Origin of the sequence: Bacillus sp. Marseille-P3661 (assembly GCF_900240995.1) — a bacterium.
Taxonomy (GTDB): domain Bacteria; phylum Bacillota; class Bacilli; order Bacillales; family Bacillaceae_J; genus OESV01.
In genome coordinates this window covers 980417-1038087 of the sequence record NZ_LT965953.1, presented here as the reverse complement: position 1 = coordinate 1038087, position 57671 = coordinate 980417, and the positions used below count along the sequence as shown (strand labels likewise).

The following is a 57671-nucleotide window of genomic DNA, read 5'->3' as shown; positions in this document are numbered from 1 at the left end:
TTAATAAACCTAGGAATCCATTAAAAAAATCTCGTGTTTCAGGTTCAGTAATCTCGAAAGTCAACACATTGAAAGCAAGCCAATAAAACCCATAGCCTATTCCAAGCAATCCCCCAAGAAGTAATAAAAAGCTTGAGGCATTCTCGCCTATAAACAAAACCATCAGATAAAAGAATGATAAAAAAGCAACACCTAATCGTAAGACTATTACTCGGTCCACTTTTTTCGCCCATCTTCCTGCTAAAATAAATGTAATGGGCTGCATAATAACAACAGCCAAATTATATAAAGCAAGATCAACAAATTTACCTGACTGTTTCCATAAATAGACGTTTACAAATGTATTGGATAGAGCAATGCTTAAAGCATATAATCCTCCAATAAAAAGCAATAAAATAGTTGCTTTATTTATATTTTTATTTCCTGTTACTTTTTCTAATATTTGAATCATAGCCGACTCCCCTTTATAAACATATTGTTCCTATAAAAAGTAGAGCTATTCAATTAAACAGGAAATAAAGATGAATAAAAGGACCATATTATACAAAGGTAAAACACCCATTTGTATCAACATGCTCCTTTTACTACTTAGTTCACATTAAACTTTTTCGTTAGTGTTGACAAATAATCGGATAGTTCTTTAAGATGTAGACCGGTTTGATGTGTATCTTCTATTTGTTTTATTTGCTCACTACTAGTTGATAACATTTCAATAGTACTTGCTAACGTTTCCTGCGAAACAGAAGCATAACCCACGGTTGTAAACTCTAATTCTGGTAATACTTGTTGTAACCCGCTAAGCTCAGATTGCATAGCCTTAATTTTTTCGATTACTGTAATAATTTCAATCATGAGATCATCAAATGAAACCCTTGATTTACCGGCTGTTTTTATAGTTGTTTGTATTTTAACTAACATTTGGTCAAACTCGCTATTTGCACTCTTAGTTATAACTTCCATATTCGAAATCGATTGCGTAATTTTCTCTGTAGCTTTTGTTGATTGTTCAGCCAATTTACGAACTTCATTTGCAACGACAGCAAACCCCTTCCCCGCTTCTCCTGCTCGTGCTGCTTCAATAGTTGCATTTAGCGCTAGTAATTTCGTTTGTTCTGCGACGTCTTCGATTAAACCAACTAACTTAGAAATTAATGTCGAATGACTTTTTACTTGTTGAATGGTTTGTGTCATATGTTCAAATTCCTTTTCAAAGCTTTGAATTGTTTGTATCAATTCAACAATACTTTTTTCACCATTAATTGCAGAACCATTCATATCTTCTGAACTTAATAAGACCGTTTGCATGTTTGCCTGCAATAACTCAATCTTTTGTTTCATTGTATTAAAACTCTCGACATTATTTTCTGAGCTAACTGCAGTTTGTTCCGCGCCAAGTTTAACTACATCAATTTCCCCAACTAATTGTCTACTATAATTAAGAGCATCTCGTGATCTAGAGCTTAAAACACTTCCAGAATTTTCAAGTTCTGACGTAGTTGAATCAATTTCATATATTAAGGATTTCATTTGATTGATCATCATATTAAAACTCTTATTCAAAGATTGAAGTTCTGGTATTGTAGTTTGTATTGAAACTTCTTGATTTAAATTACCGTTGCGCACTTCCCTCATAATTTCTTGTAGTTTAATTAGTGGTCTAGTAAAACTTCTTACAAAAGATATAACTAATATAATTGCAACAATTAGAGTTGAAATAGTGATGCCAAACATAAAGTTCATCATTTGAGTTACAGATCCTAAATATGAGTTGGTTGGTACCAGTAATAAATAAGTCCCATTTATTTCATCCATTTGTTTAATTGATATTGTATAATCTTCTCCATCAATTCTTTCATGAAATACATTTTCCTCAGTATTTGTAATTTTGTGAATTAGGCTACCTGGTATGATAATCTTTGATTCAGCACTAACCTGAAACGGATAAACCGTTTCATTCTTAATGTAAAATAGAAACGATTCAATCCCGTCAGCTTTTAACTGTTGTTGTTGATTCCGCACACTCATGTTTAGCTGTTGCATAAAATACTTATCATCACTTATGTAAACAAATTTCAAATTACTTGCAATATAACCAATTATTTCAGTCTCACGTTCTAAACGATCTTCTATTGTAGCTACGGTTGTATTTTTAGCTTTTATATAAGAGGTAATACCTACAGCATTGATAGAAATCGTAAATAAAAGAATAAATAGAAATAGTAATCGATTTTGTAAACTTAATCCAAGCCTTAACGGTTTATTTCTCCTTTTTGCACTGTTACTTAATACTGATGACGGATTTATATTTTTTTTAACAAAATAAGATTTCAAACGAGACACTATTATATCCTCCAAAACAAAAGTCGGTATTTTTACCCATCGGAGGAATTATAGCACCCAATTATTAACTCAATGTAAATACATTGTTAATGTTTTAAAAAGTAACTAGATTTAACAGTACAAAAAAAGGTACCCCACTACGGAAGTACCCTTTAAGGAAATTATTTCGCTAAATTATAACGATCTGTAACTGCATTCCAATCAACAACATTCCAAAACGCAGATACATAGTCTGGGCGACGATTTTGGTAATTTAAGTAGTATGCATGTTCCCAAACATCAAGACCTAAGATAGGCGTTTTACCTTCCATTAAAGGTGAATCTTGGTTTGGAGTACTAGTTACTTCTAGTTCACCATTGTTCACTACTAACCAAGCCCAACCTGAACCAAAGCGCGTTGCAGCAGCTTTAGCAAATTCTTCTTTAAAACTTTCGAAGCTACCAAACTTTTGGTTAATTGCAGTAGCTAAATCACCTGTTGGCTCACCGCCACCATTTGGACTCATGATAGTCCAGAACAAACTATGGTTAGCGTGACCGCCACCATTATTACGTACAGCTGTACGTTTTGCTTCAGGAACAGCATCTAAATTAGCTACTAATTCTTCAACTGATTTGCTAAGAAGTTCGTCATTTCCTTCAAGCGCAGCATTTACATTTGTTACGTAAGTATTATGGTGCTTAGAATGATGAATCTCCATTGTTCTAGCATCAATGTGTGGTTCTAAAGCATCATAAGCATAAGGTAATTGTGGTAATTCATAAGCCATTTTAAAATCCTCCTCAAATGATATGTAAGTTATTGGAACTTCAATAGAACATAGTAAACATATATGTATAGAAAGTTCCTTTACCTATACATTAACACTTATACCAATCTTTTTCAATTTTAAGGCTCAAATTTCAACCATAATATTTTATCCAGTTTCAACTATTATATTCATGTTTTTTTATACACTGACTAGAACTTTAGCCAAAATCCCTTATAAAACAAAAAAGCACCCTATATAATATAGGATACCTTTTCGTATGGCTCGAGACAGAATCGAACTGCCGACACGAGGATTTTCAGTCCTCTGCTCTACCGACTGAGCTATCGAGCCGTAAATAAATTAAAATGTAATTGGTTGCGGGGACAGGATTTGAACCTGCGACCTTCGGGTTATGAGCCCGACGAGCTACCAGACTGCTCCACCCCGCGAAAATATTATTAAGTTAATCGATGAATAGCTATTTTACATGAACTAAATGATGTTAGGTTATGTATTAAAGCTATGTCTTAGTAGATATGGCGGAGGAAGAGGGATTCGAACCCCCGCGCGGTTTAACCCGCCTGTCGGTTTTCAAGACCGATCCCTTCAGCCGGACTTGGGTATTCCTCCATATGATGATTATAAAATTAATAATGGTGGACCCTGCAGGACTCGAACCTGCGACCGATCGGTTATGAGCCGATAGCTCTAACCAACTGAGCTAAGGGTCCAAAATAATTATTTCTTAAATGGGGCGATTGATGGGGCTCGAACCCACGAATGCCGGAGCCACAATCCGGTGCGTTAACCACTTCGCCACAACCGCCATAGTTGAAAAAATCTAAATAATAGCGGCGGAGGGGATCGAACCCCCGACCTTACGGGTATGAACCGTACGCTCTAGCCAGCTGAGCTACACCGCCATATTTGGCTCCACAGGCAGGATTCGAACCTGCGACCGATCGGTTAACAGCCGATAGCTCTACCACTGAGCTACTGTGGAATATTATTATGCGACATGATCTAATATAACAAATCGACGTCTATATGTCAATACCAATGTTTTATAACTACTAATTTATTGTTGCTCAAATAATATACCATCTTATTGTCCAAATTTCAATACTTAATATGATGAATTCCACTCCATTCCTATACTAATATCACAAATGTTTTTGATATCCATGGCTACTATATTAAATAAGCTACTAAGCTCATTCTTCATCAAGATTTAGATTAAGATGTATAGTTTTTTCGCATAAAATAAAAAATACTTATATGGAGTAATTTAGATTAATAACTAAATTGATATGCCCAAACAATTACATACAACTCATTTTAAATATCTATCTAGAAAGGACACGATTTCATTGAAGAAAAAGCGAGAAAAAAAACAACAATCCCATAAGACTGAATCAAAACCGGCATTTAAAATAATAGATGAGCCAAAGTTCTCAATATAATCTTCTAAATGGTGCATAAATAGAAATGTACAAGCATATTGTGTAATAAAACAATGTGACGGTGAGAAACTATGAGAAAATTACTAGTAACTTTAATTTCTATTTTTGTGCTGTATGTAATTTACTATGATTTAAGTGTAGGAACGTTATCCAATCCAACTTCTATTGTATTACTTAATAGTCAGACCACAGCTCCACAAGTAGAATCATCTACGGAAGAGATGTCGGTAAAAAAAACAACAACGACCGAAAATACCCCTATATCTGAGCAAGGATTATATTTTCAAGAGGTGAAAGTTGTTGGAGGGGCGACAGTGCTATCAATTGTTGAACAGATACAGGATGGCCCTCTGCCTGTTTCAATCAATCAATTAGTACTCGATTTTGAAGAATTAAATCCTAATGTTAAACCGGAAAGTATTCAAATCGGTAAAGTTTATAAATTTCCTGTCTACCCAGAGACTCATAGTGAATAATTTTCCGTGCTTTTCAACCAAATTTAATTGTGCTCCTCATAATATATATTTACAACAAGTAATTACTAAAGTAATTTTACTTGTCAATTTTAAAAAGCGATTGTTACAATAACATAGTATATATTTAAGAAGGAGCGATACGTGGCATGAGTGAAATTACACATCGTACAAAAACACGTCCAATTAAAGTTGGTAATTTGACAATCGGCGGGAATAATGAAGTAGTTATTCAAAGTATGACGACAACCAAAACGCATGACGTTGAAGCGACCGTAGCTGAAATTAAACGTTTAGAAGAAGCAGGTTGTCAAATTGTTCGGGTAGCATGCCCAGATGAAAGAGCTGCTAATGCAATTGCCGATATCAAAAAACAAATAAACATACCACTTGTCGTTGATATACATTTCGATTATCGTCTCGCGCTAAAGGCAATTGATGGCGGAGCTGATAAAATTAGAATTAATCCCGGTAACATAGGGAAACGCGAAAAAGTGGAAGCTGTAGTTAAAGCAGCTAAAGAAAAAGGAATTCCAATCCGTATCGGGGTTAATGCAGGATCTCTTGAAAAGAAAATCCTTGAAAAGTATGGTTATCCAACAGCAGACGGTATGGTAGAAAGTGCCTTACATCATATACAAATTTTAGAGGATCTAGATTTTCATAATATTATTGTTTCTTTAAAAGCATCCGATGTTAATTTAGCTATTGAGGCCTATGAAAAAGCAGCAAAGGCATTTGACTACCCTCTTCACTTAGGGATAACTGAATCCGGCACCCTTTTTGCAGGAACTGTAAAGAGCGCTGCAGGTTTAGGAGCGATTTTAAGCAAGGGCATTGGTAATACTGTTCGCATCTCATTAAGTGCAGATCCTGTTGAAGAAGTCAAAGTTGCACGCGAATTGCTAAAAACATTTGGGTTAGCAGCAAACGCAGCAACGCTAATTTCATGTCCAACCTGCGGTCGAATTGAAATCGACTTAATAAGTATCGCTAATGAAATTGAGGAATATATTTCTACAATTAAGGCACCAATTAAGGTCGCCGTACTAGGCTGCGCCGTTAATGGGCCTGGCGAAGCCCGGGAAGCCGATATCGGAATTGCCGGAGCACGTGGTGAAGGACTTTTATTCCGTCACGGAGAAATAGTTCGCAAAGTACCTGAAGACCAACTCGTTGAAGAATTGAAAAAAGAAGTAGATAAACTTGCAGAAGAACATTTATCTGCTAGTAAATAATGCATCCAAAAAGAGTAATAAGTTCTTTCATTACTCTTTTTGAATTAAAAACAAATAACGAGCTTGCCCTCTTGTTTAGGGCAAGCTTCGTTTAATTTATATGATGTTGATTGGTCAGTCAATTTATTCCCCTTAGAAAAAAGGCTATTTAATAAAAGAATGGTGTAATAAACAGTGCAATAATCATTGATACTGCACCAATACCAATTGCCCAATTTCCAAGCCCTTGTGCTCCTCGACGACGTGCAATAAAACCGACAATAATCCCTGCAGCTCCTAATAAAACTGGCAAGAAGAATAACGATAGGACAGAAAGAATTAACGCAAGACCACCTAGACCTTTACCAGCGGTCCCTTCTTCTTGCTCTCCTTCAGGTCTTACAAAAGCACGAGGTCTTTCATCAGTTGTTGTACTTCCTCCATCAAATGTTCCTAGCCGCGGAGCAACCTCAGCAGCAGTTTCCTCCATAAAGCCGGTTTCGGCAGCTCTCGGCGCTATCGGATCTGGATCTTGTTCAAATGCTTTTTCTCGATTAAAATCTCTACTTTCATCGTTGAAATTTTGGTCTGTCATTTAAAGATCCCTCGCTTTCCTTTATTGAGGAGCATTTATATTATGTTCTAAAATTAATTGAATCATGTTGTCAATGTTTTTCAATAGAGGAAATAATCTTTTTTGGACCAAACGATGATTTTATATAATACACCAGTTAGCCCTATCTTCATATTATAGTAATGAGTGACTAACGGCTAGGAGGCTAAAAATGAATCCATTCATCCAACAGATTGTTAACCAAAAATTAAATTCTATTACAGCTGAAGAGCTTGTAAAACATGGTAAGTCATACAATATACATTTAACAATACCGGAAGCAGAAAAAATTGTTAAGATTTTAAAAGCAGAAAAACATATTAGTATTACCAACGATGATCAACATCGAAAAATAATTAAAAAAATAGGAAAAGAAGTGAATCCCACCCTCGCAAGGAAGGCAAACTCACTTCTTATGCAATTTAAAAATAAATAAGTTCCAAATCAAAATACAAAAGTGCAGTCTTATGACCTTAAGTGCTGCACTAATTTTTTCAAATTTAGATTATTTTACTGATTAATAATCTTTTTAAGTAAATCAGGATCAAATTCACCATTTCTTAGCATCTCGATTTCAAACTTATATGGTGGTTTCTGATTATTCTTATCTTCTCCAACAAACGGTGTTTCTAATATTTTAGGAACAGCCATTAATTGTGGGTGATGTACAATTTTAGATAATGTATCAAATCCAATTTTTCCAAACCCAATATTTTCATGACGATCTTTTTGAGCACCACACTCATTTTTACTGTCATTTATATGCAGTACTTGCAAACGATCAAGACCAATTAATTTATCAAATTGTTCTAAGACTCCATCGAAGTCATTAATAATATCATAACCCGCATCATGGACGTGGCAGGTATCAAGACATACTGATAATTTCTCATTGAGATGTACTCCATTAATGATCTCGGCTAATTCTTCAAAAGATCTCCCACATTCGGAGCCTTTGCCTGCCATTGTTTCAAGCGCGATGCTAACAGATTGATCTTTCGTTATGACCTCATTTAATCCTTCAATTATTTTCTTAATACCTTCTTCAGCACCTGCTCCAACATGTGCACCTGGATGTAGGACAATCTGCTTTGCACCAATCGCTTCAGTCCGTTCAATCTCCGATCGCAAAAAGTTGACACCTAATTCAAATGTTTCTGGTTTCTGTGTATTTCCTATATTAATAATATATGGAGCATGTACAATAATTTCCTCTATGCCATGCTTTTTCATATGTTCAATTCCGGCAGCAATATTTAAATCTTCAATAGACTTTCTTCGTGTGTTTTGCGGTGCACCAGTATAAATCATAAATGTATTAGCTCCGTAGGAAACTGCTTCCTCACTAGAAGCTAATAACATTTTTTTACCACTCATCGACACATGTGATCCTATTTTTAACATGAAATGAGCACTCCCCTCTCCAACATACGCCATATAGCTTATCATAAAAATACTATAGCGCAAATTAATTAATCTTTATAATTAAGAACCCCCACTCATAATGAAGGTTCTAACTAGCTATTTTCTACCTTTTCTTTTCTCTTTTTTAACGAATTTTTCTATTTCCCGTTGCCGTTTCTTTTTATAGCCAGGCTTTACGTCTTTTGATTTTCTAATAAGTTTATGTGCTAGTTTTTCAACTTCTTTTGTTTCCCTTTTTCTTTCTTTTCGTTTTTCTCTAGCACCCAATTCGATCATATCACCATCTTTTAAATCAACATGCTTAAATACAATCCCCATTTTTTCTAAGCGATCAAGTGCATCTTGGTCGCTTAATTCATAAACCGTAGCAGCAATACCAGAATATCCTGCACGCGCCGTTCTACCTACTCTATGGACATAAAAGTCTAAATCAGAAGGGATTTCATAGTTAATAACATGGCTTACCCCTTCTATGTCAATACCCCTTGCGGCTAAGTCTGTAGCAACAATGTATTGATATTCTAAATCTTTTATTTGTTTCATCATTTTCTTTCTTTCTCTTGGTGGCAGATCTCCGTGAATACGCCCTACCTTTAATCCTTTTTCTAACAAACCGTCAGCGACTTCATCTGCCATTTTTTTTGTATTGGTAAAAATGAGCGCAAGATAAGGATTAAAGTAGTTGGCGATTTCAAACACTAAATTAACTTTGTTGCGATGGCGTCCAGGTATTAATAAATGTTCAATTTTTTCAGCAGTAGCCTGTTTAGGGGCTACATGTGTGTAAACTGGATTGTCCAAGTACTTTTTTAGAAAAGGTTTAAGTTTTTCTGGAATGGTTGCTGAAAATACCAAGATTTGCAGGTCCTGTCCCATTTTTCCGGCAATTTGGTCGACATCATGAATAAACCCCATATCAAGCATAAGGTCTGCTTCATCTACGACTATCATCTTTGTTGTATGGACAAATAATGCCTGATCCTTGACAAGGTCATTTATTCTTCCTGGTGTTCCCACGACTACTTGTGGCTGTGCTTTTAATTTTTCAATTGTTCTTTGCTTATCCGTGCCACCTATAAACAATTTAGATGTTATTTTTTGATCGTCATCTGCAAACTTTGTAATTTTATTTAGTTCTTCATAAATCTGTGCAGCTAGCTCTCTTGTTGGTGCTGTAATAACCGCTTGAACCTGTTCCACGTTAGGATCTATTTTATCAACAATTGGTAATAAGTAGGCATGTGTTTTTCCGGTTCCAGTTTGAGACTGACCGATTACACTTTGACCTACTTTTATTGTCGGCATTATACGCTCTTGTATTTCAGTAGGTTCATAAAACCCTAAAGCATTAATAGCCTCTATAATAAAATCTTGAAACTCGAAACGTTCAAATTTTGAATTTGTCATTTAATTAATCCCCTTAAAAAAATAAGTTTCCACTATTTCTATTATTTTCATACCAACTTCATATTATAATAGAAAAATTTAAAAAATGCGAACTAACATAAATTTTATTAGTCAAATCAAACACCAATACAGTAGCTTTTGGACGAATGCCTAATATGGCATTATGTGAACACCTTGATGTTCTATATGCATATTTTATCAATGAGATCTTTTATTTGTTAGAACCGAAAGGAGGCAAATGATTATGTATCCATTTAGATCACCTAGATATCCTATGCAAATACCTTATCAACGTCCATATTTACCACCAACACAACATCTTACTAGACTGCCTATGGGACCAATGAACAATCAACCTTCAGGGCTTGGGGGATTACTTTCTAAAATATTAGGAGGTAGAGCTACAAGTTCATTTAACGGAGGTCCAGGAATGGGATTCCCGCCTGCAAACATGCCTGGAATGTTTGGGATGGGGTCACAGTCGGGCGTCGGTGCACAAGGCATCACAGGTATGTTAAGGAATAGTTTCTCTTCAGCTGGTGGAATTACAGGAATGTTAGATAATGTTCAAAGAGTAATGGGTGTAGCTCAACAATTCGGACCTATGATTCAACAATACGGTCCATTTATTAAGAATATGCCAGCTATGCTTAAGATAATGAAAGAGTTAAACAGCTCCGAATCTGATAGTGAGGAAACAACAGCGAACACCGAAATGAATGAACTTCCCGAAAAGGAACTTCCAGATTTTGAAGACTTGCAAGAAGGAAACACTAAAAAACCTTTATACGGAGAGTCCCTTCCAAAATTATTTATCTAGTAGTTACCTTTGTAAATAATCCTTCTCTCACTTATAATTGAAAAGGAAGGATGAGAGGAGGAGCATTTAATGAACGTAATTAAAATAGCACCAAGAGGTTATTGCTACGGTGTGGTAGATGCAATGGTTATTGCAAAAAATGCAGCATTAGATCAATCCCTACCTAGACCTATATATATCTTAGGGATGATTGTTCATAATAAACATGTTACAGATGCTTTTGAAGAACAAGGTATCCGGACATTAGATGCAAAAGATAAAACTCGTAGAGAGTTACTTGAAGATATAAATGAAGGAACAATTATTTTCACAGCCCACGGTATATCTCCCGAGGTGAAAGTATTAGCTGTCGAAAAAGGACTAACCGTTTTAGATGCAACTTGTCCTGATGTTACTAAAACGCACGATTTGATTCGCAGCGTAAAAGACAAAGGATATGAAGTTATCTATATAGGTAAAAAAGGACATCCAGAACCAGAAGGAGCTGTTGGGGTTGCTCCTGATATCGTACACCTAGTTGAAAATGAATCTGATGTTGATGACTTAAATATTAAATCATCAAAAATCATCATTACAAACCAAACAACTATGAGCCAATGGGATGTATTAGACTTAATGAACCATGCTAAAGAAAAATATCCACATGCTGAAATTCATAAAGAAATCTGCATGGCTACTCAAATAAGACAAGAAGCTGTTGCTGAACAAGCGAAAGAAGCTGATTTAACAATAGTTGTGGGAGATCCACGGAGCAATAATTCAAATAGACTTGCGCAAGTATCAGAAGAAATTGCTGGTACAACTGCTTATCGAATTGCCGATGTATCAGAAATTGACATCAAATGGTTACTTAACGTAAACAAGGTGGCAGTCACAGCTGGAGCTTCTACACCGACACCCATTACAAAGGAAGTTATAACCTTCCTAGAACAATTCGATCCAGACGATCAAAAAACATGGAATAAAGAACGAAAAATCGGTTTGGATAAAATCCTACCAAAGATAAAAAATCCAAAGTAAATAGGAATTTGGCTCCACACAAGCAAACAAACTTATTAATATGAAAAACTACAGCCTTCTAATCGTAACATTGATTAGCGGGCTGTAGTTTTTTATAAAAACTGAAAAGGATCAGTATTTAGTTGAGAGGACAGGATGGTTGTATCATATTTCTTTTCATCAATGTAGTTTTGCAGATAATTTCTTACTCCTTCTTTCATTACCTTTTCAACATTGTGGCCGGGGTCAACCATATTTAAACCTTGCATCCATGCATCATGAGCGACATGATAATAAATATCACCAGTCACATAAACATCTGCCCCTCTAAATTTTGCAACTGACCAATATTTATTCCCATCTCCACCTAAAACAGCAACCTTCGAAATCTTAGCATTAAGATCGCCAACAACTCTAACACCTTTTACATCTAACTTTTGTTTTACATATTGCGCAAACTCTCCAAGAGTCATCTCAACTCGGAGAGTTCCAATTCGTCCTAAACCTAGTGACTCTCCTTTATTTTCAAGTGGATAAATATCATAAGCTGGCGCTTCATATGGATGTACTTTCAATAAGGCATTAATAATTTTCCTTTGGATTGAACTTGGAAAAATGGACTCAACCTTTATCTCTGAAACATGTTCTAGTTCCCCTTTATTTCCGATAAATGGTTGTGTCCCTTCCAAAGGCATAAATGTACCGATTCCTTTTGAATTAAACGTGCAATGACTATAATTCCCGATAAAGCCTGCTCCGGCTTTCGCTAGCGCTTCTCTAACTGTATTTGCATGTTCCTCAGGTACAAATACTGAAATCTTTTTCAAGCTATCTTCGTATGTAGGGACAAGGATCTCGGTTTGATCTAATTCCAACGCAGTTGCTAAGAGGTCGTTTACGCCACCTTTTGCAACATCAAGGTTCGTATGCGCTGCATAAACTGTTATATCATGCTTTAGACATTTTTCAATAATGCGTCCAGATGCATCATCTGTTATTATCTTTTTTAATGGATTAAAGATAATCGGATGATGAGCAATTATTAAATCAACTTGTTCTTTTATCGCCTCGTCAACTACCGATTCTAGTACATCAAGCGCGATCATCACTTTTTGAATCGGTTTATTTAAGGTACCGATTTGTAATCCTATTTTGTCTCCCTCCATTGCTAATGCCTTAGGAGAAAAATTTTCGAATGCTTGAATAAGCTCTTGACCATTTATGTATTTGCTCATCTTAAAACCTCCTCAGCCATACTAATTCGTGATTCTATACTCCTTTTTTTATTAATATTCTCCTCACTTTGAACTGCACGATCAAGTTGTGCGACTATTTGATTCCACTTTCTTAGCTCGTCAGTCCACTTCTTAATAAATGTGCTATTTTTTTCCTTCATTAAAAACGGACCAAATAACAGTTCAGCCTCAGCCTGATCGGAATAGGGTGCATGAGGGGCACCACGCTCTGCAACTAAAATCTCGTATATTTTTCCATCCTCTTCTAATATATGTTCATTAATTAATTCCCAACCATTTTCTACTAACCACAACCTAATATTCCTAGCGCCAATATTCGGCTGTAAAATTAACCGCTTTACATAACTTAACTTCGTTTTACCTTCTTCGAGAATTTCACTAATAAGCGGTCCTCCCATACCGGCAATTGTAATAACATCTACCTCATTTTCATGGATTACCTCGAGACCATTCCCCTTTCGAACATCAATAACAGCGTTTAATTCTAACTTTTCAACTTGACTTTTAGCAGATTGATAAGGGCCCTCATTTACTTCCCCCGCAATTGCATATGTAATCAAACCCTTTAAAATAGCATAACAGGGTAAATAAGCATGATCAGAGCCGATATCGGCTAGTTTAGATTTAATAGGTATTTCACTAGCAACTTTTTCAAGCCGCTTTGATAAAAGTAATTCATTCATATCCTCACCACTGTTTCGTTAATCTTGTTATTTATATCTTATCGACTCTAGTTGTCAGTTGCAAATCGTATGTATTTAATTTAGTTATGTAAGTTCCTCAGCATTCAATAGAAAAAATAAGATCACCTTTTTCAAAGTACAAAAAAAGTTTTCTACTTATTTAGAGTAGAAAACTTTTAATTGGTATTATTTGTGTTCAGCTAACCAAGCAGCAATCGTTTCAGCTTTTGCAGCATCAACTAATCCTGGTGGCATACTACCTTGACCATTATTAATTATATTTGCAATTTCTTCAGCTGATTTTGATGCACCAATTGTTTCAAGACTTGGTCCAACACCGCCTTCAAGATTTTGTCCGTGACATGAAGCACAGCTAGCTTTAAACAAGCCTTCTCCATCATCCGCTGCCACTTCCCCAGCCTGTTCTTCTTGAGCTTCATCTCCGCCCGCAAGCATTTTCTCTGCGTTGTTCAGTCCGAAGAAGGATATCCCAACTGTTAGAACTAGACCTAATACTGCGATAATTAAAAAAGGCATTAATGGATTACGATTCATTACTTGCTCCTCCTTACATTATGTAAATAGCTTGTACCATCTTTTCATAAACAATATATATTTTACTTTAAATACTTGTTTCAGAAAAGGGTAAATTACGAACTTACAAATATTTTTTATTTTTTTTAGTAAAAAATCGTTAATTATTCTGAATATTTATATTATAATGAAAATATCCACTGTATTTTATAAGAGTTTTTCAAAATAGTTTGTATATAAGTAGGATCAATCCACTTATAACACCAGCTACGATTAAATATTTATACCGTAGATATACACCGATTACAAACCAAAATAAACAATTTAACAATACATTTATTATTAAAGCTTGCTCAGTATTTACATATAATTTAACTAATGAATTCGAAACAAAAAATAAGATTAAAAAACCTATAACAATAGACAAATGAGCATACTTACCGCCTTTAGAATAAAAGTAATAAGCACTACATACGCACATCAAGACAAAAAATGTAAATATGAGCGTTTGCAAAAGGATGTTTAATTCAGTAAAATAAATAATAACAATTGTAGTTGGCAGTTGAAACACTATATAACTAATAAATATCTGATAGTAAATTTGCTTTACCTTATATGACTTATTATAGGCATGCTGCTCCTCTGCAGAGCCTTCTGTGTATAGAGTTATTAAGAAATTGCAATAATGTTCGGGTAAAAGGTGGTGCTCCTTCCAATAATGAATTTCTTTTAAGATGATATCTTTACGTGTTTTATTCATTTTGCACCCCAAAAAAGAAATAGTTCACTTCATTTTTCAATGAAGCAAACTATTATAAAGTCAATTATTCAAGGAAATCTTTAAGACGTTTACTTCTACTTGGATGACGAAGCTTTCTTAATGCTTTAGCTTCAATTTGGCGAATACGTTCACGAGTAACACCGAAGACTTTACCAACCTCTTCAAGTGTACGCGTTCTTCCATCATCTAAGCCAAAGCGCAAGCGAAGGACATTTTCTTCACGATCGGTTAATGTGTCTAAAACATCTTCAAGCTGCTCTTTAAGTAATTCATATGCAGCTGCATCAGAAGGCGAAGTTGCTTCTTGATCCTCAATGAAATCACCTAAGTGAGAATCATCTTCTTCACCTATTGGAGTTTCAAGGGAAACTGGCTCTTGCGCTATTTTCAAGATTTCTCGAACCTTTTCTGGAGTTAGATCCATTTCTTCACCAATTTCTTCTGGTGTCGGTTCGCGTCCTAAATCCTGTAACAACTGCCTTTGAACACGGATTAGCTTATTTATCGTTTCTACCATATGAACTGGTATCCGTATTGTTCTAGCTTGATCAGCAATCGCTCGTGTAATCGCCTGCCGAATCCACCACGTTGCATACGTACTAAATTTAAAACCTTTACGGTAATCAAACTTTTCAACAGCTTTTATTAGACCCATGTTACCCTCTTGAATTAAATCAAGGAATAACATACCTCTTCCGACATATCTTTTTGCAATAGATACAACAAGTCGTAAGTTAGCTTCAGCAAGGCGCCGTTTCGCCTCTTCATCACCTTGTTCTATTCGTCCCGCAAGATTAATTTCCTCTTCAGCAGATAATAGATCAACACGCCCAATTTCTTTTAAGTACATGCGTACCGGGTCATTAATCTTTATCCCAGGGGGTACAGAAAGATCGTTTAAATCAAATTCTTCTTCTTTTTCAAGTTGATTAAAACTCGGGTCATCATCATCGTTATCATCTGATTGACTCGTTATATCAATACCTTTATCTCCTAGGTATTCATAAAATTCATCCATTTGGTCTGAATCAAGCTCAAAAGCCGATAGGCGTTCAGCAACTTCCTCATATGTTAAAACACCACGTTTTTTACCTTGCTCCATCAATTGTTCTTTTGCCTGATCAAGCGTAAATTCTGTTTCTACCTCTTTTGAACGAGCTCCTTTTTCAGCCATTGGTTCCCCTCCTTCCAGTATTTCCACCGTGTAATTATTTAAGTTCCTTCTTCATCTGTATAATTTGCATAGCAATTTGTGCAGCCTTCAGATGGTCTTGCTGTTTTTCAGCAGTTTCTTTCTCCTTTTCGATCTCTTTTATTTTCAACCACTTTGGATGGTTCATCACTTGTTTAATATAGTCGGTTAACTCATTTTCAGTTATATCTTCATTTATATCCAACATAGCGATTTCAGAAACCATTCGTTTAATATGTTCATCATCAAGCTTTTGAATAATATTTCCGAACGTTGGGGCAACACCTTCCTCATAAAAACCATAAACAACTAAGGCTATTGCATTATGTTCATCTATATTAAATCCACATCCTATTTGCTCTTTAATCTGTTGTGCTATATTCACATCTCGTATCATATGTGCAAGCAGCAATCTCTCTGCATTATGATATGCTGGTAGTAACTTCTTTTTCGCAAAAAATTGGTAGTTGCTATTATTATTTCGATTAAAGGTTGAAATATCCTTATTTTTTCTCAAGCTTTTGTAAATTTGCGTTTGTTGACTCTTTAAGGCATCCAGAGATAATGAATATTCATTAGAAATTTGCCGTAAATAATGATCTCTTTCCACTGCTTTAGGGAGTTGGCTAATCTCTGTTAATACTTCTTCGATATATTTTATAAGTTCTCCTTCGTTTTGAAGGTTTTTCCCTCTTTTTAAATAATCAAATTTAAAAGTCATCAACGTAATACTAGCGTTTATTACATTCGTATTAAAACTCTCAATCCCATACTGTTGAATATAATCGTCAGGATCATAACCGTCAGGCATTTTGGCAATTTTTACATTACAACCGGCATTTTGCAAGATGCCTGCCGCTCGATAGGCTGCATTTATACCTGCAGAATCTGAATCGTAACAAATGATAACATTATCTACATTTCTGCGTATAAGGGTAGCTTGTTCTTCAGTTAACGCTGTACCTAGTGTCGCAATCCCGTTGTCAACACCCGCACGCCAAGCCGAAATAACATCGACATAACCTTCAAATAAAACAACTTGCTGCTTTTTGCGTATTTGTGATCTTGCAATATTTAAGCCATATAGGATTTTACCTTTATTAAAAATCTGTGTTTCTGGACTGTTTAGGTATTTAGGTTCACCTTCGTATAGGATTCTTCCACCGAATGCAATAGTCCTGCTCTGAAGGTCCCAAATAGGGAACATTATTCGATCCCGAAAACGATCGAAATAATTACCATCACTTTCTCTTTGGTTCACTAATCCAGCTTGATACATTTCATGAACATCGAAACCACGTTTATGTAAAAATCTTGTTACTACATCCCAAGAGTTTGGGGCATAACCTATTTGAAACTTATCAATAACTTCATCCGTGAAACCACGTTTTCTTAAATACTGTAAAGCTTCACTTCCCTCTTTTGTGTTTACCAAAAAGTGATGATAAAATTTCTGTAGGAGGTCATGAGCACGATAAATAGATAAGAACTTGTTTGATGAACCAAAGCCAACAACATTCTGATTGTCATCTAAATCAACATCTATCTTTAATTTATCAGCTACTATTTTTACAGCTTCAATAAAGCTACATTTCTCCAGGTCCATAATAAATGAAAAAACATTTCCACCAGCGCCACAACCAAAGCAATGGAAAATCTGTTTTTCTGCAGATACTGAAAAGGATGGAGACTTTTCACCATGAAATGGACACAGTCCAAAGTAATTGCGACCTTGTTTCTTTAATTGAACATATTCACTAATAACCTCGACAATGTCTGCCTGCTTACTAATTTTTTCAATTGTTTCATCGGGAATTCTATTTCCCATTTTCACATCACCAAGTTTTTAAGTATGCTGTCTTTCTTACTATTCGACTTTTTTTGGAATTATCCTTCAAGTTTCGACAACATTTTTTTAAAAGTTTTTATAAAAAATTCTCTATCTTTATTGGAGAATGCTGAAGGACCTTTGGAATAATACCCAGCTCTACGCTGTTTTGCCGATAAATATCTTGAAAATAGTGCCTGATCCATATTTTCTTCGGCATACTGTTTCCCTCTTGGAGAAATTACATGAACCTTTTTACTTAATAGTAAAGACGCAAGGCCAATATCTTGTGTAACAGCAACATCATCTTTCTTAATATGATTTGTAATATAAAGATCTACTTCTTCTTTATTTGTATCAACATAAACCCATTGTCCTGGAAGCTGATTGGTAGTCATATGCGCGTATGATGCAACAAAAATAACTTCTAAATTGAACGAAGTAGCTACATCGATAATCTCATCTTTTACAGGACAGGCATCTGCATCAACAAATATTGTTCTTCTAAAATTCGTCATAGTTTTTTATTCTACATCCCTCCAAGGATTCCTTCTATATAGCTTGTTTTATTTTTTTGTTTTTTGTCGAAAATACAATTAGATAAACATTTAATCTTACTAATATAGTTTATTCCTTCTTTGTCAAGTATAAACCTAAAATTTTAATTTAATCACAATTTTTCATTATAATATAAATCCTGTTCAATTTCTAGTAAAAAAATAAATACTCCTCTAAATAGCGGAGTATTTTTGTAAGCTAACAAGATATATTATTTACTATTTGCTTTTCTTCATATAAAGATTATGAATTACATTTGCGGTTTCTTCAACAGCTTTATTAGAAACATCAATAACCTGGCAACCGATTTTTTCCACAACACCGTCAAAATAAGCTAACTCTTCCTTAATTCGCTCAACATTTGCATAGCTTGCATTATCGCTTAACCCTAGCGACTTAAGCCTTTCTTTCCTTATATTATTTAACTTTTCAGGCGTAATTTTAAGCGCAAAACACCGGTTTGCCGGTACTTGATACAATTCCTCGGGGGGCTCAACTTCTGGAACAATTGGTACATTGGCAACCTTAAGTCTTTTATGTGCTAAATATTGAGAAAGTGGTGTTTTAGAAGTTCTAGAAACACCAATAAGTACTATATCGGCACGTAAAATCCCTCGAGGGTCCCGGCCATCGTCATATTTTACAGCAAATTCAATAGCTTCAACCTTTTTAAAATAATCATCATCTAGTTGTCTAACAAGGCCTGGCTCTTCACGCGGAGCTTTATTATAAGTCTGTTTCATTTGATCAACCATTGGGCCAATTATATCTATAACTGCAACACCTGCTTTTGCAGCCTCACTTTTTAAAAAGTCCCTCATGCTAGGTACAACAAGGGTAAATGCTATTATTGCATTATTTTCTTTAGCAAGTGAGATAACTTCTTTCAATGTCCCAGTATCTTCAACATAAGGCACTCTTTTAATGGTAATACCAAATGAGTTAAACTGACTTGCAGCTGCTTTTACAACAAATTCTGCTGTCTCACCAACTGAATCGGATACTACATATACAATACCGTTGTCCAAACTCCTCCATTCCTTTCTGTCTAATAATTAATATTATATGACTTCATCTTTCGCAATTTCTAAAAGAACTTTTGTCATGTTTGTTTTAGTTAATCTTCCGATAACCTCATATCCATTGCCTGATGGACGCACCACAGGTACAGCGTCAATTTGTTTCTCCATTATTTTTTCAGCTACTTCAATAATCAAATCATCTCTAAAGCAGAAAGTAATATTCGGCATTCGAGTCATAATAATATTAACTGGTATTGCTTCTAAATCTCGTTTACCAATACTAGCTCGCAGTAAGTCTTTTCTCGATAAAACTCCAACTAACAATGATTGACGGTCAACCACAAATAGCGTTCCAACATCCTCTAAGAACATGGTACAAATCGCGTCATAAACTGAAAGTGATTCATCGATAACAACCGGTATTGATTGATATTCATAGACCTGGAGTTTTTTAACTTTTTCAGTTAGTAATTGAGAACCTGTTTTCCCTGTATAGAAGTACCCAACGCGAGGTCTGGCCTCTAAATATCCAGCCATTGTAAGAATAGCTAAGTCTGGTCTCAAAGTCGCACGGGTTAAATTAAGCTGTTCGGCAATTTGTTCACCAGTAATCGGACCATTATCTTTTACAATTTGTAAAATCTTCTCTTGACGCTTATTAAGTTCGATTGTTCTCACCACCTTCAATTATAAAAAGAAAAAGCTTAGCAATAAGTTATACTGTTAATGAATATATTATAACGCAAATTACTTTCACAAAAAAGAATGACACTCGTGATAGTTTTTTATAGAAAACAGTATAACCTTTTATAATCGAAAGTGATTTAATTGTTGAAGAAATCGTTTAGATTTAAGGTTTAACCCTGAATATTCATCATATAAGGCCGTTATTACCAATTTAAGTTCAGATTTCGTCTCATCCCTTAATGATATATTCCCTAGTCTAGTTAGGTCAAAATAATAAAAAACTCGTAGTAATTTTAATGCAGCAGGTGATATTGGAATAAAGTTCGGATCTAAATGATAGCACCGATGACAAAGAAAACCGCCTTCTCTAACAGAAAAGGCGAACTTTCCTTCAGTATTTGAGCATGCCACGCAGCCGTCCAATTTAGGATATATACCAGCTACATTTAGCATCTTCATTTCATAGATAAGCGTTAGAACCTCTAAATCAACACCATCATTCATATATTGTAATGTTTGATAAAGCAGCTCAAACAAATAAGGATTTATTTTACGTTCTTCAGTGAGTTTATCAGTTAATTCTACAACGTATGCAGCATACGCAGATTTAAATAGATCCTCTCTAAGTCCTCTCCATGTTGAAATAATTTCACCTTGCTGTAAAGTACCTAAACCAGAACCTTTTTGTACTAGATAATACCCATATATAAACAATTGGGTTACTGAAGTTAATCTACTTTTGGGTTTTTTTGCACCTCGTGCCATTACTCCAATCTTGCCCATTTCCCTTGTAAAGATCGTAACAATTTTATTTGTCTCACCATAATCGTTTGTCCTAATTACAATACCTTCAACTTTTTGTAACAATTGTAAGCACCATCCACAATTAAATCCAACATTAAAGCTATCTTTTCACTTTCTTTAATATTAGATATTCCAAGTTCTTTACAAGGTTAAGTTCTAATTCATTTGTTAACGGATTAAGATAAAGGAGATTCAAATTCAAGATCGTTAAAATCAGTGACAGTTTCAGTAGTTTCTTGATATTCCCTTTCAATCTCTTTCATAAGCAGATACGTTTCTAAATTACCAGTTTGACTAAAGATTTTCCAGGTAAAATCTATCACAAGAAACCCCACCTTTCAAATTGTTTAAGATAACAACTTTCTAACTCCTTATCCTTAGCTTGACCTTAATTTAACAAAATCATGTGAAAGAAAAAAATGTAAATTTTCTTTTATAATTAATATTCATCTTCACGAAAACCGTAGTCTCGAAGTTGGGAAAGTTTATTACGCCAATCTTTTTGCACTTTTACCCACAGTTCAAGGAAGACTTTAGAACCAAGTAATGCCTCGATGTCCATCCTTGCCAACCGACCAACTTCTTTAAGCATCTTACCTTGCTTTCCAATAACAATTCCTTTTTGTGAATCTCTTTCAACGATAATTGTTGCGGCTACATCGATCATTTGACCATTTTCTCTAGATTGCATTGAATCCAAAACAACAGCAATCGAGTGGGGTATTTCCTCTCGTGTTAAGTGCAATACCTTTTCACGTATTAACTCAGTTATTATAAATCGTTCTGGATGATCTGTAACTTGATCTGGTGGATAATACTGAGGTCCTTCCGATAAATACTTTTCAATCTGTTCTATTAGGGTATTTATGTTGTTTCCTTGTAGAGCGGAAATAGGAACAATCTCTTTAAAGGCATATAACTCTTTATATTGATCAATTATCTTGATTAAATCATCCGGATGGACTTGATCAATTTTATTAATCACCAGAAAAACAGGTTGTTTCGTTTGTTTAAGACGCTCAATGATAAAATGATCACCTTTGCCTAGACCTTCTTCGGCATTTATCATAAATAAGATAAGATCTACCTCGTTTAGTGTATTTTGTGCTACTTTGATCATAAAATCGCCAAGCTTATGTTTGGGTTTATGAATTCCAGGTGTATCGATGAAAATAATTTGGCTTTCATTTGTTGTATACACGCCTTGAATTTTATTCCTAGTCGTTTGTGGTTTATCACTCATAATAGCAATTTTTTGACCTATTACTTTATTTAAGAAAGTAGATTTTCCTACATTTGGTCTGCCTATTATTGATACGAATCCTGATTTATATTGGTTTTTATTCATTTAAATCCTCCGGTGAAAAAGCTCCAGGCAACAATTCTTCAACAGTTGTTTCTAAAACATCGCCCTTAAGATTAGTTAAATACACTGGCATATGTGGTGGACATAATTCAGACATTACCTGACGGCACGCCCCACATGGTGGAACCGGTCTATCTGTATCTGCCACAACAGCTAAAGCCTTAAATGAAACATTGCCTTCAGAATAGGCTTTAAATAGAGCTGTGCGTTCAGCACAATTCCCTAAACTGTAGGCCGCATTTTCAATATTTGCCCCCTTATAAACCTCATCATTTGACGTTAACAGCGCAGCACCAACCTTAAATTTTGAATAAGGTACATATGCATAATCTCGTGCTTCAATTGCTTTTGCTATTAAATTCTCCACAGCTTTTGCATCTTTCATTTACAATTTTCCTTTCACTATTACTGTTATTTTACATGAATTCAAACTCATTTTCATCAATTTTACAAAAAAGTAATGAAATTGAAATAATGTTTTTTAAATATTCATAATTTTCTGTATAGGTTCTAAGAAGATGATTATTCCTATAATAACAGATATAATTGCAAACACAAAAACGGCAGCTGCAGCAACATCTTTTGCAAGTTTCGCTAATGGTTTATATTCATCCGTTATTAAATCAACTGTACGTTCGATAGCGGTATTCATTGTTTCTAAGCTTAGTACTATTCCAATTAATAACAAAATAATAAGCCATTCCATTTTACTTATCGACATGATAAATCCAAAAAAAAGAACGATACATGCAATCGTTAGATGTATCTGCATATTTCGTTCATTTTTTATAACATATATAAGGCCTTCTATCGCATATTTAAAGCTATATAATAATTTCCTTTTACTTCTATCGACGGATCCCATATTCATCCAAAATTTCCTTTTGTTTTGTAAACATTTTTACTTCATCATCTTCTGTTTCATGGTCATATCCTAACAAATGGAGAAAGCCATGTACACTTAAAAAACCTAATTCTCTAATAAAACTATGACCATATTCTTCAGCCTGTGCAATTGTGCGAGGAATTGATATAATAATGTCCCCTAAAATAGTTGGTAAGTCCTCACCATAAATAGCTAATTCACCTTCGCCCATTTCTTCCATTGCGAATGAAATAACATCAGTTGGTTGATCTTTCCCCCTATACTCAAGATTAATTTCGTGTATTCTAGAGTCATCAACAAACGTTACTGATAACTCTGCAGACTCTTCTATGCCCTCAACTTTAGCCGCAAAACTTAACAGCTTTTCAATCTCAATTACATCTTCTTCTTTGACAAAATTATTTTCATCAATAAAGTCAATTATCATGCTTCCTTCACCTTCTTATTAGTAATTTCTGGATACTCAATTCTTGAATGGAATATTCCGTTAAGTGTTTCGCACATTGATTTGGCCGCTAAATCTAACTCTCTTAATGTGATGTCACATTCATCAAATTGACCATCCTGAAGGCGGTCAGCTAGGATACTTTTCACTAAATTTTCAATTTTTAATGGTGTAGGGTTAGACATTGAACGAACAGCAGCCTCTACACTATCAGCAATTCCAACTATTGCGGATTCCTTCGTTTGTGCCTTTGGACCAGGATATCTGAAATCTGATTCTAATACGTTATTACCACCTTGCTCTTTCGCCTTAAAATAAAAATATTTAATTAATGTTGTCCCATGATGTTGTTCTGCAATATCAACAATCTCTTTAGGAATTTTGTATTCTCTAAGCATTTCTGCCCCATCATACGGATGTGCTGTGATAATTGTTTTACTTAATTGTGGTGCAATATTATTATGTGGATTTTCGATATTCATCTGATTTTCAATAAAAAAATGCGGTCTTTTTGTTTTACCAATATCATGATAGTAGGACCCTACTCTTGCTAATAATCCATTTGCACCTACCGCTTCACATGCAGCTTCAGCTAAATTTGCTACCATTACACTATGATGATAGGTTCCTGGCGCTTCTATTAATATTTTCCGTAACAGTGGATGATTTGGACTGGAAAGCTCGATTAATTTCATCGTTGATAAAATACCAAATCCTGTTTCAAATACGGGCATTAACCCCAACGTTAGCACTGCTGATATAAATCCTGATAGCAACGCTAAAGTTAAATAGGTTCCAATCTCCAAACTTGTATATTGACCATTTTTCATCATAAAAATTGCTGCAGTAACAATTATGTTAAGTCCTGATACAAAAAGACCTGCTCTTAATATAGTTAATCGTTGATTTTGGTTATTCAAAAATATTGCACCAGCAATACCGCTTAGTAGAAAATAAACTCCTATTGAAAAGTTGAATTTCCCAAGCATTTCAACATTAAAAATAAGGCTTCCGCATATAGCAAAAATAATACTTGATACCAATGCCATTTTTTCATTTAACAGCATCTTTATTAGCATTGATGCCATTGCAATTGGAAAAATGTAACCTATTTCAGAAACAATTTGGAATAAACTAATAGCCTTCATTAATAAAATAGTTAATGAGAAGATCAATACATAAATGAGTAAATAGGTTGTCTGATCCTTCGTTTTTTCCTTAATTTCGTAGAAATAATTTAAAATTATTGATGTCAATACGATTACAAAAATAGCTAATCCTATATATATGAAACTATTTACATCCTCTTCAAGCAATCCAACAAGCTCAAGTTGTTTATAGATTTCACGGTCAATCAATTGTCCTTCCTTAGCGAGTACTTGTCCAGCTCTAATTTTTACAGGAGTGATTTGATCCATTGCAAGTTGACGTTTTTCTTCGGTTGCTTGCATATCATAGACATAATTCGGGATAATTGCATATTGTGCAACCTTTGTCATTGCATTTCGTAATTCTATTGGTAGATTTACATTTTGAATTTCACTTGCAACCTGCTGCTTTTTATCTTCTTCTTCACCAACCATGATTGGTAATCGCATGATTTGTTTTATTGCAGTAATGGTGGTACTTCTTGCACTATCCAATTGCTGTGGTGAAGCGTTAAGAAAAGCAATTAGTGTCTCACGGTGCAAAGACTCACTTAATTCCAATGGTATCATTTCTGTCAATTGCTTTAGTTGATCATCTATTGTAATAGGTCGTGGTTGCGTATGTATGGGTTGCTCGATATTATCCATTGCATTCCCACTGTTATCTACTTCGTTATTAATTTCCTGTTTATCTACATCGATAACTGCATCGAAAAGAGCTGAAATAATTTCCACCCTGTTTTCAGCGTAATCTGTTTTAAGGACATATTGGTCTTTAACCTCTTGCGCTGCTTCCTGTTTCTTTTGTGTGGTTGCCTCAACATCTTCAATAGTTATTGGCGATATAATATCGGTTTTAGCGATTGAAAATAAGCGTAAATCAAGCCTTTCGGGTTGTATGTTACTATATAAAGATCCATACATAACCAAAGCTAAAGCGATAAACAAACAAAGTGTTAGCAGTTTATCATTTTTTATCCTCTTAATTCTCTTAAAAATTTTATTCATGTCGCTACTCCTCTACATAAGCCAATGGCAGTGTAACTAAATACCTAAGCATAATTATAAGAGTATCCCAATATAAATATCCTCCTTATTAAAAGACCCAAGAAACCTAGTCTTCTTGGGTCTTTAATTATGCTCGTCATAGGCTTTTATTATTTTTTGTACGAGTGGATGACGAACAACATCGGTTTGTTCTAAAAATACAAACGAGATCCCTGAAACGTTTTTTAATATTTCTTTAATTACACTAAGCCCTGATTTGATTCCTTTCGGGAGATCAACCTGGGTAATATCGCCGGTTATTACCATTTTAGATCCAAATCCCAGTCGGGTTAAAAACATTTTCATTTGTTCAGGAGTTGTATTTTGTGCCTCGTCTAAAATTACAAAAGAATCATCTAAAGTACGACCACGCATATATGCTAAAGGCGCTATTTCAATCGTACCTCTCTCAATTAAACGAGCCACCTGATCTGCTCCTAGGACATCGTTTAGTGCATCATAGAGTGGACGTAGATATGGATCAACTTTTTCTTTTAGATCACCAGGTAAAAAACCTAAACTTTCTCCAGCTTCAACAGCTGGGCGTGTCAATATGATTCTTTTAACTGAACCTGCTTTTAAAGCTGCCACCGCCATCACGACAGCAAGGTATGTCTTACCTGTTCCGGCTGGTCCTATCCCAAAAACTAAATCATGTGTCTTAATAGCAGTCACATATTGGCGTTGTCCTAGCGTTTTAACTCGAATGGATTTACCCTTAGTATTTTTAGTAATTTCTTGTTCGTATAATTCTTCGAATTGATCGAGCATATCTCTTTTTCCGAGATCAATAGCATAAATGACATCTCTTTCTGAGATATTTGCACCCTTACGGATCACTTTTAGTAGAGTGAATAATACACCTTCTGCAAGCTGAAGTACTTCAGGATCTCCAGATATACTTACGGATTCGCCTCTAGTAACAATAGAGAGTTGAAGCTTTTCTTCGATCATTTTTAAATTCCGATCTTCAGTTCCAAATAAGGATAATGCTTCATTTGGATTTTGTAATTGGATATTGATCGTTTTTAAGTTTTCTTGCATTCTTTAGTCTCCTTGAATAATGGGTTGTGGTGATGCAATATCTTCAATAACCTGATAATGAATTGTTAATTTTACTTTACCATTCTCTTCTACTTGGTGCAAAACATTTTCACCCTTAATAATTGCTTCATCACCTAATTTTGCTCTCAACTCTTTACGGCCAATTTCCTTTCCAACCGAAACGGCTGTCTCTAAATCATATTTCCGAATATGTTCGGTTTCCTCTCTTACTATTTGTTGGTTATAAATCACTGGAAGTTGCCACTTTAGGAATTTCAATTGATGGTCACGTATCTCTGTCTCATATTGATTAAAACTAACCTTACCAAAGCCCCATACCGGGATACTATAACCCAGTATATTTAGATAATGTTTAGTTTTACTTTCTCCTGTATATACACTAAATACAGTTTCAAGCGGGACTACTACTTGAGACTTGTACCATATTTCGCCAAAAACCTTCCCTTTTGATGGAACTATTTCCGTCTTACCCTCTTTTCCAATAATTCCAGAAACTAAGATTTGTCCTTCCTTTACGAAGTCATTGATCTTAATTATTGGCTGTCCTTGTTCAACAAAATAATCATAGATAACTGCTTTTTTCTTTGCAATCAAATGCCGTGGACTTAATAATTCCGGTTCTTCAGCAACCTTCTTCTCAACAACCTCTAGATTATAGGTTGTACCAGTCAAACGAACACCAACCCAAGTAACAGATGACACCTTTTCAGTTAGTTGCATTTGAATGTCGTCAGTGTTTGGTAGGAAAAACAGAAACTTTCCTCGCTTTATTCCCATTTCCGTTAATTCTTGTCTGAGTTCATATTCAATTTCAGGGTTTGCCCCTGTAACATTAATATTCCATACTATGTTGGATAATATGAACATAATTAAAAAAGCAAATATAAGACCAATTACAAATCCACTGTTTTTTATCATCCTTTTAATAAAAAATGGAAAGCCTTCTCTACCGATAAATTCTAATTTACAATCGCTTTTCCGAATTATCTTCCTTAGTTTATGTACTTCCTCTAATGGTAAATAGCCGATGACTGTGTTTGTCCCTTGCTTTTTAATATTCCATATTATAACATCTTCCCTGGCACATTGGTTTAAGAAAGGTTCAATCAAGATACCGGTAACTTTTATTTTAACGTAACCTGAAAAATATTTAGTCCATTGATTCTTCATTATATTACTCCTTCCTATTTGCCCGGTTCGTCCAAGTAAATTACCTGATCAATTTTTCCTTCTAATAATATTTCTTCAGGTAGCATTGTTTTTAAGACAAATTGATTACCTTTTATTAATAGCTGTCCTTGTTTCAAAAGTAATCGTAATTCTTGGTCAGAAAACTTTAACAGCCCACGATGATTTTCGATATATATATGTATTTGTCCTATCATTGTAATTCGCGGAAGATCCATCATAACATCAGCAGGAAGTTCCATTTTTTGAGTCATCCATCTTTTCATTTGTTGTCTAATTTTTTTCATAAAGAACCCCCCTTTCATCTCATGTTTATGAACAGAATTTTAATTTTAGACATTAAAAAACGAATAAAAATAGACCTTCAAATAAGAAGGTCTATTTTTATGAAAACATTTAGATAAGTATGAATCCCTCTTCATCTAAACGATTTCTAGCTATACTACTTTTACATATTTACAACATCATTTGAAATTCGGAATTTATAAGCGAATAAGTTTGCTACTAATGCTCCTAAAGTTAAATTTATAATCATGTTTACAACAGAAGGAACTGCAGCTACAGAGCTGACATGCTGCATAGCAAGTGTTGCTGATAAGGCCGTATTACAAATACCAGTATGAAAAAGAATAGCTCTACAGTTTTCTTCACGAAGACGAATAAGTTTAGCTAATCCGTAACCAGCCACCATCGGGACAGATACTTGGAAAAATACAGCAAAAAACAATATTGGTAAAAGCTCAAGATTATTAGCTAAAGATTGCTGTGCACTAGAGACAACCGACAAAACAACAACAAGTAATGCGATCGTCGAGACAAAGGATGTATAAGGACGAACAACATCTACCTTTTCCTTCCATTTCCATTGAATAAATAAGCCTGCAAATATAGGAAGCAACACAACATAAATTATATTTAAGAATAAAGGCAAAAATGCAACTTCAATAAATTGGCCAGCAAAAGTTTGGACAAGCGTAGGTGTTAGTACAGGTGCGATGATTGTATCAAGTGTTGCCATAGTAATACTTAAAGCAACTTCTCCACCAGCAATAAATGCATAAAGATTAGCTGATGTTCCACTTGATACGGTCCCTGCCATAATTATACCTGTTGCAACTTCCGGAACATTTGAGAAGAAGACATATGCAATAAAAATGGATATCCCAACTGTTATAGTCCATTTTATTAATACTCCAATAAGTGCATCCTTTGGATGTTTCAAAACATAAACTAAGCTTTCTGTTGATAACGCCATCCCCATCAATAAAAAGATAATGCTTAGCGCCGGCGCTGTAAACCCTTGAATCCCCCTAAACAAATGTGGAGCAATAAAAGCAACAATCGACATCAGTAATATCCATAGAGGTAAATATTTTGATATAACTCCTACAATAGCTTGAAACAGTTTCAACTAAATTCCTCCAACTATTACTTAATCATTTACATCTTTAACAGATTTGGCAGCCATACAGATACAGCAGGCACATAAGTTACAATAATAAGCACAATTATGGCTGCGATAATAAATGGGAGTGTACCTATCGATATTTCTTTTAAAGAAATTTTTGCTATTCCACTTGCAACATATAAATTTACACCGACTGGTGGTGTAAATAATCCAATGGCTAAGTTAATCGTCATAAACACACCAAATACTGTTGGATCGATTCCTAGCTCTAAAATTACAGGTAATAGTATCGGCACAAATAAGTAAAACGCAGAGATGGCATCAATAAATGCTCCTGCAATTAATAGGATAATATTGATTACTAGTAAAATAATAATTGAATTATCCGAAATATTTAGCAATGAATTGGAGATATCCGTTGCAATCTGCTCTTTCGTAATAATGTAGGCAAATACAGATGCCGAACTTACTATAAACATGACTACTGCTGTTTGGACACCAGATGAGACGATAATATCAATCATATGCTTTAACTTTAATTCTTTGTATATGAAAATACCTACAAATAAACCATAAAATACTGCAACAACAGCTGCTTCTGTTGGTGTAAATACCCCACCATATATACCACCTAATATAATAACAGGTATTAATAGGCCCCAGAACGCATCAATAAAAGCTTTAAAAATTTCTCGTGGTGTTGCTTTTTGCTGGAGCTGAATTTCCGAATCTATCGTAATCGCAGCTTGATTGTTGACTTTTGATTTCTTTTCATAACGATTCTTAATAAAAATAGCTGCTACTAAAAAACCAAGCCCCATAAGCAGCCCTGGAACAATTCCCGCTACAAATAATCGTCCAATTGAAACTGGAATTTGATCACCAGCAACTACAGCAAAAACAATAAAGGCAATACTAGGAGGAATAACGATCCCTATAGAGCCCGAACTTGCTAATAAACCAGCAGCAGATGGGGCAGAATAACCATTTTTCAATAGCGCTGGGATTAAGATTCCTCCTAACGCTGCAACAGTTGCAGGTCCTGAACCTGAAATTGCAGCGAAGAAAATTGCTGTAAACACCGTTACCATCGCAATCCCGCTTTTTCGATGACCAACACATACATTAGCAAAGTGAATTAACCTTTTTGAAATCCCAGCTTGTTCCATAATAACACCAGCTAGGATAAAAAAAGGAATTGCCAGTAACGTAAACTTTGCTACACTTGCATACATAATATCGGTTACCATCGATAATGATGCAAAGCCATCAAAAATGAAAATAGTAACAGTAGCTGCGGTTAATAAAGAAATTCCAATAGGTAAATTAATTAATAAAAGAATAATTAGTAATGAAAATAAAGTTATAGCTATCATACTTGTTGCCTTCTTTCATTGAGTATTTCCTTTGCTTCTGCAATCGTTGCCTCAATTACTCGGAAGAGGCAAAAAAGACTACCCACCGGTAAAGCAAGTGAAAAAACCCATTGTGGCCAACCAAGTGACGCTGTTGTTTGATTTAACATCATCTGAAATTGGATCATATCATAACCGAAATAAGTAACAGTAACAAAGATTGCAGTTGAAATAATTCCTAGTACCACACTAAATATAATTCTTATATTGGGAGCCATACTTTCAAAGAGAAGGTTGAATCCTAAATGTGATTTTTCCCTAATGCCAACTGAAGTTCCCATCATAACTAATAGTACAAATAAATTTATTGTGATTTCTTCAGTAAACGAAAATGAACTATTTAAAAAATAACGGGAAATCACGTTTACAAAAGCAAGAATGGACATGATTGAAAAACTAATTACAAGAATACTATGTTCTATTTTTCCAAGAATTGTGCTAATAATATGCAAAAGAAATCACCTCAGTAGCCTAATTGAGAATGAGGCAGATAGATTATCTACCTGCCTTCACTTTTTTTAATATATGGAAACCCTCTACAAAATTTGTAGAGCATTTAGTTCAAATGGGTATGTCCCACCTGATTTGACAAAGTAATAAGTTAATTAGTTGCTTGGACGAAACGCATTAAGTAAATCAGTTCCCCAAACAGACTCATATTTCTCATAAACTGGTTCAACAGCTGCTTTAAATGCTGCCATTTCTTCTTCAGTTGGTGTATAGAATTCCATACCAGCTGCTTTTAGCTCTTCAATTTGTTTTGCTTCAGCTTCACGAGTAAGTTGTTTTTGATACTCGTTGGCAACTACTGCTGCTTCCTGAATTACTTTTTGGTCATCCGGGTGCATTGAATCAAATAACTTTTTATTCATACCTAGCACAAGCGGATCATACGAATAGTTCGATATTGTAATGTAATTTTGAACTTCATTTAATTTTGAAGAATGAATAACATCAATTGGGTTTTCTTGTCCGTCAATTGTTCCCTGCTGAAGGGCAGTAAACACTTCAGAAAACGCCATTGTTGTTGGATCTGCACCTAGTGCTGAGAACAAATCGATATACATTTTAATACCAGGAATACGCATCTTCAGACCTTCCATATCTTCTGGAGATTGGATTGGACGTACGCTATTCGTCATTTGTCGGAAGCCATTTTCACCATATCCTAATGGTTGAACACCTTTTTCTAGAAGTAGATTATTAAGTGCCTCTCCACCTGCGCCCGCTAATGATGCATCTGCTTCTTCAAGATTTTTATACAGGAATGGTGCACTTACAATTCCAAAACGCTCATCAATTATCGAATAAATAATAGTTGAGTGATAAGAAAGGTCTGTTGTTCCTTTAATTAACATTTCAACACCTTTACCTTGGTCTCCACCTGATAATTGCTCATTTGGAAATACTTCGATATTAATTCTGCCATCTGTTTTTTCTGAAACTATCTCAGCAAACTTTCTTGCACCTTGTGCCCATGCACTAGTATCAGACGTTGTTGTCGACATTTTTAAATCATATGTTTCAGTTGCCCCTTCACTGCTTTCACCTTCATTAGATTCGCTACCTGCAGAATCAGATGTTTGGTTACTTGATGAGCATGCAACAAGTGTAAATGCAAGCACGCTAACAAGTAAAAATGATAACCACTTTTTTAGTTTCATGATAAATCCCCCTTTTAAATATATAAATCTATAATTCTCTTTTTTACATTAAGAGTAATTATTTAGAAAAACACGTTATTAGCCATTAGGCAAATGACGTTGTTGTCTTTTTTATACTTTCCTCCTGAATATCATATTGATTTTTTTGATAGTATAAAAAAGTTTGACGCTTAACATTTTATAGAAAATTCTATCTATTATTACTCCATTAGTCAAGATAAAATATTTTTCGATATAATATTTAAAAATAATGGGGCATTTTGGTTAAATTATTGTGAATCCCAAAGCACTTACAAAAAAAAAGGACCAAAGCAGGATATACTTTAGTCCTTTTGATAATAACCCGTAATTGTATGTTTCTTTCTAGCACGGGGTTGACTTAATATTTGTGACCATACGAATCCATTAACTACATTCTTTCTGTTTAAGGTCTGTTTCATATGACCAGCGGGTAATTGTGAACGTTTTTCTTTCGGTTTATCACTTTTTCCACTACCTGTATCCATGTCAAAAACTTGGTTATTACTTTTCTGAATCCTTTTTAACTGTTCAAAATAGGGATTAACAGTTTCCTCATTTTTAACTGAAGAGTTAGCCCCCTCCAGCTCCGTTGATGCAGTATCAACCGGCTTTAAGCTGCGGGCAGGTTCAGTTTCATTAATCTCGAATGGGTTAGGAATATTCAGCGGCCCTGTTGGCAAAGACCTTCTTCTATCGTTTGTATTTTCTTTATTTTGATTAGCACGCTTAAACATACTAAATAGCCCGCTAATTAATAGGAATAGAAAAAACAAGTTACCCAATATAAAATCAATAATGTTTTGAAGTCCCATTATTAATATTCATCCTCTTCTTTTGGATCGGTTATCTTCCCAATCGAACCTCTCATATCTGTATCAGCTGAAATGTTTTGAATGTTCATATAATCCATAACACCGATATTTCCTGTCCGTAAAGCTTCTGCCATCGCTAACGGTACTTCTGCTTCAGCTTCTACAACCTTCGCTTTCATTTCTTGTACTTTTGCTTTCATTTCCTGTTCTTGTGCAACAGCCATTGCTCGTCGTTCCTCTGCCTTAGCTTGTGCAATCTTCTTATCTGCTTCAGCTTGGTCTGTTTGTAACTCAGCACCGATGTTTTTGCCGATATCAATATCTGCAATATCGATCGATAATATTTCAAAAGCTGTACCAGAATCAAGCCCCTTAGCTAAAACAGTTTGTGAAATTAGGTCGGGGTTTTCAAGTACCTTCTTATGATCAATTTGGGAACCAATCGTACTTACAATCCCCTCGCCAACACGTGCAATAACAGTTTCTTCCCCGGCACCACCGACAAGGCGGTCAATATTAGCTCGAACTGTAATTCTCGCTTTCGCTTTTACTTCAATACCATCCATTGCGACACCCGATATAAATGGTGTTTCTATTACCTTAGGGTTTACACTCATTTGCACAGCTTCAAGAACATCGCGCCCTGCAAGGTCAATCGCAGCACCACGTTCAAAACTCAGTTCAATATTTGCACGATGTGCAGCGATTAATGCATTTACAACCCGGTCTACATTTCCTCCTGCTAAATAATGACTCTCAAGCTGGTTCGTACTTAAATTTAAACCTGCTTTTACAGCTTTAATTAAAGGATTAATAACACGACTAGGAATAACGCGACGTAATCGCATTCCAATCAATGTAAAAATACTAACTCGAACACCTGCTGCAAGCGCTGAAATCCAAAGCATCACTGGTACGAATGTAAATAATATAGCTAATGCAATGATGATTAAACCTATCATTAAAAGTAATGCTACTGTACCACCTGTTATCATTAAATTTCCTCCTTGTTATCATGTACTATTTCTCGAACAATAACTCGAGATCCTTCAGCCTTTACTATTTTAACCACCTTACCATTTTCGACAAAACCGCCCTCTGTTACAACATCGATTCTTTCATCATTAAACAGAGCAGTTCCTGAGGGACGTAATGGTGTTACTGTTTTCCCTTCTAACCCTACTAGTTCAGCTCTAGTTAGATTGGATATATAACCTTTTTCACTGCTTGTTGAATCAGAGAGGATAATATGCCTAAATATACCTTTTTCATAACCAAACACTTTAAATAAAATCACTGAGCCAATTATCGTAACCAGGATCGCAATTAAAATAGAAAAAATCATATAGCCAATATTATCTGTAGCTAGTATTAAGCTCGTAACAACCGCTCCTACTCCAAATAGGCCCATAATTCCACCCGGTACAAACAACTCTAGAATGATAAGCAGGACTCCAATAACCAACAAGATAATAGATTCCATTCCTGCTAAGCCCGCGACCATATGTCCATAAAAAAATAATATTAAGGCAGATGCCCCCATTATTCCTGGAACACCAAATCCCGGTGTATATAGTTCCATCACCAACCCTAAACTCCCTATTGATAATAGAATTGGAATTACAACAGGATTTGTAATAAAGCGGGCAAGCTTTTCTGCAAAACTAATCTCCATTTGTTTAATGGCTGCCCCTTCTAGATTTAAGTGTTTCAGCAATTCAGCTCTTGTATTAACAATCGCATCAGCGTATCCCACTTCAATAGCCTGTTCTGCTGTCAATGTCAGTAACTCACCTTTACCAGCGCCAAACTCTGGCAAATCAACAGTATCATCTGCCATCGCTAATGCATATTTTGGGTCACGACCATTCAATTCTGCAGCCGCTCTCATCTCTGCAAACCAGAAAGATTCAGCTTTTTTTCCAGCTGTATTCCCTTCAAGATCAATGATTGCAGCTGAACCCATTGTGGAATGAGGTACCATTACAATATTATCTGCATTTAATGCTAAGTAGGCACCAGCTGATAACGCTTTTTTATTAATAAAGGCTGTTGTTGGAATATCTGTTTCCCGAAGATGTTTCGCTATATCTGTAGCTGCATCAACAGCTCCTCCAGGTGTATCCATCTCAAACACTATATGACTGGCACCTACTTTTTCAGCTTCTTCTATCGAGCGATTTAAGAAAGCGCCTAATCCTTGTTCAACAGTCTTCTCTACCGGAACAAAATATACTATTTGATTTGTACTTGCTTGAGCAGGGGCCATTATCAAAATGAAATACATAATTGCAATATAAAAGAAAGAGCGTCTGATATATAACATATTTACTTCTCGTCTATTAGCCACGTGGCTTGACCTCCCTCCTATTTATAGTTTATCTCTTTCCTATAATTACTAATACGAATTATTATTGAAAAGGTTTCATTAATTAATATTTCTATATTGGATTTCGAATATAAGTTAATGGAGAAACAAGGATTAACTTATGAACATCTGCTTTTTTTCTTGATTATCCGTAAAGACGCTTATGTATTTTTTTATTATCAATAAGAAAAGCGAAAGTCAATTGTCAGCCATGACCGGAAAATATTCTTTCCACGGAAATGAGGTGGTTTTTCTCATTAGCCCGGGAAAGGTATTTTTCCCGAAGGTCAATCGACTGGAGCTAGACAAGTGCATACAAAATTATACTTTCTTATTCAATAAAAAACGGCACCATATTGGTGCCGCTATTTAATCATATATTATGATAGGTTTTTTAATACTAAACGATTTACCATAGAGCCATCCGCTTTGCCTTTTACTTTTGGCATGATAGCTCCCATTACTTTACCCATATCAGCTTTTGAGCTTGCATCCACTTCAGCTATAGTTTGCTTAATAATGTCTTCAAGCTCTTCCTCAGAAAGCTGTGTAGGCATGTAATTCATTAAGATTTCAATTTCATCTTTAAGTTTATCAGCTAGATCATCTCGACCTGCATTATTGAACTCTAGGAGGGAGTCTTTGCGTTGTTTTAACTCGCGATTAAGAACAGTAAGCTCTTGTTCTTCAGATAAATCATTGCCAAGCTTAATTGCTTCGTTCTGAAGAGAGGCTTTTACCATTCGGATAACAGAAAGTTTATCTTTTTGTTTATCTCTCATCGCTTGTTTCATGTCTGTAGTAAGACGCTCAAGAAGACTCATAATAACACCCTCTCTTAGAATTTACGCTTTCTTGCAGCCTCTGATTTTTTCTTACGCTTTACACTAGGTTTCTCATAAAATTCACGCTTTCTTGCTTCAGAAAGTGTTCCATTTTTAGAAACGGATCTTTTGAATCGACGAAGAGCATCCTCAAGTGATTCATTTTTACGAACGCGAGTCGTTGACATAACTATTTCCCTCCCTCCGAAAAACCGCTAACAAAAGACATGCCATATACACAATACTTTCTACTAGTCATCAAGCATTATGTTTTTAAGTTCTCTCTTATAAAGATTAAAAAATAAGCCGAAAGACATGTCTTTTGCAATTATATAATATGAATAATAGTTTTTCAACTAATTCTTAAAAAAACACAAAATTTATATTGTCTTATGATTTACCTGTTTCTCTTAATACCAAAAATATTGTCGAAATTTATGAGTCATGCTTATCGTCACTTGTCCATAAAATAGTCAGTAAGGTAGGTGATTAACGATGACCCAAATAATTACTCTATTTGCAGTGTTTATTGCTATTTTTTTATTTGGCATGACAGTAATGAGAATTGGACTATATAACTTATCCCATAAAAAACTACAAACTGTTTTACTAAGGATGACTGATACACCTTTTAAAGGGTTGATAGTCGGAACAGTCATTACTGCAATTCTACAAAGTAGCTCAGCGGTTATGATTATAACAATTGGACTCATTGCTTCAAAGCTTATTAACTTTAAGCAATCGATAGGAATCATACTTGGAACAAATATCGGAACAACCTTAACTACTGAATTCTTAACGTTTGAACTTTATTATTCAATTGTTCCATTGCTAGTAATCGGAGCTATTCTTCTATTAACAAACCATGTTGTTTCATTTAGCACTGGTGCTGTTCTATTCGGCTTAGGATGCTTATTTGTAGCAATGAATGGCTTTGAAAACCTAGCAGAACCACTTGCAACTATACCCGCTGTTCATGCATCAATCGAGCTCTCAAATCAGAACGGTTTGATTGGAATTGGATTAGGCACATTGCTAACAGCGATTATTCAATCGAGCACTGCAACAACAGGTATTATTATGGGATTTATGAGCGAAAACTTAGTAACATTAGCATCTGGAATTGCAATAATACTTGGTGCTAATATTGGAACATGCGTAACTGCTTTTATAGCGAGTATTGGTTCAGACCTTGAAGCTAAACTAGCTGCATATGCACATATTTGGTTAAACATATTTGGGGTTATGTTATTCTTCCCATTTATTACGTTTCTAGAACAGCTAGCGATGACTGTCGCATCTCTTCCAGCAGTCCAACTTGCACATATTAGTGTTATATTTAATGTCCTATCTTCCATTATAGCTCTACCACTTGCCGGTTTACTCGCTACGTTTATTGTCCGTTTACACGGTAAACATGCCTAATCGCTTATAGTATATGTAGGAATGCTGTTATAATTTATATTTTTCAATCCATTTAATGTAAATTAAGACTATGAAATGAGATCACTAGTCTTAATTTACATTAATAACTACTGTTAGAACTTTCGCCATTAACAATTGCTACTCCTGAGCTAGCTCCTATTCTAGTTGCTCCAGCATCTATCATTTCAATTGCGCCTTGACGATCACGAACTCCACCTGACGCTTTTACTCCGATTTCAGGACCAACAGTGTTACGCATTAATTTTATATCCGCAACGGTAGCGCCACCAGATGAGAAGCCTGTAGACGTTTTTACAAAATCAGCTCCAGCTTTAACAGCTAGCTGACAAGCCCTGACTTTCTCTTCTTCTGTTAATAAACTAGTTTCAATAATTACCTTAACAAGTGCTTTCCCACTTGCAGCTTTAACAACTCCTCGAATATCATTTTCAACTAATTTATCATCCTTATCCTTTAATGCTCCAATGTTTATAACCATATCTACTTCTGTCGCACCTTTTTCAATTGCATCCTTCGTTTCAAACGCCTTTGTAGAAGTTGTACTTGTTCCTAAAGGGAAACCAATGACAGTACATACTTTAACTTCAGTACCAGATAAACGATCAGCCGCTAATTCAACCCAGGTGGGATTCACACAAACTGATGCAAATTGATATTCTTTAGCTTCATCACATAACTTTTCTATTTGATCTTTTTTAGTATCAGGCTTTAAAGCCGTATGATCTATCATTTTGGCAATATTATCGGTCATTTCCCATACCCCTTTCCAAATCATGGTATTAATGTAATTGTACCATTATTATTTTCTAAACACGACTAATTATTACGGAATTATAAATCATAACTATAATAAAACTATTTTTCTATTCCGTACCGTAACTAAATAGTTTTTATCAATATAATAAAGCCTTAAAAACGGGATCAAAAAAAAACAGCAAGGCCTAGGCCTCGCTGTTAGCTAATCTTTACATCCTCATCAATTAAATTACTAGAAACTACACGTACAAATTTACCTTCGTTATATGGGTAGCCAGCTTTAGTAATCTTAACCTTAATGATCTCACCGATCATATCTTCTGAACCTGCAAAGACTACTTTAAGATAGTTGTCAGTATAACCAACATAAAGATTGTTCTCATTTACACCCTCGTTAAATTGTTCTTCCGGTATGACCTCAAGAACTTCATCTTCATATTGTGATGCATATTCACTAGCAAGTTGATTAGAAAGTTCAATCAAGCTATGAACCCTTTTATTCTTAATTTCTTCATCCACTTGATCTTCCATTCTTGCTGCTGGAGTACCCGTTCTTTTGGAATATGGAAAAACATGTAACTCAGAAAACTTATTATCTTTAATAAAATTATATGTTTCTAAGAACTCCTCTTCAGTTTCCCCAGGAAATCCAACGATTACATCAGACGTAATTGCAAGCCCTGGTAAAGCTTTCTTTAATCTCTCTAATCGTTCTGCAAAGAATTCTGTTGTATATTTACGACGCATACGCTTAAGCACAGAATTAGAACCTGATTGAAGTGGAATGTGCAAATGACGAACTATTTTATCCGACTGATCGAGCACTTCTATCACTTCATCTGTGATCTGACTAGCTTCGATCGATGATATACGAATTCGCTTTAAACCAACCACTTTTCTGTCCAAATCTCTTAACAACATAGCGAAATTGTAATCTTTTAAATCTTCACCATATCCACCGGTATGAATACCAGTTAAAACAATCTCTTTATAGCCAGCATCTACAAGCTGTTGAGCTTGCTTTACAACCTCTTCTGGATCTCTAGAGCGCAATAACCCTCTTGCCCACGGAATTATACAAAATGTACAGAAATTATTACAACCTTCCTGTATTTTCAATGATGCACGTGTACGATCAGTGAAAGCAGGAACATCTAGTTCCTCAAAAACTCTAGCTTTCATGATGTTACCAACACCATTGATCGGTTGACGATCTTTTTCATACTGCTGAATAAATTGAAGGAGCTTTGTACGATCTTGTGTTCCTACTACTATATCAACGCCAGGAATATCCAAAATCTCAGCAGGTGATGTTTGGGCATAACACCCTGTAACACAAACGACTGCGTCAGGATTTTTTCTTATTGCACGACGAATGATTTGTCTACTTTTCTTGTCACCTGTATTTGTGACAGTACATGTATTAATAATATAAACGTCAGCGGTTTTTTCAAAGTCTATACGTTCATAGTTCGCTTCTTTAAAAAGCTGCCAAATTGCTTCTGTTTCATAATGGTTCACTTTACATCCTAAAGTATGAAAAGCCACTGATGGCATATCTATCACTCCAATAATTCAGTTTGGTAAGAAACAGCTGATAAAACATACATTGGGGCTGTTTCTGTTCTTAATATTCTAGGGCCAAAGCCGCAAGATATAAATTGGTTTTGCATTAAAAGTTCAACTTCATTAGATGTTAGTCCACCTTCAGGACCGATTACAACAAGCAATGAATCACCTTTTTTTAATGATGTTAGCACACTTGCTAGTTGGCGGAATTCCCCTCGTTTAGCATCTTCCTCAAAGGCCACAATTTTCTGCGTAAAGTTGTATGAAATTTTAATCAACGATTTAAAATCTATCGGCGATAATATCGTTGGTATTTTATTTCGATAAGATTGTTCAGCAGCTTCTTTTGCAATTTTCTCCAAGCGCTCGACTTTTTTTCTTCCCTTTTTTTCATCCCACTTTACTATAGAGCGAGATGCAAAAAAAGGCAGAAAACTGCTTGCACCTAACTCTGTTCCTTTTTGAACAATAACTTCAAGTTTATCACCTTTAGGTAATCCTTGAGCTATCGTAACACGGACTGGGAGTTCATGGTTCTCATTTACCCATTCTACAACAGAAACCAAAACAAAGTCATTAGTCATTTCTTGGATTTCACATTTCGCAACTCGCCCATCATTTGTACAGCAGACGATCCCATCATGTTGTTTCATTCGCATGACTCTAGAAATATGATGGGCATCTTCACCTACAATTTTAATTGTATCTTCCACGATTTGTTCTTGATCTATAAAGTATCGTTGCATGGAAACTCACCTACTTTTTACGCGCAATAATAGCAACCCAATCTTCCATTTGAAGTATTTCTTCAACATCAAAAGCAGCTTGAATTAATGAATCTTTTATTAAATCTTTTTTACTTTTTATGATGCCAGATGTAATAAACAAACCGCCTTGTTTTACCTTTGCGGCAGCATCATCTACAAAACGCAAGATAATTTCTGCCAAAAGGTTGGCTACAATAATATCAACCTGTCCTTCAATATTATTTAAAAGGTTATTCTGTTTAACCGTTACAACCTTTTGTGATTTGTTTAACTTAATATTTATCGCAGCACTTTTTACCGCTACTTCATCTAAATCGTATGCATCGACCTTCCCTGCTCCAAGTTTTTCAGCAGCAATACTTAATACACCTGAGCCCGTTCCGACATCGATTACATGCGCTCCTTTTGTTACTGCCTGTTCCAAAGCTCGTATGCACATAATTGTTGTTGGATGTGTACCAGTACCAAAGGCCATCCCGGGATCTAATTCAATAATAATTTCATCAGAATTCACCGGTTTATACTCTTCCCATGTTGGGACAATCGTAATCCGCTCTGATATTTTAACAGGATGATAATACTTCTTCCAAGCCGTAGCCCATTCTTCTTCATTTACTTCACTTAGTTGGACCGTATTATACCCTAAGTCAATTTCGTATTGAAGTAAATTGTTAATATTCTCTTTAATATTGTCAACCGTTTCACCTAAAAAACTAGTAACGGGTAGGTATGCTTTAATGACAACACCTTCTTCAGGGTAATCATCTGGATTCAGTTCATAAATCTCTCCAAATTTAACGTCCCATTCTTTAACAAGATCTGTCGGATCTTCAATTACAACTCCGCTAGCTCCTGCTTCATGGAGGATATACGAAATTGGCTCTATAGCTTCCTGTGTTGTGTGAATACTGATTTCAGACCATTTCATTTTATTAACACTCACTTTATAATTTAGTAAACATACAAAAAACTAAAAAGCTAACACTAAAAATCAGAGGTATCTCTGATTTTATAGTGTAAGCATATAAATTAGAGTTTTTTCCAAGTTTAACGCACCAACGTTAACCTTTAAAAGCCCGTTTTACTTTAGCAAAGAAACCTTCTTCTTGTTCTGTTGGTTCCGATCCACTTGATTCAGCTAGTTCACGAAGCAATTGTTTTTGATGAGTATTTAGGTTTGTTGGCGTTACAACACGAATCTTAATATGTTGGTCACCCTGACCATATCCTCGTACGTTTGGTACACCTTTACCCCTTAATCGGAAATTTGTACCTGTTTGCGTACCTGCTGGAACCTTTAATTTAACCTTTCCATGAAGAGTTGGTACCTCAATCTCATCACCCAACGCTGCCTGAGCAAATGTAATAGGCATTTCACAATATATGTCATCGCCGTCACGTTCAAAAAATTCGTGTGTTTTCACATGGAAGACCACAAACAAATCTCCTGGTGGTCCACCATTTAAGCCTGGTTCACCTTGACCAGAAACGCGCATTTGTTGACCTTCGTCAACACCAGCAGGGATTTTCACATGAATCTTTTTGCGTTTTTTCACTTTACCCTGTCCACCGCAAGTACTACACTTTTCTTTAATGAACTTTCCAGTTCCATTACAATGCGTACACACACGACGATTTACAATTCTTCCGAATGGTGTATTCTGCTCTACGTTAAGCTGACCAGAACCATGACAATGTGAACATGTCTCTGGTTTGGTACCTGGTTTTGCTCCACTTCCGTGACATGTATTACATTCTTCCTCTTTGGGAATTTCAAGATCTGTTTCCTTCCCAAAGGCTGCTTCCTTAAATTCCAAAGTCATCGTATATTGAAGGTCAGCACCTTGTCTTGGTGCATTTGGATCTCTTCTTCTACCTCCACCGCCAAAAAACATATCAAATATATCACCAAAGCCGCCAAAATCTGCACCATCAAAACCACCGAAACCACCCTGATTTGGATCAGTATGGCCAAAGCGATCATATTGTGCTCGTTTTTGCTCATCGCTTAAAACCTCATAGGCTTCAGTAATTTCTTTAAATTTCTCAGTAGCATCAGCTTCTTTGTTAACATCCGGATGATATTTTCTAGCAAGCTTTCGATATGCCTTTTTTATCTCATCTTTAGAGGCACCTTTCTCAACTCCGAGGACTTCATAATAGTCTCGTTTACTCATTAAATATCCACTCCCGATTTATTCACATAACGTATATATTATCACTACATACAGACTAGACGCAAGTTAGAAAAGCGCAAGCGCCTTGGTCAGCCCTGACAGGAAAGCACCGGGTTCACCGCTACGTTCTATGGCGTCGCCGAATTAGCGAATCCCGTGCGTCTTTGACCCCGAGGGGCTAGGCGCTCGAACTAGACAAGTACATAAAATATTATATACTTTCTTTATCTTTCAAAAAAAGGCCAAAGCCAAGACAGGCCTGACTTTGACCATCTTCTCACACTTTCATAGATTAGCGCTATCCTAGAAAGTTGTGTTTTATTTCTTTACTTCCTCATCGTCAACTTCAGTGAATTCTGCATCGACAACATTATCATCTTTAGCACCAGCTGCGTCTGCGCCAGCTCCCTGTGCAGCTTGTGCTTGTTGAGCAGCTTGCTCATAAAGCTTTACAGATAACTGTTGAACAATTTCTTGTAATGCGTCTTTTTTTGCACGCATTTCTTCTAAATCATTTTTCTCGATCGCTTGCTTTAAGGCATCCTTCGCTTCTTCAGCCTTTGCAATTTCAGCTGCATCAACTTTATCTCCTAGATCTTTCAATGTTTTCTCAGTTTGGAACACTAATTGATCAGATTCGTTTCGAAGTTCCGCTTCTTCTTTGCGTTTTTGGTCGGCATCTGCATTTGTTTCTGCTTCTTTAACCATTCTATCAATTTCTTCATCCGATAATGTGGTAGAAGATTGAATAGTGATAGATTGTTCTTTACCAGTACCTTTATCTGTTGCACGAACATTTACAATACCATTAGCATCAATATCAAATGATACTTCAATTTGTGGAATTCCACGAGGTGCCGGTGGAATATCAGTTAATTGGAATCGACCTAATGTTTTATTATCTGCTGCCATTGGACGTTCACCTTGAAGAACATGAATATCTACTGCAGTTTGATTGTCAGCAGCTGTTGAAAACACTTGTGACTTACTTGTTGGGATTGTAGTATTACGTTCAATTAACTTTGTAAACACGCCACCCATAGTTTCGATTCCTAGTGAAAGCGGAGTTACATCAAGTAAAACTACATCCTTTACATCCCCGGTAAGAACCCCACCTTGAACAGCGGCACCTAGAGCAACAACTTCATCTGGGTTTACACCTTTATGTGGATCTTTTCCAGTTTCTTTTTTAATCGCTTCTACTACAGCAGGAATACGAGTTGAACCTCCAACTAAGATAACTTTATCAATTTCACTCTTAGAAATACCAGCATCTTGAATTGCTTGGCGAACCGGTCCCATAGTACGATCAACTAGATGTGATGATAGTTCTTCAAACTTAGCACGTGTTAAGTTAAGCTCTAAATGCAATGGTCCTGATTCTCCAGCTGTAATAAATGGTAATGAAATTTGTGTAGAAGTTACCCCTGAAAGGTCTTTCTTTGCTTTTTCAGCAGCATCTTTTAAGCGTTGTAAAGCCATTTTGTCTTTAGATAAATCGATGCCGTTTTCTTTTTTGAATTCCGCTACAAGGTGATCGATTACTACTTGGTCGAAATCATCTCCACCAAGACGATTATCTCCAGCTGTTGATTTTACTTCAAAAATTCCGTCACCAAGTTCTAGAATTGATACGTCGAATGTTCCGCCGCCCAAGTCATAAACAAGAATTGTTTGATTTTCATCTTCTTTATCCAATCCATATGCTAATGCAGCTGCAGTCGGCTCGTTAATAATGCGTTCTACCTCTAATCCGGCAATTTTACCCGCATCTTTTGTAGCTTGACGTTCTGCATCGTTGAAGTATGCTGGCACTGTAATAACAGCTTTAGTTACCTTTTCTCCTAGGTATTCCTCAGCATATGACTTCAAGTGTTGCAAAATAATAGCTGAAATTTCTTGTGGTGTATATTGTTTTCCTTCAATTTCTTCTTTGTGTGTAGTACCCATATGACGCTTAATAGACTGAATAGTATTTGGGTTTGTAATTGATTGACGCTTTGCAACCTCACCTACTTGACGTTCACCATTCTTAAAAGCAACAACTGATGGTGTAGTACGATTTCCTTCCGGGTTTGGAATAACTTTCGGTTCTCCACCTTCCATTACTGCCACACACGAGTTTGTAGTTCCTAAGTCAATACCAATAATTTTACTCATAAAAAAGTCTCCTCCTATTTTTTTGTTTCATTTTTGTTTAGTAGTTTTCTATTGATTTACTTTAACCATGGTTGGTCGTAATACTCGATCTTTTAATTTATAGCCTTTCTGTAACTCCTCAGTGACAACATTTGAATCAAAGTTCGAATCTTCCACCTGCATAACAGCTTGATGGAAATTAGGGTCAAATTGTTGACCGACCGCTTCAATCACTTCAAGTCCCTCACTCTTTAGGGCATCAGTGATTTGACGGTATATCATTTCCATTCCCTTAAGCAATTGCTTTGCCCCTTCATCTACTGTATCTAAGTGCAATGCTCTTTCAAAATTATCAAGAGCAGGCAGTATGTTTTCTATTAAACTTTGTGCACGATATTTAGCTGCAGATTCTTGATCTAATCGAACTCTGCGACGATAATTGTCAAAATCAGCTTGTAATCTTAAATAACGATTTTGTTTATCTTCTATTTCCTGTTGTAATCTTCTAATCTCAAGTTGCTCATCGGAAAGAGATTCCATTGAGTCTCCCGATTCTGCGTCCTCTCCATTCGAGACAGAATTAGTTTCAGTTTCAGTTTCAGTTTCAGTTTCTGATTCACTTTTAACTATATCTTCGGATGATACTTCCATTTCTTCCGTTTCAATAGATTGCTCTTGTTTTGTATCTGTTTGCGAATAGTTATCATTAACCATTCGTCTCACCTCCCATATCCTAGTCTAATCATCAGCGAGGATACTCCCCACTGATAATGTTTCACTTTATGTAGTGGAAAGCAAAAAACCGCTTTCCACCAATCTTTTCTCTGTTATCAATATGACCATTACTTTTTATTTTGATACAAATAAGAAAGAGCCTTAGTCAAATCTTGAGAGAATATATTTAGCAATGTAATTACTCTTGAATACTCCATTCTCGTTGGTCCTAGTATCGCAATCGATCCCATTGGTTCATTACCAATTGAATAAGTAGCAGTAATAACACTACAATTTTGCATTTCTTTTAATTGATTTTCTTGCCCGATTTTGACATTAATCCCCGCTGCTTTCGATTTGAAAAGATTATATATTACACTTTCTTGTTCAATAATTGAGAGCAGTGATTTAATTTTAGTGATATCGTTAAATTCAGGCTGTGAGAACATGTTAGTTTTTCCACCGTAAAAAACTTGTTCGGACTTTTGAGGGCCGAAAATTTCACTTATTAAAGAGAATACCTGTTCATACTCTTTAAGGTGTTTTTTAAGTACTGTTATAAGTTCTTTTTGTACTTTTTCTTGGAGTTCAATTAAAGAACATCCCTTTAACTGATCATTTAATAAATTAACAAGCTTCTCTAATTCAGAAGGGTCTAAACCTTCAGGTAATGCCAATGTACGATGTTCTACATGTCCAGTATCTGTAACAATGATGGCAACTACATTCTCTCGGTTTAATGGGATGATCTGTAACTGCTTTAATCTTGTTTCTAATAACTCTGGTCCTAAAACAATCGTTGTATAATTCGTAAACTCTGACAATAACTGAGCTGATTTCCTTGCCACCATCTCTAATTCATAAATTTTATCATCAAATAGAGAACGAATGGTTTGAATCTCCTCTTTTTTCAAGGATGATGGTGATAATAAGTGATCTACGTAAAAACGATACCCTTTTTCTGAGGGGACACGCCCTGATGACGTATGTGTTTTCTCGATAAATCCTAACTCTTCTAGGTCAGCCATGTCATTTCGAATGGTAGCAGGACTAAAGGTTATTTCTTCTTTTTTTGCTATAGTTCTTGAACCAACAGCTTGTGCAGATCGAATAAAATCATCAATTATGACTTGTAAGATAAGAAGCTGACGATCCGTTAACATTACATTCATCACCCCTGTTAGCACTCATCACTATTGAGTGCTAATTCTACTATATAAGTTACCAAATGGAAACGTATATTGTCAATAAAAGAGCCCATTTTCCATCAAGGTATTTTTTTAGAATACCCACGTTATCTTGACAATATAAGTCCCCCTTTCAGCTGAACAAATAGCGTACAAATGGGCCTATTGAATAAATGCTTGAAACACTTCATTCCCTAAGTATTTCCCCTGCTGGGATAGGCGAACAAACTCATCAGTTTCGATAAGCAAACCCTTGTTTACTTGCTCTTTTATTTCCTTGCTAAAGATAGAACTTAAATCCTGACCATATTTTTCTTTAAACAATTGTTTCGAAACACCGCTTGATTTTCTTAAACCAAGAAATAATTCTTCTTCCATCTTTTCCCTTGCTGTAACGATGTTTTCTTCAACAAATGGAAAACCGTTTTCTTGAATAAGTGAAATATACTGCTTTAAAGGTCCGGCATTTGCCCGCCGTACACCATGAACATAACTATGAGCTCCAGCACCTAAACCGTAATACTCCTCGTTATTCCAGTATGTCAGATTATGTTTACTTTCGTATCCTAGTTTTGAAAAATTACTAATTTCGTATTGATAAAAGCCATACTCTTCCATGTACTTTAATAGGATTGTATACATTTCCGCCTCTTCTTCTTCAGTAGGCAGTGCTAATTTTCCTTTACGCATTAAATTATAAAAAACAGTTTTAGGCTCAATTTGTAAAGAGTATCCAGAAAAATGCTGTACACCTAAAGTAAAAGCCTGTTTAAGTGTTTTCTCAAAGCTTGAGATTGTTTGACCAGGTAAACTGTAAATTAAATCAACATTGATATTTTCAAAACCCACTTTTTTGGCTAGCTCAATTGTATGAAATACATCCTTTGCTCGGTGTGTTCTACCGATTTTTTCTAAAAGGTTATCATCAAACACTTGAACACCAAAACTCAATCTATTTACACCACGATCATATAAAAGCTGTAGCTTTTCCTGTGATAACCGCCCCGGATTCGCTTCAAAGGTGAATTCAGCCTGAGTCGTAAGTGGTAATAAATATTTATGAATAATCTCCAAGAACTTTTCTAGTTGGTCAATTGATAAAGATGTTGGTGTTCCACCGCCAACAAATATGGTATTAATAGTATCTGTTGGAAACCTACTTAACGTATTTGATAATTCCAACTCAAATGCATCTATATAATCGAATACCGGTTGATTCTTAATAAACACCTTATTAAAATCGCAATAATGACAAATATGTTCGCAAAAAGGGATATGTATATATGCGGCTTTAACCATTACATTCACTTCTTTCCTATTAACCAAAAGGGTTGATGGGCAACCGTAATTTTGCCTTAAGTATAATTTTGAGAAAAAGGGCTGACTGCTCGTCAACCCTTTTCTTTTTTATTTCTTATTATCATCCATTCGTAAAACAGCCATAAACGCTTCTTGTGGTACCTCAACGGAGCCTACTTGTTTCATGCGTTTTTTACCTTCTTTTTGCTTTTCAAGCAATTTGCGCTTACGAGAAATATCTCCACCATAACACTTAGCAAGTACATTCTTTCTCATCGCTTTAATGGATGAACGAGCTACAATTTTATTGCCGACAGCCGCTTGAACAGGTACTTCAAATTGCTGTCTCGGAATAAGCTCTTTTAGTTTTTCAACAATTACTTTACCTCTTTCATAGGCAAAATCTTTGTGAACTATAAATGATAATGCATCTACTTGTTCTCCATTTAACAGAATGTCCATTTTTACAAGTTTTGATTGTTTATAACCAATAAGTTCGTAGTCAAAGGACGCATACCCTTTTGTACTAGACTTTAGGATATCAAAGAAATCATAAACAATTTCGGATAACGGGAGTTCATATTTGATATTAACTCGATTTGCATCTAGGTATTCCATATCAATGAAATTTCCACGTTTATTCTGACATAATTCCATAACAGAACCCACATAATCATTAGGTACCATAACCTGCGCTTTGACATATGGTTCAAAAATCGCCTCAATACTCTGAGGATCCGGCATTTTAGACGGATTTTCAATTGTTAATTCTTCACCGTTTGTTAAATTAACATTGTAGATAACACTTGGTGCTGTTGTTATTAAGTCAATGTTAAACTCCCGTTCAATACGTTCTTGGATTATTTCCATATGCAATAATCCTAAAAAACCACATCGAAATCCAAAGCCAAGAGCTTGTGAGGTTTCCGGTTCATATTGAAGAGATGAATCATTTAATTCAAGCTTTTCTAACGCTTCGCGAAGATCGTTGTAATCCTTTGAGTCAATGGGATATAATCCGCAATAAACCATTGGATTTAATTTCCGATATCCCGGAAGTGGTTCTAGAGCCGGATTTGTAGCACTTGTAATAGTATCCCCAACTCTAGTATCACTAACATTTTTAATAGACGCAGTTAAAAATCCTACATCTCCAACCGTTAATTCTTCCTTAACAGTAGGCTTTGGAGTAAATACACCCACTTCAACAACTTCGAATTCTTTTCCAGTTGCCATCATTCTAATTTTATCACCAATTTTAACCGTGCCGTCAACGATACGTATATACGTTACAATCCCCCGATAAGGATCATATAACGAATCAAAAATTAATGCCTTGAGCGGGGCATCAGGATTACCTGATGGCGGGGGAACTTTTTCAACAATCTGCTCTAAGATTTCCTCAATACCAATACCTGCTTTAGCTGATGCTAGCACAGCCTCGGATGCGTCTAAACCGATTATGTCTTCCACTTCTTGACGAACCCGTTCAGGATCTGCACTCGGCAAATCAATTTTGTTAATAACCGGTAGAATTTCCAGGTCATTATCTAAAGCTAAATATACGTTAGCCAAAGTTTGCGCTTCAATCCCTTGAGCAGCATCGACAACTAAGATCGCACCTTCACATGCAGCTAAACTTCTAGAAACTTCATATGTAAAGTCAACATGTCCGGGAGTATCAATTAAGTGAAAAATGTACTCGTTCCCGTCCTTTGCTTTATATAGTAATTGAACTGAGTTTAATTTTATTGTTATACCGCGTTCTCGTTCTAGATCCATCGCATCAAGGATTTGAGCTTTCATTTCACGTTCAGTTATCGCCTTTGTTTTTTCCAAAATCCGATCTGCTAAAGTTGACTTTCCATGATCGATGTGGGCAATAATTGAAAAATTGCGTATTCGTTTTTGACGTTCATTTCTAGTTTCATTATTCATTCAGCAACACTCCTACTACGTGAGCAAAATTACACTAAAACTCATTATAGCAATATCACTACTAGTATTCAATTATTTGTTAGTTCCTCTATTATTTATTAAAAGGTGAAAAACCATTCTGCATATGAACAGAATGGTATAAAGTACTAATTTATTAATTTTAACAATTGATCAAATGTAATAACAACTAATTTTACTAGCCCTTGAAAAATAGTTGTTAAAAAAGTTGCTAGTTTACTACCCAATGTTGCGAAAAGGTGAAAAGCATTAATCTCCTCTAGTCTTTTTTGTTTTTCTTCCAGGTTATGCGCAGTAAATGCTTCCCCAAGGACGGCAGCTTCAACCTCTCCCGAGTTATTTTTCTTTATATCAAATGCCCCTTGGAATGCAGCATCATTAAAGCCCTTCATACGAAGCAAACCTTCGTTTGCTTCTTGCATTCCAATAAGAACACCGAAAAACAATAAAACGACTAGAAGAAAGCATTTTACCAAAAACTTTGACATAACCTATCACCTTCTTATCCATCCACTTTTTCAGCTTGCCAGTAATATTCACTAAATACCTCAGCAATTGCCTCGGCTGTTCGGTAGACTTCCTCCATTGAGTTTTCTACTCCACCCATTTCAATTAAAATTGCGTTTTCAGATAAATCCTGATTAAATTTACCGTTTGTTCCGCTACCTTGTTTCTTCGTAACCCCACGGCTTAATCCTGGATATTTTTCATCTAAAATATTGTGTAGGTCAGTAGCGAGCTTAAGATTTTGTTCGTATTTTGCGTGTTCTCCGCCGACAATAAAAATAGTACGTGCATAATCCATATTATTTATGTTAGCAGTTGTAATTTCACGTGGCTGTGAATCACGGTGAATATCAATAAAATATTTTAAATCTCCATTATTTTTCATCGCTTGAGCAACAACAGGTCTTGAGGCATCATAGGATTGATGATATTCCATCCCTTTTTCCTGCAGTGTTTCAGTAAAATCTGTTTTTTCGACTTGAGAACCAATACCTTGCTGTTCAAGCTCCTGCGCTAGCTTTTCCGCAACCTTTAAGACATTCACCTCGTGATGGTAAGCTTCATCATCCTTAGTACCTTCACCTAATTGAGGAAGATAGGCTTCTCGTGTATGCGTTGCATATATATATACAACTTTCTTTCCGTTCGTATTCAAACTTGGTGGTGAAACATTTTCTTGCTTGTCCAACTTTTCAAGATTTTCAATTGAAGCCTCCCGCTCTTTCAAGAGCACTTCCATAGGTGGAGAAGATTCATATGGCATATTTGTATAATTTGTCCCCTCACCAGCTACAATAATCTCACCATCAAACAAAGAAAATCCCGGTAATTCTCTACCTAGTAAACTTCGTGGGTCATTGGGATTAATACTTGTTGCCAATTCAAATGCCAACGTACTAAGTTTAATAGGTTCCTTTTTTGAATCTTCGATCGCCTGTGCAAAATAAGGATTTTCAAATGCTAGTATATGGATAAAGGATTCCCCATCCAATTGCTGTGTCCATTGATTAATAGATGATGACGAAATTCTAAATTCGGGTTTAAGAGCTGTTAGCATTCCTGTAATAACAAACATTACCATCATAGAAATGGTCAATAATATAATAGGTCTAATAATCGTCGTGCCGTTAAATGAAACCATCAAGTCTGATGAACGTTTCATTCGCAAAGTCTATCACCCTCTCAAAGCTTGTCTATTATTTTTTATGCCCAAGCTTTGAGAAATAGAACCCTTATAAAAAATTAGAAAAACACGAAATTAGTTCATAATAACAAATTTCAATGTTTTTCTTATAGTGTTGTGGTTTTTCACCTTCCTACTGATGGGTAGCTTTACCAGCAGATTATTACAGAATACTAGTGCGTATAAGCGCCAATATTATCTTGATCTACCTCATTATGTAGTGCAGCATTCAAACCTGCAGAAATTACATTTGCCATATCTTCGATAAATACATCTACTTCCTTTGGTGTTACCATTAAGTTATGTCCTAATGGTGAAAGTACCTCATGAATTAATTTACGTTTCTCATCTTCAGGTAAAGTTCCTATTACACCTAAAAAGGATCGACGTTCCTCTTCATTCGGTAAATCTTCCTCAGTTAACACTTTTTTTTCTCCGAATGTAAGCCCCGCTGGCGCTAAGGATCTACTAGGCCGATTTCCTTCTCTCATTTCACGTCCAAAATGCTTTAAGATAAAATCAATCGTATCACTTGTTATCGATACAGCATCAACTACTGTAGGAATACCTATTGCTATTACAGGTATACCCAATGTTTCTTTACTTAATTCTTTTCGTTTATTTCCTACCCCTGAACCAGGATGAATTCCTGTATCTGAAATTTGAATGGTTGCGTTTACTCTTTCGATAGAGCGAGCAGCAAGAGCATCGATTGCTATAACAAAATCTGGTTTTGTTTTTTCAATGACACCATGGATAATATCACTAGTTTCGATACCTGTGATACCCATTACCCCTGGAGTAAGGGCACTAACAGAGCGAAAACCCTCTTGGACCGATTCAGGCTGTAGCGTAAAAAGATGTTTCGTTATTAATAGATTTTCCACTGCCATCGGTCCTAATGCATCTGGTGTAACATTCCAATTTCCTAGCCCAACTACTAGACAGCTGTCTTCATTTTTAATGCCTATTTGTTTCATAAACTCACTAAATTCTTTTGCAAATACTTTTTCAACTTCTTGCTGTAACTCTGTATCTTGTTGGCGTATTCCTTGTACTTCTAGTGTTAAATAATTACCAGCTTTTTTCCCTATAGCTTGTGCTCCTGTTTCTGTTATTTCAACTTTTGTAATGTTGACATTACCTGAAACCCGATCTTTTATCACAACTCCTTCTATCGAGGATGGTTGAACAGTTTCTTGTTGATTATTTTGTTCGACCACCATTTCATGTGCTTCAATAGCTAAGTCTGTTCGAACGTTATATTTAGATAAATCAAGTGATTGACCCATATATACTCCCTCCATTTTGAAAAAGCTGTTAAAATTTAGCTTTTCCTTTTCTCCAATAAACATGCATATTTCTTTAGCGAAATTAATAACAGACCTATTGCAATCCATGAATGATTTTGATAAAATACTGTATGTTCTATGTATAGCCTATCGGCTTTTCAGGAGGTGAAAGGAATGCCAAATATTAAATCTGCTATTAAACGCGTAAATGTAAGTGAATCACGTCGTGCTCAAAACATTTCTGTTAAATCTGACATGCGTACAGCTATCAAAAAGGTTGAAACGCTTGTTGTTAATAACGATGTAGAAAACGCTAAGAGCGCTTATATTACTGCTGCTCAAAAGCTTGATAAAGCTGCTCGTAAAGGTCTTATCCATAAAAATGCTGCAGCTCGTCAAAAATCTCGTTTAGCAAAAAAGTTAAATGAAGTTAACGCATAATACTTACGGACTCTATTAATAAATAGATTTCTTAGTAAAGAACGAAGGCCCCCATGGGAGCCTTCGTTTTCTATTTACTATTTAATCCGATAATGAACAGCTCTATAAGCAACTTTTTATCCATCCTACCTGTCTTCATTTTATAATCTATCTCAGCTAGTTGATTCATAATACCTACCAATTCTTCTTCAGGAAACTTTTCAGCTTGTAAACTTGCTAACTTTACACGGTATGGATGCACTTTTAAATAAGTCCCCGTCTGATTTTGACCATACCCTCTTTTAAATAATTCCTTTACTTGGTATATCAAGCGAAATTGCTGTGCTAGCAAAGATAAAATTTTTATCGGTTCCTCTTTTTGTTCTAACAAATCATAAAAATAAGTTAAAGCATCGGCAGTTCTTCTTTTTACAATCATATCTATTAATGAAAAAATATTTTGTTCCAACGTCCGTGGAACTAACTTTTGTACAGTTGATTCGCCAATTTCTGAATCATTTCCGATATAAAGAACTAACTTATCTACTTCATTGGCTAGTAACATCAGGTTTGGTCCTACTAATTTCATTAAAAACTGAACAGCACTATCAGAAATAAGTTTTTGTGAGCGTCCAACTCTATCAACTATCCACTTTTGAATACTTCTTTCATCCATTACTTCTGCATGTAAGACCTCACCATTTTTTTTTAACAATTTAACAATTTTTCGCCGTTCATCTAATTTTTCATACAAACCAACGAATATGACAACACTATCAGGCGAGGGATTTTCTAGATATTGTTCCAATTTTTTCAGATCATGTGTTATTTTACTTTTTTCCTTTTGCCCGGTTAGAAAGATCGGATCTCTTACAATTACTATTTTCCGTTCGCCCATGAAAGGAAGTGTTTCAGCATCCTCCATAGCAATATCAACCGGAACATCATTCATATCAAAAATAGATAGATTAAACTCTTGTTCACTCGGCTCTAGGGTTTCCTGAATTAATAACTTCAAGGTTTCATCAATCAGAAACTCTTCCGTTCCATATAATAAATATAAATTAGCAATGTTTTTATTTTTAATCTTCTTATGTAACTCATCAATCACGGACACTTTTGTTCACCTCTGGGATTATACTATGTATATCCCTATGCTAGACCGTTCTTTTCTTTTTGACAAGTATATGTCATTATTAATGGGAGGAATTGATTTACAACTCCTCCCTTTATAATAAACGTTGAATACTAAGTCCCGGGTTGCTTAATACTCAACGATTGTAGCTGTAATCTTATAATGTGTTTTAAATGAAAAAAGTATAGATGACAACTCTTGTCAATTGTGGAAACAAACAAGATTTAACGTATGGATTTTTTTTTAATCTTGTCTTATACTAAAAGTGGCAATAGGAGGGATTCAAATGAACGAATTTGAAAAAAATGTACAAAGTAAACGTAATGATGCCGTAGATTCTGCAGTAGGTTTTATCTGTTCTTTTGGTTTTTTTGCAGTAATTTTTATTGTTGCAACAATTATTAGCTTTGTAGGCTAACCAAAGCAACTGTTACAGATCAGCCCAAAAGGGATTATTCTTAGGCTCAGGAATTTTACGCCTTAAACTTAAGATTTAATACATAATGGGCTGGATTTTTAGCACCAAATTTTACTAGAAAAGGACTGCACTACTTTTGCAGTCTTTTTTATTTTTAGGCATTTATTTATAATGGTACTGTCTCTACCTTTAGCTACCTTATATCATCATTGTATGGGAACATCCACTTAAACGTTCCTTTATTAACGATAAATTTATAAGTAATCGTGCCATGTTGATCAGTTCTAAGCACTCGAATACGATTTTTTAATAATAAAGAGATAACCTCATTATGCGGGTGTCCAAAGCGATTTGACTTTCCAACTGAAATTAATGCTAACTTTGGCTTTAATGTTTCTAACAATTGGGCCGAGGTAGATGTTTTACTACCGTGATGGCCTATTTTTAGAATGTCTGCTCTAAGCTTTGGAAATCTATCAAGAAGTTGTTGTTCACCTTCCAATTCTAAATCGCCTGTAAATAGCCATTTGTATCCACCTAGTATAGAATATAATACTATTGATCGGTTATTTTCACTTTCTTCCCCACCGCTAGGGCCTAATACATAAAACTTATATTTATCTATGCTCCATTTGTCACCAGCTTTTACCTTTGTTATTGGTATCTTTTTCTTAATTGCCTCAGTATAAACCTCATCAGCTGCTTCATCTTCAGTTTTACCCTCTCCAACAACAAGCTCATGGACGTTCACACTGCTTTGTAGGATAGCTAACGCACCACCGATATGGTCTAGATCACCATGTGTAATGATTAATTTATCTAGGGAGCGAATACCTTTCGCTTTCAGATATGGTACAATAACGTCCCGCCCAACATTAGATTCAACCTCCCTTTGTTCCCATTTCTCTTTGTTAAAATTTAGTGTCCCTCCTGTATCGATTAAGTAAACAGCTTTGCGGTACGGAAGTTCAATTAAAATACTATCACCTTGACCAACGTCAATCATTGTTATATATCCTGAATTTGATAGATAAGGCAAACCACTATGAACTAACAAAGTCGTCACCAGCATGCCGATGGATAAGATTAATTTAGATCTCTGTTCCCATGTTTTGAATAAAAAAATAATCGCAGCGCAGTATGCTAGCACGATCCATAGCGGAGGTCTGCCAAATGTCAATGTTAAAGTGAAAGAAGAATAAGCATACTCAAGCAGAAAATAGATAAAACTTAACAATTTTGACAGCAAATATCCCAAAACAACCCCTAAGGGTTCAAATAGCAGATAACTAAAATAAGATAAAAAGGATAGGGGAAGAATTACAACGGAAACAAGAGGTACCATAAAAACGTTTAACGGCAAGCTTAGAATGGAGATCTCATAAAAATAATAATACATAATTGGCAACGAGCTTATTTGTGCAATAGATGTGACAATCAGAACCTGAACAAACCGATTTTTATAATGGCTTAGGATACTTTGCGAAGAAACAATTAATGAAAAGCTCACTAAAAACGAAAGCTGAAAACCAACATCCGTAACATAGTAGGGGTTAAAAAAGAGCATTAATAAATAAGCTATGCTTAATGCATCAATCGGAACAATTACTGCACTAAATCTTAGCGACAATAACACAAACATAGTGACCAGACATGCCCTTATCACAGAGGGCGCTGCTCCAGAAATCACCATATATATTGGTAACATCAAAATAAGAATTAAAAATGATTTTTCTCTGGAGATCCCAACTCTAATTAAACAATAAAAAACTACAGTGATGATCAAGCTAACATGTAAACCTGAAATAGCCAATAAGTGAATGATACCAAATGCTTGGAAATGCATTTCCACACTACGACTTATTTCACTTCTTTCACCAAATATTAAAGCTTGGACAATACCGATTGATATTTCTGGGAAGTTTTGTTTAATAAATTCTAGTTGAGAGGTACGCCATCTTTCTAAGGCGTAATGATGTAATGTTGGAGTCACACAACTTGTTAATGCTGATTCTACAGGAGATAAAACCCAATGAATGTGCCGCTTATACAAATAGTGTAAATAATTGAATGCATATTCATTGGTAGCTTTGCTCGGAACATTCAGGCTACCTTTCAATTTACAATCCATTCCAACCTTTAGCTTGCTTAGAGAATCCTTCTCAGTTTGCGTTTTAGTATAGTAAAACAATTGA

Annotated in this window: 57 protein-coding genes and 7 tRNA genes (2 of these 64 running past the window's edge); 8 read left to right on the top strand and 56 right to left on the bottom strand. The window is 35.4% G+C overall.

The features are described 5' to 3' along the window. The 10 genes from C1724_RS04810 to C1724_RS04765 all read right to left on the bottom strand — a co-directional run. Positions 1-451, bottom strand: the 5' end (the start) of a protein-coding gene (locus C1724_RS04810) for an MFS transporter (RefSeq protein ID WP_180994119.1). It extends 848 nt beyond the left edge of the window; the window shows 451 of its 1299 coding nt (coding positions 1-451); its start codon is at positions 449-451; its stop codon lies off the left edge, out of view. 137 nt (positions 452-588) lie between these two features. Continuing rightward, positions 589-2340, bottom strand: coding sequence for a methyl-accepting chemotaxis protein (locus C1724_RS04805; protein WP_258000277.1), 1752 nt, complete (start codon positions 2338-2340; stop codon positions 589-591). Positions 2341-2501: 161 nt separating this feature from the next. Next, positions 2502-3110, bottom strand: a complete 609-nt coding sequence (locus C1724_RS04800) for a superoxide dismutase (protein WP_102345579.1) — start codon at positions 3108-3110, stop codon at positions 2502-2504. Between the two features lie 260 nt (positions 3111-3370). After that, a tRNA-Phe gene (locus tag C1724_RS04795) sits at positions 3371-3443 on the bottom strand. 21 nt (positions 3444-3464) lie between these two features. Beyond that, positions 3465-3541: transfer RNA gene (locus tag C1724_RS04790), tRNA-Met, on the bottom strand. 88 nt (positions 3542-3629) lie between these two features. Then, positions 3630-3722 (bottom strand) — tRNA-Ser (locus C1724_RS04785). A gap of 24 nt (positions 3723-3746) precedes the next feature. Then, positions 3747-3823: transfer RNA gene (locus C1724_RS04780), tRNA-Ile, on the bottom strand. Between the two features lie 19 nt (positions 3824-3842). Beyond that, positions 3843-3918, bottom strand: a tRNA-His gene (locus C1724_RS04775). Between the two features lie 23 nt (positions 3919-3941). Continuing rightward, positions 3942-4015, bottom strand: a tRNA-Met gene (locus C1724_RS04770). A gap of 5 nt (positions 4016-4020) precedes the next feature. Next, a tRNA-Asn gene (locus C1724_RS04765) sits at positions 4021-4095 on the bottom strand. 531 nt (positions 4096-4626) lie between these two features. Between C1724_RS04765 and C1724_RS04760 the strand changes: the two genes are divergently transcribed. Further along, positions 4627-5031, top strand: coding sequence for a hypothetical protein (locus tag C1724_RS04760; RefSeq protein ID WP_102345578.1), 405 nt, complete (start codon positions 4627-4629; stop codon positions 5029-5031). Positions 5032-5177: 146 nt separating this feature from the next. Then, positions 5178-6266: a flavodoxin-dependent (E)-4-hydroxy-3-methylbut-2-enyl-diphosphate synthase gene (ispG, locus tag C1724_RS04755; protein WP_102345577.1), complete on the top strand. Its 1089-nt coding sequence runs from the start codon at positions 5178-5180 to the stop codon at positions 6264-6266. 148 nt (positions 6267-6414) lie between these two features. Here the strand turns inward: ispG and C1724_RS04750 are convergent, their stop codons facing one another. Continuing rightward, positions 6415-6840 (bottom strand): DUF4190 domain-containing protein, encoded by a 426-nt coding sequence (locus C1724_RS04750; protein WP_102345576.1) that lies wholly within the window; start codon positions 6838-6840, stop codon positions 6415-6417. A 190-nt stretch (positions 6841-7030) separates the two neighbouring features. Between C1724_RS04750 and C1724_RS04745 the strand changes: the two genes are divergently transcribed. Next, the gene (locus tag C1724_RS04745; protein ID WP_102345575.1) at positions 7031-7294 is read left to right on the top strand and encodes a DUF2624 family protein; all 264 of its coding nucleotides are present in this window, start codon (positions 7031-7033) and stop codon (positions 7292-7294) included. Between the two features lie 74 nt (positions 7295-7368). Here C1724_RS04745 and C1724_RS04740 read toward each other — a convergent pair whose 3' ends face one another. Together C1724_RS04740 and C1724_RS04735 are read right to left on the bottom strand one after the other, a co-directional pair. Further along, the gene (locus C1724_RS04740; RefSeq protein WP_102345574.1) at positions 7369-8262 is read right to left on the bottom strand and encodes a deoxyribonuclease IV; all 894 of its coding nucleotides are present in this window, start codon (positions 8260-8262) and stop codon (positions 7369-7371) included. Between the two features lie 117 nt (positions 8263-8379). After that, entirely contained in the window at positions 8380-9690 is a 1311-nt protein-coding gene (locus C1724_RS04735) for a DEAD/DEAH box helicase (protein ID WP_102345573.1), read from the bottom strand. A gap of 244 nt (positions 9691-9934) precedes the next feature. Here C1724_RS04735 and vrrA point away from each other — a divergent pair, with 244 nt between their 5' ends. Beyond that, entirely contained in the window at positions 9935-10510 is a 576-nt protein-coding gene (vrrA, locus tag C1724_RS04730) for a VrrA/YqfQ family protein (RefSeq protein ID WP_180994118.1), read from the top strand. 69 nt (positions 10511-10579) lie between these two features. Continuing rightward, positions 10580-11530: a 4-hydroxy-3-methylbut-2-enyl diphosphate reductase gene (locus C1724_RS04725; RefSeq protein WP_102345571.1), complete on the top strand. Its 951-nt coding sequence runs from the start codon at positions 10580-10582 to the stop codon at positions 11528-11530. A 92-nt stretch (positions 11531-11622) separates the two neighbouring features. Here the strand turns inward: C1724_RS04725 and C1724_RS04720 are convergent, their stop codons facing one another. From C1724_RS04720 to rpsU, 28 genes are all read right to left on the bottom strand, one after another. Next, complete coding sequence (locus C1724_RS04720) at positions 11623-12744, bottom strand: Nif3-like dinuclear metal center hexameric protein (protein WP_102345570.1); 1122 nt, start codon at positions 12742-12744, stop codon at positions 11623-11625. Next, on the bottom strand, positions 12741-13448 hold the full coding sequence (locus C1724_RS04715; RefSeq protein ID WP_102345569.1) for a tRNA (adenine(22)-N(1))-methyltransferase: 708 nt from the start codon (positions 13446-13448) through the stop codon (positions 12741-12743). The genes C1724_RS04720 and C1724_RS04715 overlap by 4 nt, the downstream gene beginning before the upstream one ends. 186 nt (positions 13449-13634) lie before the next feature. Further along, the gene (gene cccA / locus C1724_RS04710) at positions 13635-14003 is read right to left on the bottom strand and encodes a cytochrome c550 (protein ID WP_102345568.1); all 369 of its coding nucleotides are present in this window, start codon (positions 14001-14003) and stop codon (positions 13635-13637) included. A gap of 199 nt (positions 14004-14202) precedes the next feature. Next, on the bottom strand, positions 14203-14742 hold the full coding sequence (locus C1724_RS04705) for a hypothetical protein (RefSeq protein ID WP_102345567.1): 540 nt from the start codon (positions 14740-14742) through the stop codon (positions 14203-14205). Positions 14743-14806: 64 nt separating this feature from the next. Further along, on the bottom strand, positions 14807-15937 hold the full coding sequence (gene rpoD / locus C1724_RS04700; protein ID WP_102345566.1) for an RNA polymerase sigma factor RpoD: 1131 nt from the start codon (positions 15935-15937) through the stop codon (positions 14807-14809). Between the two features lie 34 nt (positions 15938-15971). Beyond that, complete coding sequence (gene dnaG, locus C1724_RS04695) at positions 15972-17783, bottom strand: DNA primase (protein WP_102345565.1); 1812 nt, start codon at positions 17781-17783, stop codon at positions 15972-15974. Positions 17784-17842: 59 nt separating this feature from the next. Beyond that, positions 17843-18301 (bottom strand): YaiI/YqxD family protein, encoded by a 459-nt coding sequence (locus tag C1724_RS04690; protein ID WP_102345564.1) that lies wholly within the window; start codon positions 18299-18301, stop codon positions 17843-17845. A gap of 258 nt (positions 18302-18559) precedes the next feature. Further along, positions 18560-19369, bottom strand: a complete 810-nt coding sequence (locus C1724_RS04685) for a pyruvate, water dikinase regulatory protein (protein WP_102345563.1) — start codon at positions 19367-19369, stop codon at positions 18560-18562. A gap of 33 nt (positions 19370-19402) precedes the next feature. Further along, positions 19403-20044: a helix-turn-helix transcriptional regulator gene (locus tag C1724_RS04680; RefSeq protein WP_102345562.1), complete on the bottom strand. Its 642-nt coding sequence runs from the start codon at positions 20042-20044 to the stop codon at positions 19403-19405. A 126-nt stretch (positions 20045-20170) separates the two neighbouring features. Continuing rightward, on the bottom strand, positions 20171-20917 hold the full coding sequence (gene recO / locus C1724_RS04675) for a DNA repair protein RecO (RefSeq protein ID WP_102345561.1): 747 nt from the start codon (positions 20915-20917) through the stop codon (positions 20171-20173). A gap of 113 nt (positions 20918-21030) precedes the next feature. Beyond that, on the bottom strand, positions 21031-21177 hold the full coding sequence (locus C1724_RS04670) for a YqzL family protein (protein ID WP_102345560.1): 147 nt from the start codon (positions 21175-21177) through the stop codon (positions 21031-21033). 116 nt (positions 21178-21293) lie between these two features. Continuing rightward, entirely contained in the window at positions 21294-22202 is a 909-nt protein-coding gene (gene era / locus C1724_RS04665) for a GTPase Era (protein ID WP_102345559.1), read from the bottom strand. Further along, positions 22195-22605 carry a cytidine deaminase gene (locus tag C1724_RS04660; protein WP_102345558.1) on the bottom strand — a complete coding sequence of 137 codons (411 nt, stop codon included), beginning with the start codon at positions 22603-22605 and terminating at the stop codon, positions 22195-22197. The genes era and C1724_RS04660 overlap by 8 nt, the downstream gene beginning before the upstream one ends. A gap of 96 nt (positions 22606-22701) precedes the next feature. Beyond that, complete coding sequence (locus C1724_RS04655; protein ID WP_102345557.1) at positions 22702-23091, bottom strand: diacylglycerol kinase family protein; 390 nt, start codon at positions 23089-23091, stop codon at positions 22702-22704. Then, positions 23069-23533 carry an rRNA maturation RNase YbeY gene (gene ybeY, locus C1724_RS04650; protein ID WP_102345556.1) on the bottom strand — a complete coding sequence of 155 codons (465 nt, stop codon included), beginning with the start codon at positions 23531-23533 and terminating at the stop codon, positions 23069-23071. The genes C1724_RS04655 and ybeY overlap by 23 nt, the downstream gene beginning before the upstream one ends. Continuing rightward, entirely contained in the window at positions 23530-25707 is a 2178-nt protein-coding gene (locus C1724_RS04645; RefSeq protein ID WP_102345555.1) for an HD family phosphohydrolase, read from the bottom strand. The genes ybeY and C1724_RS04645 overlap by 4 nt, the downstream gene beginning before the upstream one ends. A gap of 123 nt (positions 25708-25830) precedes the next feature. Continuing rightward, positions 25831-26790, bottom strand: a complete 960-nt coding sequence (locus C1724_RS04640) for a PhoH family protein (protein WP_102345554.1) — start codon at positions 26788-26790, stop codon at positions 25831-25833. 3 nt (positions 26791-26793) lie between these two features. Beyond that, positions 26794-27981, bottom strand: a complete 1188-nt coding sequence (gene yqfD, locus C1724_RS04635) for a sporulation protein YqfD (protein ID WP_102345553.1) — start codon at positions 27979-27981, stop codon at positions 26794-26796. A 14-nt stretch (positions 27982-27995) separates the two neighbouring features. Then, on the bottom strand, positions 27996-28286 hold the full coding sequence (yqfC, locus tag C1724_RS04630) for a sporulation protein YqfC (RefSeq protein WP_102345552.1): 291 nt from the start codon (positions 28284-28286) through the stop codon (positions 27996-27998). Between the two features lie 161 nt (positions 28287-28447). Next, positions 28448-29410 (bottom strand): bile acid:sodium symporter family protein, encoded by a 963-nt coding sequence (locus tag C1724_RS04625; RefSeq protein WP_258000275.1) that lies wholly within the window; start codon positions 29408-29410, stop codon positions 28448-28450. A 29-nt stretch (positions 29411-29439) separates the two neighbouring features. Continuing rightward, positions 29440-30783 (bottom strand): TRAP transporter large permease, encoded by a 1344-nt coding sequence (locus C1724_RS04620; RefSeq protein ID WP_102345551.1) that lies wholly within the window; start codon positions 30781-30783, stop codon positions 29440-29442. Then, positions 30780-31274, bottom strand: a complete 495-nt coding sequence (locus C1724_RS04615) for a TRAP transporter small permease (RefSeq protein ID WP_258000274.1) — start codon at positions 31272-31274, stop codon at positions 30780-30782. The genes C1724_RS04620 and C1724_RS04615 overlap by 4 nt, the downstream gene beginning before the upstream one ends. 153 nt (positions 31275-31427) lie before the next feature. Beyond that, positions 31428-32486, bottom strand: coding sequence for a DctP family TRAP transporter solute-binding subunit (locus C1724_RS04610; RefSeq protein ID WP_102345550.1), 1059 nt, complete (start codon positions 32484-32486; stop codon positions 31428-31430). Between the two features lie 323 nt (positions 32487-32809). Further along, a complete protein-coding gene (locus tag C1724_RS04605) occupies positions 32810-33319 on the bottom strand; it encodes a hypothetical protein (protein ID WP_102345549.1) in 510 nt (169 codons plus the stop codon). 2 nt (positions 33320-33321) lie between these two features. After that, complete coding sequence (gene floA / locus C1724_RS04600; RefSeq protein WP_102345548.1) at positions 33322-34314, bottom strand: flotillin-like protein FloA; 993 nt, start codon at positions 34312-34314, stop codon at positions 33322-33324. Continuing rightward, positions 34314-35645, bottom strand: a complete 1332-nt coding sequence (locus C1724_RS04595) for an NfeD family protein (RefSeq protein WP_102346732.1) — start codon at positions 35643-35645, stop codon at positions 34314-34316. The genes floA and C1724_RS04595 overlap by 1 nt, the downstream gene beginning before the upstream one ends. A 422-nt stretch (positions 35646-36067) precedes the next feature. Beyond that, on the bottom strand, positions 36068-36511 hold the full coding sequence (locus C1724_RS04590) for a GatB/YqeY domain-containing protein (RefSeq protein WP_102345547.1): 444 nt from the start codon (positions 36509-36511) through the stop codon (positions 36068-36070). Between the two features lie 14 nt (positions 36512-36525). Further along, positions 36526-36699: a 30S ribosomal protein S21 gene (gene rpsU, locus C1724_RS04585; RefSeq protein ID WP_102345546.1), complete on the bottom strand. Its 174-nt coding sequence runs from the start codon at positions 36697-36699 to the stop codon at positions 36526-36528. Between the two features lie 307 nt (positions 36700-37006). Here rpsU and C1724_RS04580 point away from each other — a divergent pair, with 307 nt between their 5' ends. Continuing rightward, positions 37007-37936 carry a Na/Pi symporter gene (locus C1724_RS04580; RefSeq protein ID WP_102345545.1) on the top strand — a complete coding sequence of 310 codons (930 nt, stop codon included), beginning with the start codon at positions 37007-37009 and terminating at the stop codon, positions 37934-37936. A 100-nt stretch (positions 37937-38036) separates the two neighbouring features. On the opposite strand, the gene deoC is transcribed toward C1724_RS04580, so the two are convergent. The 13 genes from deoC to gpr form a co-directional block, all read right to left on the bottom strand. Next, positions 38037-38708: a deoxyribose-phosphate aldolase gene (gene deoC / locus C1724_RS04575; RefSeq protein WP_102345544.1), complete on the bottom strand. Its 672-nt coding sequence runs from the start codon at positions 38706-38708 to the stop codon at positions 38037-38039. A gap of 203 nt (positions 38709-38911) precedes the next feature. Next, positions 38912-40270 carry a tRNA (N(6)-L-threonylcarbamoyladenosine(37)-C(2))-methylthiotransferase MtaB gene (gene mtaB / locus C1724_RS04570; RefSeq protein ID WP_102345543.1) on the bottom strand — a complete coding sequence of 453 codons (1359 nt, stop codon included), beginning with the start codon at positions 40268-40270 and terminating at the stop codon, positions 38912-38914. Between the two features lie 5 nt (positions 40271-40275). Beyond that, complete coding sequence (locus C1724_RS04565; RefSeq protein ID WP_102345542.1) at positions 40276-41028, bottom strand: 16S rRNA (uracil(1498)-N(3))-methyltransferase; 753 nt, start codon at positions 41026-41028, stop codon at positions 40276-40278. Positions 41029-41038: 10 nt separating this feature from the next. After that, complete coding sequence (prmA, locus tag C1724_RS04560; protein ID WP_102345541.1) at positions 41039-41977, bottom strand: 50S ribosomal protein L11 methyltransferase; 939 nt, start codon at positions 41975-41977, stop codon at positions 41039-41041. A gap of 133 nt (positions 41978-42110) precedes the next feature. Then, entirely contained in the window at positions 42111-43226 is a 1116-nt protein-coding gene (gene dnaJ / locus C1724_RS04555; RefSeq protein ID WP_102345540.1) for a molecular chaperone DnaJ, read from the bottom strand. Between the two features lie 318 nt (positions 43227-43544). Beyond that, positions 43545-45386, bottom strand: a complete 1842-nt coding sequence (gene dnaK, locus C1724_RS04550; protein ID WP_102345539.1) for a molecular chaperone DnaK — start codon at positions 45384-45386, stop codon at positions 43545-43547. Positions 45387-45434: 48 nt separating this feature from the next. Further along, complete coding sequence (gene grpE, locus C1724_RS04545) at positions 45435-46016, bottom strand: nucleotide exchange factor GrpE (RefSeq protein ID WP_142386544.1); 582 nt, start codon at positions 46014-46016, stop codon at positions 45435-45437. 191 nt (positions 46017-46207) lie between these two features. Next, positions 46208-47242 (bottom strand): heat-inducible transcriptional repressor HrcA, encoded by a 1035-nt coding sequence (gene hrcA / locus C1724_RS04540; protein ID WP_102345537.1) that lies wholly within the window; start codon positions 47240-47242, stop codon positions 46208-46210. Between the two features lie 186 nt (positions 47243-47428). Then, the gene (hemW, locus tag C1724_RS04535; RefSeq protein WP_102345536.1) at positions 47429-48565 is read right to left on the bottom strand and encodes a radical SAM family heme chaperone HemW; all 1137 of its coding nucleotides are present in this window, start codon (positions 48563-48565) and stop codon (positions 47429-47431) included. 108 nt (positions 48566-48673) lie between these two features. Next, positions 48674-50503: a translation elongation factor 4 gene (lepA, locus tag C1724_RS04530; RefSeq protein ID WP_102345535.1), complete on the bottom strand. Its 1830-nt coding sequence runs from the start codon at positions 50501-50503 to the stop codon at positions 48674-48676. A gap of 146 nt (positions 50504-50649) precedes the next feature. After that, positions 50650-51009, bottom strand: a complete 360-nt coding sequence (locus C1724_RS04525) for a YqxA family protein (RefSeq protein ID WP_102345534.1) — start codon at positions 51007-51009, stop codon at positions 50650-50652. A 14-nt stretch (positions 51010-51023) separates the two neighbouring features. Then, a complete protein-coding gene (gene spoIIP, locus C1724_RS04520) occupies positions 51024-52196 on the bottom strand; it encodes a stage II sporulation protein P (protein ID WP_102345533.1) in 1173 nt (390 codons plus the stop codon). A gap of 188 nt (positions 52197-52384) precedes the next feature. Beyond that, the gene (gene gpr, locus C1724_RS04515; protein WP_102345532.1) at positions 52385-53503 is read right to left on the bottom strand and encodes a GPR endopeptidase; all 1119 of its coding nucleotides are present in this window, start codon (positions 53501-53503) and stop codon (positions 52385-52387) included. 174 nt (positions 53504-53677) lie between these two features. On the opposite strand from gpr, the gene rpsT reads away from it, so the two are divergent. Continuing rightward, a complete protein-coding gene (gene rpsT, locus C1724_RS04510) occupies positions 53678-53944 on the top strand; it encodes a 30S ribosomal protein S20 (protein WP_102345531.1) in 267 nt (88 codons plus the stop codon). A gap of 70 nt (positions 53945-54014) precedes the next feature. On the opposite strand, the gene holA is transcribed toward rpsT, so the two are convergent. Then, on the bottom strand, positions 54015-55040 hold the full coding sequence (gene holA / locus C1724_RS04505) for a DNA polymerase III subunit delta (RefSeq protein ID WP_308410487.1): 1026 nt from the start codon (positions 55038-55040) through the stop codon (positions 54015-54017). Positions 55041-55344: 304 nt separating this feature from the next. On the opposite strand from holA, the gene C1724_RS04500 reads away from it, so the two are divergent. Beyond that, entirely contained in the window at positions 55345-55476 is a 132-nt protein-coding gene (locus C1724_RS04500; RefSeq protein ID WP_102345530.1) for a YqzM family protein, read from the top strand. Positions 55477-55669: 193 nt separating this feature from the next. Here the strand turns inward: C1724_RS04500 and C1724_RS04495 are convergent, their stop codons facing one another. Beyond that, positions 55670-57671, bottom strand: partial view of a DNA internalization-related competence protein ComEC/Rec2 gene (locus C1724_RS04495; RefSeq protein WP_102345529.1) — the 3' portion only. It continues 320 nt past the right edge of the window; 2002 of the gene's 2322 nt are visible here — the last part of the coding sequence; the start codon falls outside the window, past its right edge; its stop codon occupies positions 55670-55672.

What these genes read in the sequence shown, in the direction of transcription:
- gpr (WP_102345532.1), bottom strand. Translation starts at nt 53,503, where the DNA reads ATGGGTCAATCACTTGATTTATCTAAATATAACGTTCGAACAGACTTA.
- hemW (WP_102345536.1), bottom strand. Translation starts at nt 48,565, where the DNA reads ATGGTTAAAGCCGCATATATACATATCCCTTTTTGCGAACATATTTGT.
- C1724_RS04500 (WP_102345530.1), top strand. Translation starts at nt 55,345, where the DNA reads ATGAACGAATTTGAAAAAAATGTACAAAGTAAACGTAATGATGCCGTA.
- dnaK (WP_102345539.1), bottom strand. Translation starts at nt 45,386, where the DNA reads ATGAGTAAAATTATTGGTATTGACTTAGGAACTACAAACTCGTGTGTG.
- C1724_RS04620 (WP_102345551.1), bottom strand. Translation starts at nt 30,783, where the DNA reads ATGATAGCTATAACTTTATTTTCATTACTAATTATTCTTTTATTAATT.
- C1724_RS04735 (WP_102345573.1), bottom strand. Translation starts at nt 9,690, where the DNA reads ATGACAAATTCAAAATTTGAACGTTTCGAGTTTCAAGATTTTATTATA.
- cccA (WP_102345568.1), bottom strand. Translation starts at nt 14,003, where the DNA reads ATGAATCGTAATCCATTAATGCCTTTTTTAATTATCGCAGTATTAGGT.
- grpE (WP_142386544.1), bottom strand. Translation starts at nt 46,016, where the DNA reads ATGGAAGTATCATCCGAAGATATAGTTAAAAGTGAATCAGAAACTGAA.
- C1724_RS04715 (WP_102345569.1), bottom strand. Translation starts at nt 13,448, where the DNA reads ATGAATGAATTACTTTTATCAAAGCGGCTTGAAAAAGTTGCTAGTGAA.
- vrrA (WP_180994118.1), top strand. Translation starts at nt 9,935, where the DNA reads ATGTATCCATTTAGATCACCTAGATATCCTATGCAAATACCTTATCAA.
- era (WP_102345559.1), bottom strand. Translation starts at nt 22,202, where the DNA reads ATGAATAAAAACCAATATAAATCAGGATTCGTATCAATAATAGGCAGA.
- hrcA (WP_102345537.1), bottom strand. Translation starts at nt 47,242, where the DNA reads ATGTTAACGGATCGTCAGCTTCTTATCTTACAAGTCATAATTGATGAT.
- deoC (WP_102345544.1), bottom strand. Translation starts at nt 38,708, where the DNA reads ATGACCGATAATATTGCCAAAATGATAGATCATACGGCTTTAAAGCCT.
- C1724_RS04745 (WP_102345575.1), top strand. Translation starts at nt 7,031, where the DNA reads ATGAATCCATTCATCCAACAGATTGTTAACCAAAAATTAAATTCTATT.
- C1724_RS04605 (WP_102345549.1), bottom strand. Translation starts at nt 33,319, where the DNA reads ATGGGACTTCAAAACATTATTGATTTTATATTGGGTAACTTGTTTTTT.
- C1724_RS04640 (WP_102345554.1), bottom strand. Translation starts at nt 26,790, where the DNA reads ATGCAAGAAAACTTAAAAACGATCAATATCCAATTACAAAATCCAAAT.
- C1724_RS04565 (WP_102345542.1), bottom strand. Translation starts at nt 41,028, where the DNA reads ATGCAACGATACTTTATAGATCAAGAACAAATCGTGGAAGATACAATT.
- C1724_RS04660 (WP_102345558.1), bottom strand. Translation starts at nt 22,605, where the DNA reads ATGAAAGATGCAAAAGCTGTGGAGAATTTAATAGCAAAAGCAATTGAA.
- rpoD (WP_102345566.1), bottom strand. Translation starts at nt 15,937, where the DNA reads ATGGCTGAAAAAGGAGCTCGTTCAAAAGAGGTAGAAACAGAATTTACG.
- C1724_RS04525 (WP_102345534.1), bottom strand. Translation starts at nt 51,009, where the DNA reads ATGTCAAAGTTTTTGGTAAAATGCTTTCTTCTAGTCGTTTTATTGTTT.
- ispG (WP_102345577.1), top strand. Translation starts at nt 5,178, where the DNA reads ATGAGTGAAATTACACATCGTACAAAAACACGTCCAATTAAAGTTGGT.
- C1724_RS04725 (WP_102345571.1), top strand. Translation starts at nt 10,580, where the DNA reads ATGAACGTAATTAAAATAGCACCAAGAGGTTATTGCTACGGTGTGGTA.
- lepA (WP_102345535.1), bottom strand. Translation starts at nt 50,503, where the DNA reads ATGAATAATGAAACTAGAAATGAACGTCAAAAACGAATACGCAATTTT.
- C1724_RS04705 (WP_102345567.1), bottom strand. Translation starts at nt 14,742, where the DNA reads ATGAATAAAACACGTAAAGATATCATCTTAAAAGAAATTCATTATTGG.
- rpsU (WP_102345546.1), bottom strand. Translation starts at nt 36,699, where the DNA reads ATGTCAACGACTCGCGTTCGTAAAAATGAATCACTTGAGGATGCTCTT.
- C1724_RS04750 (WP_102345576.1), bottom strand. Translation starts at nt 6,840, where the DNA reads ATGACAGACCAAAATTTCAACGATGAAAGTAGAGATTTTAATCGAGAA.
- yqfD (WP_102345553.1), bottom strand. Translation starts at nt 27,981, where the DNA reads ATGAAGAATCAATGGACTAAATATTTTTCAGGTTACGTTAAAATAAAA.
- C1724_RS04720 (WP_102345570.1), bottom strand. Translation starts at nt 12,744, where the DNA reads ATGAGCAAATACATAAATGGTCAAGAGCTTATTCAAGCATTCGAAAAT.
- ybeY (WP_102345556.1), bottom strand. Translation starts at nt 23,533, where the DNA reads ATGATAATTGACTTTATTGATGAAAATAATTTTGTCAAAGAAGAAGAT.
- rpsT (WP_102345531.1), top strand. Translation starts at nt 53,678, where the DNA reads ATGCCAAATATTAAATCTGCTATTAAACGCGTAAATGTAAGTGAATCA.
- dnaG (WP_102345565.1), bottom strand. Translation starts at nt 17,783, where the DNA reads ATGGGAAATAGAATTCCCGATGAAACAATTGAAAAAATTAGTAAGCAG.
- C1724_RS04655 (WP_102345557.1), bottom strand. Translation starts at nt 23,091, where the DNA reads ATGAATATGGGATCCGTCGATAGAAGTAAAAGGAAATTATTATATAGC.
- C1724_RS04690 (WP_102345564.1), bottom strand. Translation starts at nt 18,301, where the DNA reads ATGACGAATTTTAGAAGAACAATATTTGTTGATGCAGATGCCTGTCCT.
- prmA (WP_102345541.1), bottom strand. Translation starts at nt 41,977, where the DNA reads ATGAAATGGTCTGAAATCAGTATTCACACAACACAGGAAGCTATAGAG.
- C1724_RS04595 (WP_102346732.1), bottom strand. Translation starts at nt 35,645, where the DNA reads ATGTTATATATCAGACGCTCTTTCTTTTATATTGCAATTATGTATTTC.
- C1724_RS04610 (WP_102345550.1), bottom strand. Translation starts at nt 32,486, where the DNA reads ATGAAACTAAAAAAGTGGTTATCATTTTTACTTGTTAGCGTGCTTGCA.
- C1724_RS04580 (WP_102345545.1), top strand. Translation starts at nt 37,007, where the DNA reads ATGACCCAAATAATTACTCTATTTGCAGTGTTTATTGCTATTTTTTTA.
- C1724_RS04740 (WP_102345574.1), bottom strand. Translation starts at nt 8,262, where the DNA reads ATGTTAAAAATAGGATCACATGTGTCGATGAGTGGTAAAAAAATGTTA.
- yqfC (WP_102345552.1), bottom strand. Translation starts at nt 28,286, where the DNA reads ATGAAAAAAATTAGACAACAAATGAAAAGATGGATGACTCAAAAAATG.
- C1724_RS04760 (WP_102345578.1), top strand. Translation starts at nt 4,627, where the DNA reads ATGAGAAAATTACTAGTAACTTTAATTTCTATTTTTGTGCTGTATGTA.
- dnaJ (WP_102345540.1), bottom strand. Translation starts at nt 43,226, where the DNA reads ATGAGTAAACGAGACTATTATGAAGTCCTCGGAGTTGAGAAAGGTGCC.
- floA (WP_102345548.1), bottom strand. Translation starts at nt 34,314, where the DNA reads ATGATAACAGGTGGTACAGTAGCATTACTTTTAATGATAGGTTTAATC.
- mtaB (WP_102345543.1), bottom strand. Translation starts at nt 40,270, where the DNA reads ATGCCATCAGTGGCTTTTCATACTTTAGGATGTAAAGTGAACCATTAT.
- C1724_RS04800 (WP_102345579.1), bottom strand. Translation starts at nt 3,110, where the DNA reads ATGGCTTATGAATTACCACAATTACCTTATGCTTATGATGCTTTAGAA.
- C1724_RS04645 (WP_102345555.1), bottom strand. Translation starts at nt 25,707, where the DNA reads ATGAATAAAATTTTTAAGAGAATTAAGAGGATAAAAAATGATAAACTG.
- C1724_RS04590 (WP_102345547.1), bottom strand. Translation starts at nt 36,511, where the DNA reads ATGAGTCTTCTTGAGCGTCTTACTACAGACATGAAACAAGCGATGAGA.